Here is a 57,671-nt window from a genome sequence, read left to right as displayed (position 1 = left end):
ACATCCTTCTTAAACACCGGACGGAACTGATAGCGCTGCGGGTATTCCTCCGCATCAGGGGGATAGCCCTCGGACAGGGGAAAGACCTTCCATCCGAGGAAAGACAACCATTGGCGCACGCACACGGGGGGCCAATCCGTCCGGACCGATGGGGCGGCTTCGGGGGAATCCACACTGTCGATCAAGCGAACCACATGCTCCCGCAGCGGCAACTGGCCCTCAGCTAGCAGGCGCGACAACTCCCGCTTGCAGGCATCGGCGAGGGCATGCAGACCCTCTTCGCGGGCCTGTTGCAGCAAGGCCTTTGTCTGTTCGTAATAATCGATCAGTTCTTGCGGAGCTTCCCAGGTGCAGATGACAAGAGCGGGATCGGTGGCGTAACGTTCAACGCGGATGATGCGGCCGACGGAACCGCCCGCGTGGCACTCGACTTTACCGGGGGGACTCTCCGCCTGAGGGGGCCACTGCCAGAAGCTGGAGCCATTGCCGCAGGGATAGCACTGGACGGCCAAACCCTGGCACACGGCTTGGAGCCAAGCGGCGGCGGCGGAGTCGTGCTGCGCCAATTGTGCGAGCTGATCGAACCAGGGCGTTCCTCCATTACTCAGCCAGCCGCGCCAGAGTTTTTTGTTTTCCTCGGAATGACTGGGCGGGGGGCTGCCCGATTCTTCCAGCAGGGTAAGCCAGGGTCCCTGCGGCAGCGGCATGCCGCAGCGCCAGCGCTCCGCCGTTTCCACGACGTGCTCCGCCAACTCCACCAGGATGAGGGGAACCCATTGATCCCGTTCCCGCAAGCGGGCGAGGATGTTTTCGACTTCCAGGCCGTAGCGCAGGAGTTCTTCCAAGGCTCGACGGCGTTCGCGGCTGGCGGGACGCCAGGCGGCCAGGCACTCAGCCAAGCGGGCAAAAAGGAGGCGGGTATCTTCCTCTTCCTCAGCAGTCCCAAACCACCGGCCCCAGGAAAGGGTTCCTCGCCGGCGTGCTCCGGGGGCACCGCTGGATTGCTCGCAGACCCGCCGCCACCGTTCCAGTTCCTCCGGTTCCGGCGTCAGCAGCCGGCGCAAAAAATGCGGCGGACGCCATTGCTGCCATTGCAACAGCAAGCGGGTCCAACCCCAGACATCCGTCGGCGCGTTCTCCCGCTCCGGCAGCAGTTGCAGGAAGCGTCGGGCGGCCGACTCCCCCGGCCAGTGGGCACCCACATCGGCCAAGCGGACTGCGAACCGCGCCATCTCCCGAAGCAGCACCGCCAGTTCACCGGCACAACTTGCGTCACGCATTGTGGCTCTTCCCACCAACCTGCCGAGTCTTTGCTCAAATGTCTCCCCCCATCGCCACGGGACGGCTATCCTCCGCAGTCATGACGCGCATCTGGCCGATGGCCCCCGTTTCTCTGTCCATCACCCGGAAAAACCCCTCCGCGGAAACATAACTAATCTCGATCCGCCCGGAGAGGGGGTCCTTGAACTCATACGACAGGTACGGCTCCCACCGATGCTCCTCCTCACCCGGAAACCGGCGTTCCAGGTTGAAAACACGCCCCAGTTGTTGCCCCCCCTCCCAACCTGCCTCCCCGCTCGTGACGGAACGCAAATCGACTTCCTGGGCCTGAGACTCCAGTTGCCGGTAACTGGTCATAGCGGTAAACAGCACGCGGTGTCGACCGGTCCGCATGTCGTGATAACCGACGTCGAAGGGCAGCAGATCGCACAAGCGGCTATTGAAGCGAATCTGCAACGTGCGGGGCACGCGCTCTACCATCCGGGCCAGGGTCGCTCCCTTCGCCACAGCATACTTCAGATTTTGCTCCTCGCAGTACAGTTTCTGCTGGACATACGGCACGCAGAGCCTCTCTTCCAAAACCTCCCGGCACAGGGGATAGAGCGAGCCGTTGCCGGAGAGGATCACCCAGTCGATTCCCACTCCCGTTTCCAGGTCCTTGTCCATTTGGTCCATGATCAAGCGATTGCATTGCTGGACCAATCGTTCCAAATGGTCGCGCAGGAGGGGATCGACTTCGCTCCGGGAGATCGTGGTGTCAGCAATCTGGTTGATCAGGGTATTTTGGACCTGTTGCGGAATGTTGCGGAGTATGCCTGCCATGAGGGGGGATGTATCGGCTCGGAGCAAGGAGGGGTCCAAATCCCGCAGGCGTACGCTGCGTCCGCGGCTATCCTTAGCGGATTCGCTGAGCCGGCGCTTGATTTCTTCGGCCAGGCGCCAGAGGCCGTGGAAGCAGGTCCGCCGCTGGAGGTTGTCCTCGTCCATTCTGTTGGGGTCGAAACGGGTAGGAACCAGTTCATCCTTAGGATCGGCATCCCGCAGGCGAGTGATGTAGCCTTCCACGATTTGGCGGGCTTGACCTGCCGGAAGCTGCGCGGGCAGAGGCGGCGGAGTATTCGGCATTTGCCGCACACGCCGGATGAGCCCTTGCACTTTGGCCTTGAGCAGGCGGCAAATCTCGCGGGTCATAGCATCGCCGCCGAAGCGGCGCAAACCGCTACGGTTGAGGATTTCCACATACAAATTATGCTGTTCCTGGACCGGAGATACAGCGCGAACCAAAGCAATATCCGTCGTCCCACCCCCAACATCCACCAGCAGCATGTGGATGCCGTTGGGATAGAGATAGCGGAAACGGACCAGCCCGCCATGCAGGTCGAAGACGCGCCGATAGAGATAGTAGAAGGCCGCCGCCGTCGCTTCATCCAACGCTAGGCCGATCAAGGGGCAAGGGGTGTCGGGGTTCTGCAACCACTGCCGGACGCGGCTGCCCAACTCTTGCAACGTGCCATCCCCGCCTGTGTCAAGGGAGGCGTTTTGGTCGCTCTGGGGCAGCCCCATCGCCCGCAGCCAGCCTAGCGCCGCGGCTTTCTGGAGTTGCAGCAACTCGCGGGGGCTGTAGGTCGTCGGATAGGTCAGGACCACGTCATCGGGCCAACCTTTCTGGGCCCGGCGGAATTGCTGATAAACGTAGCTGAAGAGCAGCTCGCCGGGGACCCGATGGAGCATCTCGATGGTTTCCCGCTGGATCACCCCTGGCGCGCGTTCATGCTCCGTCAGCAGGGAAAACGTCGGCTCCTCCTGCCGCATCGCCGTCCAATCGGCCCCCTCGGACGACGCCGGACGAAACAACGGCTGCGTGCTCAACAACTGCTTGGCACCCAGGACCACCCCCACATCGCCGGCGCTCAAATTGGTGACCGCCCGTTCCCCCGCCACGAAACGGATGGCCCCGGCCCTCTCATCTGTCGGCAGGCTCGGAAAGCGGCGCTGCCCTTCAATGTTGGCTCCAAAACTGATGATCCGGTCGATCCGCACGGCCGACACCAGCGGTTGGGCTTCGCCGCCGCTGCTCCGCCCTTCCTCCAACGGCACCGTCTTGAGCGAGGTGGAAAGGTAGGTCTGGTCGCGCAAGTCCTGCGTCACGGCCGTGGTGCTCGTGTTCCCCAAATCGATGGTCAACACCCCTTCATAGCGCGGCAGGGGAGTGCAGGGCTTGAGGATCAGCGAAAGCTCTCCTTCCTGCTGGATATACCGCCCGAACTGCTTGCCATCGAAAATCAACAACCGGATCGGATGGGTGTACTCCTGTTTGTCGGCGGCTCCCAACTGCTGAACCTGGTTGTGGAAACCCTCGTCATCAGTATCCACCTCGACTGTGAGGAACACGCGGTTCATTTGCGGCAGACTCGAGGCGAGGAAGCGGTAGTTGCTCAGAAATTTCCCCGGCGCCACCTGTTCCCGCCGGGCGGCATGATCTTGGCAGACCCTATCGAGACCGGCCGTACTGTCCTGGAAGGGGATATTCGTCCCGCCGCTGCCGGCATCCGCCATAGCATAGAGCCGCAGCCAGCCGAACTCCCGCGGCCAATAGATCAACACGCCAAAAGAAGCCAATTGGTCCCAGGGTTGACTGGGGCGTATGTGGCCAGACAATTGGAATGTATGGGCACACAACCCCGTGCGGATGTAAATGTTCTCCATGATCAGAGGCACGCGGATCGACATGTCTGTTCCCACCTCGGTACGGATGCGGACAATCAGTTCCCATCGCCGTTAGTATGCAGAGCCGCCGGATCCTTCCTGCGGGATGGCCAGCAAGAGACAACCCCACGCCGCCAGAGAATGCTTCGCCTCTCCTGGGGACGGTGCTGTCATTTTGCGGGCGGGCCGTCGCTGCCACTTTTATGTTCATCGACCAGAAGGGACAATTCGCTGCTCAACTGCCGCAGGCGATAGCGGAGGCGGGAGCGAATCTTCTGATCGAGATAGTCGAAGACGCTGTCGAGCCGCTCCTGGAGCAACCGCAGGGATTGGCGGTCGCGCAGGAAGCCGGAGGAGGTTAGGCCTGCACCGCCCGGCAGGTCCAAGCGGCCCTGGAGCCAGCTTTCCAGCTCGGAGGTGATAAACCTCAAGTCCTGGCCATTGCCCAACCACTCTGCATAGTGGGCACGGTCTTCGTCGCTGATCCTTTGCCACCAACTCTCGCACGTCTCCTGGGAGTTCCCCCAGCGGACCGTGGGCAGCTTCTCCAATTGGGTGCGAATCTCTTCGTAAGCCCGCTGAAAAACCAGACCGGTATGGAGGCATTGTTTCAACAGACGTTCGATGAGGCGGGCATTGGTATCCACCAGGCGAGCAATCTCGTCTTGACTGCTATATTCCAGATTCTCGCGTTCCAGAGAGTCGATGATGTTTTTGAGCTGCTGTTCGCGGAAGGTATCCAGCACCGATCGCGCCGCCGTGTAGTTGCGCCAGCGGAGCAGCAGATCGCGTTGGAGGCGGATGACCTCGCTGTAGCACGTCTGGATATTGCGCAGCGCTTCGGGGTCCAAGCGGCGTCGTAGCTCTTCCGCCTGAAGGTGCTGTTCCAGCTTTTCGTGGAACCGTTTGAGTTTGCGTTCCACATCTTGGCGTACTTCCGCCGCCACCGAACGCGCCACATGCTCGAAGATCAACCGCCGGAGATAGCTGATCCCGCCATCTTTGAGCAATTCCTCCCAGGCCGACCGCATGTTCTCCGGGCAGCAAGCGGGGATGGGCCGCTCCGGTGTCTGCCCCACGAAGTCGCAGGCCTGCTCCAGATTGGCCCGCCCTTTGTTCCTCAAAGCATTCTCCCAGATGCGCTTGGCGGTGAAACAAACCTGGGACGCGGGAAGCTGAGACCGCTCCAAAAAGCGCTCGATCGTGTGAAAGATGTTCTCGTTGGCTCCATCCCGGAAACTGTCTGGCGTTAGCGTGTCCATCTTGTTGAAAATGACCCACGCCCGGTCGGTGAGCTTGTGGTCGAAAACCTGCATGACTTGGCAGAGGGCCTTGAGCATCCCTTCCGTCAGGAAGTTGCTGGCGGCATTGACGAAAAGAAAGGCCCCATCCAGTTGCGAGAGATACTCCCAGGTGACGATATCGTCGATGGTCCGCTTGCTGTCCAGACCCGGCAGGTCGCACAACTCCAGATCGTCCGGGATGTAGGAGTTCTTAACGCGGAAGCGGGCCTCGCGCAAAAGCAGCGCATCCTGGCCGCGTCCGCCTCCGTGCGTCGTGTAGGCATAACGCTGCTCATACGGCAGATTGCTTTCCCGCCGCGGCGGATCGGTCAGGACCTGTTTCCCCCGCCGCTTGTATGCCTCGATCAAGCCTTTGAGATACTTCAAATCGTCCTGCAAGCGCGGGCGTTCCACCCCTTCCTTGCGGAAGTACTCCGCCTTGTCCAGGTAGGGCACGATGTCCTTGTCCAGGTCGCCGACGGTGCTCAACCCCAGGGCTTCCTGGCACAGGCGATGGAGGCGTTGTTCAAACTGTTTTGGCGTGAGGTACTCCAGGTCCAGGGCGAAGTGGTCGGCTTTGACGATGCGGCTGGGCAGGCTCGAGCAGGCATCCATAGCGCCGGGCTTGCAGATTTCGTCCCCCAAGACGCTGTTGACCACGGTCGATTTGCCCGCTTGGGTGATACCGATGCAGCCGACCACGTACTTGGTGCGGGTCAGGCGCTGCCGGATGTCTTCCAACAGGCCCACCACCTCCTGGACGAAATCCTCACGCGCCAGAAGGGCGGCGTACTCCCCGCGTTGCAAATTCTGCAGGCGCTCCACGCTCTGGTTGTACCGTTGCACCAGCTCTGCCGCCGCATTCGGGTCCTGGGCGTACTTGACCAGCAAGGGGCATTCCGCGGGGGTCAGCGGGGCAGGTATCGCGCTGCTCATGGCCATAGCTCATCCACTCTCCCACTGTCCGAAATCGAGGAAGCTATTCTTTATTTTCAGTCAGAGGTCCGTGACTATTTAGGTTTCGTCTTGAGTTTCGGTAGGGACTGTCGCCAAGTGATGATTTCCTGCGATTCCAAAGGAGCAGTTTTTCCCTGTCGATTCTTGATAAAGATCAATTCTTTATTCCCATCGCTATCTTCAAAGATCCACACTGTGAGCATCCACATGCTAGGGATGCGATTGACCAGTTCAGGAATGTCTTTCAACTCAAAGGTTCGGGTGAAATGATCTTTTCCGTTGCGTCCGGTCTCCCACCACTTTGGCTGGTTTATCACATCCTTGTCGAGTATCGCCCTCTGATTGGGATCGAATCGTACCAGGTTTTTCTCGATGAGCAGAGGCAGGTCTTTCGACACATTCTTTACGCTGCTATGTTTCAGCCAGCGTGCGATTTCCTCATCTACCTTTTCCTCGGAAATGGGCAAATATACCCAAACATGTTTGACTCTGCGTGTTTTCAAATCGGGTACCACCACGGTGAGCGTATTTCCGTGAATGAAAGAAGTCGGTTCCGTTTCTAGGCCCACGGAAGCAACTGCAAATAGGTGCTGATCGAGGGATAGTAACTGGATGGGGTTACCGACCAAATCGGGGTCTTGGACCACGGCGAACAGCTCATCGAGATTCCCCTCAAAATCCTTGAGAATAAGTAAGTAAGCCCTGCTTTGGACTGGCCAATCGGCACTCAATTTCTGTTCCCCTTTGCTACTCAAGATTGTTGCGGTGCATTTTTGGGGCACATCGTTACCTTGCAGACGTAGGACGTAAGAACCAGGATAATTAGGTCGCAGTGCTACCGGTTGTTTGTCTTTCGGAGAAGACAATTTGAAGGTTTGGAGTTTGCCATTGGCAAATTCTACATCGAGTTCTTTGAGAACATATTTGTCCGATGGCAATTGGATTTTGTATATGTTATTATTGGCATCAAGAAGACTAATGTTCAGTTTTTCCTGAATATTACCGTTTGCTCCATTCTTTTCGGCTTGGGCGTCGTCCGCCGCCTCTACTCGCCAACCACTGCCGGGGATAAGCCTTTGGATCTCCTCGACAAAGGCGGGAGATACAGTGCGAATGATCGGCTCTTCTCGGACTTTCAGCTTGGCTCTTTGGATCCCTCTTTTGATCGTTTGCAAAATCAAATCTTCTTGCTGTTTAGGATCATCAAGCTTATTGGAAGGTATACGCAGCAGGAGGTACAACGTCCGCTTGCCCTGTCCTTGGGGGATGTCCTGGGACAGCAGGCGCGGGGCTTGGCTACAAAACAGAACGCAGACGGCTAGCGTGGCTAAGCTTCCAACTCGAGCAAACGCAGTTCGATAATCTCCTGCCATAACTGCTCCTTCTTTTCTACTTCAGGGTCATGCACTGGCTTGGATCGTAACAACTTGACATCGTCCAGCAGCTTCTTAAACTCACGAGCGACGTTGAAGCGCTCGGCATGATCGAAGGCTTTATCCACAAGCTCGTCGTGCTTCTCTTCAACTTTCTGGAGAGTGTTGCAGCGTAGTTTTGCCAGGGTGGCCTTCTGTTCATCCGTGAGGGGGGATTGAGGATTGTATGTGTCCCGCCAGTACTTCATTTGTTCCTCGTAAGGCTTTTGGGCAAACTCCTCCGGCGAAGGGATAATTATCTTCCTGTCCTCCCCCTCCGGCGGCGTTCGACTCAAAAGGTAATAAGCCAATCCGGCGGCGCCGATGACAAGGACCGCAGCTCCGAGAAGGAGAACGGTCCGCCGCCCCAGCGGGGACGGTCCGCGGGAGGATACCGCTCGCGCCCGGTTGAAATGGGAGCTGGGGGGACATCGTTCGAGCTGGGCGAGGAAATCGGCCATGTCGGCCACCTGTCCCTCGATGGCGGCATGCAGCAGGTTTAGGAAAGGGGTAAGGCTTTGGGGGCCGCGGTCATTGCCGACGACCAACCACCAGAGGAGCCGGGCGAAGGTCTGCACGTCTTCCGCAGGCGTCGGCGGGGTGAAGGGTTGTTTTTCCCAGACTGGGGGGGCGAAGCTCCTACAGGCGAACTGCTGCTGAAGCGGCGGACGGGAATAGAGCCAGGCGTAAGTCCAGTTGGCCTCGATCCATTCGGGCCGGCCCGGTTCCGCATCCCAGGGCGGCTCCCCGCGCGCCGGTTTCCAGTAAAAGCCCAAGTCGGCCAGAAAGACCTCCGAGCCATCGTCTTTGTAAAAGACGTTCTCCGGGCAGATCAAACCTGCGGACCACCCTTCGCGGTGCAGGCTGGCAATGTGCTGGGCGAGCAGATAGACGACCCGGTCCAGCCGATCGCCTACGGGAGAGTCGGCCTGCCGGATTTCCCCGGATTGGACGGCCTGCTCGATCGCTTGGCGAAGTTGGAGCAGGTTGTTGGAGTTGCGGACATCCCAGAGGCACTCGTAGCGTTGGGGATCGCGCGGATGCTTGAGCCAAGCGCAAGGTTGCACCGAGGCCGGCGGGGCAGTGTAGGTCACGCCGGAAGTCACGTAGCGGATGATCCCGATCTGTCCCAATTCAGTTTCCAATTCGTCGATTTTTTCCAGGACTCCGCAGACACCGAAGCGCAGGGGTGTGGGTGTGGGAGACGGTGAGGGAACGGGCTGGGGAGACGAGGAGGGCGTCGCTCCCGCCGAAGCCGACGGCGGACGCGCCGACCCCCCTCCTGCTGGACTCGCCGGGGCGGAGGGGCGGCTCGACAATGGGGGGGCAGCATCCTCATCTTCGTAAGGACTGCGCGTAGGCATGGTTGCTCGTGATGAACAAATTGTGGTTCAATTATGATACACCGCTAGCAGGTTGCGCTTAGCTCCCGCTTTGTTATCATCCCTGCGCGCGGCCAGGTTGTCAACCAGATTCAATTTTTTTGTGAATCCCTGCGGGGTTTCGGTTCGATAGCAAAAATGCCTGTCCTGAGGAATGGGTGCCCCTAGGGAAGGGGCCGCACGAGGACGGCCTGCCGGGAGGAAGGAAGACGATGATCCGAAAGCCGTGGTGGATGCACAATGTGGGCGTGATTCTGCTGGCGTGGGGTTTAGCGGGGCCAGCAGCGGCGGACCCCGGCGGGTTTGCCCCACCCGCAGGACGCGGAGGTGTCAACGGCTTGCCAGTGGTCATCGGCGGCCCCAATACGCTCCTGGGAGCGGGTGATCTGCCGCCGGGACGCGGACCGGATCGCTACGGCCTCCATCCCCACTTGAAAAAGTTCTTCCACATTCCACCCGGCGGACGCTGCGGCCCCGGTTGCGATGGCAGCGCCCATGCCTACGGCCCCTTCGGCCCGCACGGCACCCTGGTGTTCCCCCACCATCCCTTCGCCCGCAGCCCGCGTGACTTCTTCATGCTCGAACCCGCCAATGGACCTACCCTGCCCTACGCGCTCCCCTCCGGCCGCTAACTGGTGGGTTCGCCCCTGTTCCCTCAATTGGATTTCGCATGGAGTCCGAAGCGTCCCGGTTTCGTCTGGCATGGGTCCCTCAGGGGCATGACCAACCGACCGTTTGGTGAAACCTTCCCCGCGGCATCAGTCCAGTTTCCCGCCTCATAACAGTTGTTCCCGGTTATATCGTTGGCGGGCGTGAACCTCGGAGTCCGCCTTGCGGCAGGAGAGCTGCACGACTCCGCAGGCGGTTCACGCCCCGCCTTCATTTCCAGTCGCAGTTTCTGGGCCTTGTCGATGACCCGCCGCTTGTCGCGTTGGCCCTGGCCATGGAGAGGGGGCGAAACTGGGAAGCTCCGGCTGATGGGAAGGAATGGAGAAAGTACCGCCAGGGTTGCATTTTGGGGGCGGCTCCAGGCCAGCTTTCGGGAAGGGCCGGGTCAAGAGCGTCAGCGGCTGAGACGTAACCAGGGCAGCCAGAGATGCAGCTTATATCATCATAACTATAATTTTCTCAAGATGTTGCGTCAGGAACAGTAGGAAGGGCGGCCGAGGAGGTTACGTCCAGGGCAGGGGGAGGAGCCGGCAGGGTTTTTGGCAGGGGGGCAGGTAGAATACGGACGCCGAGCCGCGGCGGCCGGAAGGCAAGACCTTGGCAGCACTCCGTCGAAACGGGGGACCGGTCGCCGCAACTGTGTGAGGAGAGGTGCTTTGTGCGTTCGGAACGTATCGTGGTGTGGGAAACCTTCGACTTGAACGATCCCCTGACGCAAGCCGCTGGGGACTTGTACGAGCAGACCTTGGCTCCGGAAGAGCGCATCCCGTGGATTTGGATCGAGAAGGCGGTGGAGAATCGGCGGCATCGCAAGCGGAACTTCCGTCAGGAATGGACCAAGCATTTGTTTCTGGCAGCACGTGAAGCCGACCTGGAAGCTCCGCCGCGCTTAGCGGGCTACGCCTACGGGGCCTATCTGCCGGGTTTCTGCGGCTATCTGTGCTACCTGGGGGTCGCGGAGTGGGCACGGCGATTGGGCGTGGGGACCCGCCTGATGGAGCAATTTTTTCGGCAGATGGCGGTAGATGCCGGGGAGTTAGGAGAACCCCTGCCGTTTGTGCTCTGGGAGAGCCGCCGGCCAGAGGCGGACGCGGGGGAAGCCGCCTGGCAACTCTGGACGGCCCGTGTGCGCCTGTTCCAGCGCGTCGGGGCGTGGTGGATCGAAGGGGTGGATTTTCTCACGCCCAACTTCGCGGCCAATGATGAGGGGGAGGAAGAAGCCGAGCCGGTCCCGCTGCAACTGTTCCTACGCCCGATGGAGGAACCGGTTTCGGCGTTGAGTAGCGAGCGGCTCCGACAGATCATCGCCCAGTTGCAGCAGACGGTGTACCGCCGGGGACCGGGGGATGATCTGTATGAGCAGACGCTGCCGCCGGGATGCCAGCCGCAATTGCGTCCTGCCTGGCAAGCGGCGCAAAGACCAACCCCCACGCCAGTGGCCGCCGGAGTGCGCGCGTGAGAAGCTATCAGGCCCGCTGGGTCGTCCCGATGGATCGGCCTCCGTTGCCCGGAGGAGTGGTGGCCGTCGCGGGTGACACCATCGTCTCGGTCACACCGGCTGGCGAAACCCCCGCCGATGTGGACCTGGGAGACGTAATCCTCCTGCCCGGCCTCATCAACGTCCATACTCATTTAGACCTGAGCGAGGCGGCAGCCTGCCGGCCTGCCTCGGCGTCCGCCGCCGTTCCCTTGCCCGACTGGTTGGAGCAGGTGGTCGCTATCCGCCGCCATCAGACCTTTGCCCAGCGGCAGGAAGCCATGCAAGCCGGGCTGCTGGCGTGCTGGCAGGCTGGTGTCACCACGGTCGGGGATATTGTCACAGATCCGCAGCTTTGGCCGATGCTAACGCGGTCCCCCCTGCGAGGCGTGGCCTTCCTGGAAGTGCTCGGTTTGACGCTGCCCCGTGCGGAGGCGGCACGCCGAGCGGCCGAGGCATGGCTGACCCCGGCGCTCTCCGGCGCTTCCTCCCTCGCTGGCACTTCTCCGCTGGCCGGTTTCCCCGTCTCTGCCGCTGCCCCGTCCTCCGAATCAGCGGAACCTGCTCCCTGCCGCTGGCGTCGAGGTGTCAGTCCCCATGCTCCCTACAGCGTGCGCCGGGAACTTTTCGCCGCCGCTTTGGACCTAGCCGCACAGGGGCAATGCCCCGTAGCGATTCACCTGGCCGAAAGCCAGGAGGAAGCGGAGCTGTTGCATACCCGCCGCGGTGCCTTTCGGGACCTGCTCCAGCGCCTCGGCGTGTGGGACCCCGCCGGACTGATCCCTTCCTGGGAAGCCCTTCTGGCCTGGGCTAGCTCCCACCGTGGGCCAGTACTGTGGATTCACGCGAATTACCTGGCCCCCCGAAGTTTGCCGGCGCATCACACGGTGGTGTACTGCCCACGAACCCATGCGGCCTTCGGCCATTCCCCTTATCCTCTCCCAGGCTGGCGGCACGCCGGGGTCCGCCTCTGCTTGGCCACGGATAGCCTCGCTTCCAACCCCGACCTGAACCTTCTCGCGGAGGCTCGCTTCGTCCACCAGCGCTATCCCGATCTACCTGCGGAAGAAGTCCTGGGGATGATCACCCGTGAGGCCGCCGCTGCCCTGGGAAGCGAAGCCCAACTCGGCACGCTCACCCCTGGCAAAGCCGCCGATCTGATCGTCCTTCCCTGGCCCCCTGGAATCCCGACGCATACCGACCCTTGCCGGGCCATCCTGGAATCGGCGGTACCCGTAGCCGGAGTCATGATCGCAGGCCGATGGCTTTCCGTTCCCAATAACAGAAGGCAATCGCCCTCCCTTCCCGAAAACGACGGGGAACAGCGACCCGCCCCTCCCGAAAACGGGGAACAATGACCCACCTCTTCCGAAAACGGTGTTTCCTCCCCCTCCCGTGAACCCCCTCGCCCCGCCTGTTCCCCTTTTGGTGTGTACACAAATCCAGCATAGCTCCAGATTTTGAAAAATTTTTCTTGCATCCCTTCCGAATTTCTGCGAAACTTATAGCGGCTGGGATCGTTGAAAAGATTAGAGATGTACGTAAACTGAGCCTGCCTCGTATCCGGAATAGGAACCCCGCTAACCCGGATTTTCCTCCCGCCTTGAGTCTCGCCAAAGAGTGTGATCGAACTTTACGGCTTGCCACGGCAGAGGTCGGGGAACCTGTGGGATTGCTGCCGCTGCCTCGGAGGGGGCATGACATGAAGACCGAACGCTGCCATTGGACTCCTTCTCTCCGTCTGGGCATCGCCGCTGGGCTGTTCGTCCTGTTCGCTCCGTCGGGCCAAGGGGCCGTACCCCTCCCCACGGGCGGAGAGATCGCCACGGTGGACTTCGAGCGCCACCTCATGGGTCTGCTCACCAAAGCCGGCTGCAATATGGGGAGCTGCCACGGTTCGTTCCAGGGAAAAAACGGCTTTCGCCTGTCCCTGTTCGGCTACGAACCGGCGATGGATTACGCCGCCTTGACGCGGGACAACCTGGGCCGTCGGCTCAATCCCCAGCAGCCGGAAGCCAGCCTGCTTTTGCTCAAGGCGACCGGCCAGGTTCCCCACGAAGGCGGGATGCGCTTCGGCAAGGGAAGCTGGATGTACCAGATGTTTGTGGAATGGGTCCGCCAGGGGGCGAAGTGGACGCCGGGCAGCGGCACGGTGGAGCGCCTGGAAGTAGTGCCGGGCGATTTCGCCTTGCTGGCGGACGGGAAGAGCTTGCAGGTGCGGGTCACCGCCCACTTCGCTGATGGCAGCCAGGAAGAGGTCACCCCCTTCTGCGACTTCAAGATCAGCGATGACGCCGTGGCCCATCTCAGTCCCCTCGGCCAACTCACCCCCAAACAACCCGGCGATGCCGCCCTGACGGTGCTCTACCGGGGACAAGTGCGCTCCATCCGCGTGCTCGTCCCGGCGCCGAGACGGGAAGCCGCCTACCCCACCCTGCCGGAGCATAACTTCATCGATCGGGAAGTCTTCGCCAAACTCCGGCTGCTCAATATCGTCCCGGCGGATCTGGCTCCCGATGCTGTCTTCCTGCGCCGGGTGTACATCGACACCATCGGGCAACTTCCTACGCCGGAGGAAGTCCGCGCCTTCCTCGCCGACACCGACCCCAAAAAGCGGGAAAAACTGATCGATCGGTTGCTGGCCCATCCGCTCCATGCCGCCCTGTGGGCCACCAAACTCTCGGATGTCACGGGGAATAACACCCAGGCGCTGGAGAACCCAGCGCAGATCCAACCCCGCCGTTCCCAAATGTGGCAGGATTGGCTGCGCAAGCGCATCGCCGACAACGTTCCCTACGACCAGATCGTACGGGACATCCTCACCGCGACCAGCCGGGACGACATGACCCCGGAAGAGTGGATCGCCTTCGCTCAGCGTGTGGATGAGCAGATGCTGGCCGGCGCCCAGACCGACTATCCGTCCAAAAAGACGCTCGACCTCTTCTGGCGCCGGCAGCAGCAAGTGCCGATTGAGCAGTGGGGCGAAAAGGTGGCCGCCGCCTTCCTCGGCATCCGCCTGGAGTGCGCTCAGTGCCACAAGCATCCCACGGACCGCTGGACGCAGGAGGATTACTGGGCCTTCGCCAATATCTTCGCGGGGGTGATATATCAGAACAATCAGTTCAGCAGCCCCGAAGTGAGAAAGCTGGTCGATGCTGTCAACGCGCAGCGCCGAGCCAAGGTGACGCAACAGAACCAGGCGATCCTGCTGCGGGAGCTGTTCGTCCCCCGCCAGATTCCGAACAACCGCTTGCGTCCTAACCCCGGCACTGGCCGCGTCCCCACTCCGAAAGCTCTGGGCGGCCCGGAAATCCCGCTCCAAGCTGGCGTCGACCCCCGCCTCCGCCTCGTCGAGTGGATGACCCGCCCGGACAATCCCTTCTTCGCCCGTGCCTTCGTCAACCGCGTCTGGGCCCATTACTTCGGCATCGGCCTGGTCCACCCCGTCGATGACTTCTCCCAAGCCAACCCGCCGAGCAATCCCCGCCTGCTCGACGCGCTGGCCCAAGAGTTCATCCGCAGCGGCTACAACATCCGCCACCTGGAAAAACTGATCCTCACCAGCCGCACCTACCAACTGGACTCCACCGTCAACGACAGCAATAAGTTCGACACGAATAACTATTCCCGCGCCTACATCCGGCCTCTGATGGCCGAGCAGGTGGTGGACATCCTCAACTGCGCCCTGGGGGTCAACGAGCCGTTTACCGGCCCGGATGCCGTCTTCAACGGGATGAAGATGATCGAAGTCGGTTCCAGCCGCCTTGTCGGGAATGTGGCCTACGTGCTGCGGATCTTTGGCCGCCCGCCCCGGACCACCGCCTGCGACTGCGAGCGCGCTATGGAACCCGCCCTGCCCCAAACCCTCTTCCGCATGACGGACCCCAGCCTGCTCGCCAAGTTCAATCAACCGCAGGGCCGGGCCGTGCAATTGGCTCGTTCCCGCTTGAGCAACGAAGAAGTTACGGACGAGCTGTTCCTGGCTACCCTCAGCCGCTATCCCACGGCGCAGGAAAAAGCCGCTGCCCTGGAACACTTCCGCACCGCACGCACCCGCCAGGAGGCGATCATCGATATCCTCTGGGCCTTGATCAACACCCGCGAGTTTATCCTGAACCACTAGGAGGCCGCGACGCTTAGAGACGCCATACTCTCGGTGGACTTGAACGCCCGCCGCGATCAGACTTGCCACGGTTGAGAGGGAATGCCTGACACCGGAGAGATGTCGGACACCGGAGAGATGTCGGACACCTACAAGGAAACACCGGCGGGCACAGCACCGTTAGGAGCAACCGGTTGGGGAAGACGTAAGGAGCGCGAGCGACCGGTTGGGATAAGACAAGGAGCGACCGTTAGGATAAAGAGTTGGACCCTGGTTTTTTCCTTCCTTCACTCCCAGGAGAAGTGCCATGACGCTGCTGAAACGGACCGATTGCGAAGGGTTCCACCGCCGCGACTTTTTGCAGATCGGAGCGGCAGGAGCCTTGGGGCTGACGCTGCCGGGTTTCCTCGCCGCGGAAGCCCAAGCCCGGAGCAAGGGTACGCGCCCGGCGAAAGCCCGCAGTGTGATCCTGCTCTGGCTGGCCGGCGGCCCCGCCACCATTGACATGTGGGACAACAAGCCCGATGCCCCAGAAGGCATCCGCGGGGAGTTCAAGAACATCCCGACCTCCGTGCCGGGCCTCTACTTCTCGGAACCGCTGCCGAAATCCGCCCAGATTGCCAACCGGCTGACCGTGGTCCGCTCGCTCTATCACACCATCCCCAGCCACGGCCCGGCGAGCGTGTTCATGACCACCGGGAACAAGCCGACCGCCGCCTTGCAGTATCCCTCGATGGGGTCGCTGACGGCCCGGCTGCTGAGTGTGCCGCGGGGCGTTCCCCCCTACGTCACCTTCGGCGGTAATGCCAATACAAACTTCGGCATGGCCGGCTATTTGGGCACCGCTTACAACCCGTTCCTCATTGAAGGGAATGGAGTCGGCGGGGAGAAAGGCCGAGGGAACGCTGGGGGCAGCTTCAGTGTCCGGGGTCTGTCCCTGCGCGGCACCTTCACCCTGGAAGACCTGGAGAAGCGGGACAAACTCCTGCGGCAATTCGACAGCACCTTCACCGCCTACGATCGTTCCAGCGAGCTGCTCGATGGCTTGGACACCTTCCACCAGCAGGCCCTGGACATCCTGCGGAGCGACCGGACGCGCGAAGCCCTGGACCTGTCCCGCGAAAAGGCCGCCACACTGGAGATGTACGGCAACACTCCGTTCGGCCGCGGCGCCCTGGCTGCGCGCCGCCTCATCGAGGCCGGCGTCCGCTTCGCCACCGTCACCTTCGGCGGCTGGGATACCCACAACCAGAACTTCGTCCGCTTGAAGAACAACCTCCTGCCGGTGCTGGATACGGTCCTGTCCGCCCTGGTCCGCGACCTGGAAGATCGCGGCCTTTTGGACAGCACCATCGTCATGGTGGCCGGGGAGTTCAACCGCACGCCGCGGATCAACCGCAATGCGGGCCGGGATCACTGGGCGCGATCGATGGCGGTGGTCCTCGCCGGCGGCGGCTTCCCCCGCGGCTATGTCCACGGCAGCACCGACGCTTCGGGCATGGCACCGGCCACCGAACCGTGCACGCCAGACGACCTGGCTGCCACCATCTTCACCCACCTGGGGATCGACCCGCATATGGAACTGACCACGCCTACCGGCCGGCCCATGCAACTGTTCCGCGAAGGCCGCCCGATCGAAAAGCTGCTCGGCTGACCATGCGCTGTCCCTGAAAAACACCTCGGCGGCCCCTTTTCGCCGCTGCTGACGCTCCCCGGCGGGGGAAACGTTCCCGTCCCCCCCGCCGCTCCTCACCCATCCGTGACGGATCGGATCACTTTCCCTCCGCGACGGAAACCCGTGGGGAGTTCCATCCCCTCCGCATGCTCTTCTGCCGCCGGTGGCCACCCCCTCGTTCGGGATCGACCGCCGGCGTTTGCTTTCCGCCCCCCCTTGACTCGTCCGCCGCCCGCCGAACCAAGCCTAGGACAAGTCCCCAAACCAGCTAATGCCCGTAGCGCTACGGCACAGACGATGCGGTGCCACTCGGCTGAACTCGCCCTCCAGCGGCACTCCGTCAATACCGCGGTGTTGCTCTTACCGAACGGACTTCCTAGATCATGTAACAAACTCTGAGGCGGAGCTGGTGTCGTCATGTTTCCGATTCAGGATAACGTTCCGTCCCGCAGCGTCCCCTGGGTCACCTGGACGTTGATCGCGCTGAATGCGCTGGTGTTCCTGCAGGAAGTGGCCCTTCCGGCGGCGCAACTGGAGCGGCTGGTGCAGTTGCTCGCCCTGGTTCCGGCGGAGCTGCTGGCGGACCCGTGGCGGCACTGGCCGACGCTGATTACCAGCATGTTCCTTCACGGCGGCTGGCTGCATATCCTCGGCAACATGTGGACGCTCTATTTGTTCGGCGATAATGTCGAAGACCGCATGGGACCCGCCCGCTATTTGATCTTCTATCTCCTCTGTGGCGTGGCCGCGGGCTTGACCCACGTGCTGAGCATGCCAGCGAGCACTACGCCGACGCTGGGGGCCTCCGGAGCCGTGGCCGGCGTGCTCGGAGCTTACCTGCTCCTCTATCCGGGCGCCCGGATCGTCACCCTCATCTTGATCGTCTTTTTCCCGATCTTTGTCGAGCTGCCAGCGCTGGTGTTCATCGGCATCTGGTTTTTGACGCAGCTTTATAGCGGTACCTTAGCCTTGCTGTTACCGGCGGAGAGCTTCGGCGGGGTCGCCTGGTGGGCTCACGTGGGCGGCTTCGTGATGGGCATGCTGCTGCTCCCCCTCTGCAAGAAACCTCAGCAACGCTACCGCCGGCGCTACCCGGATGAATACTGGCCCTGGTGACAGAGAGGCGGCACAACGCCGGGCGGAAACGCCCTCTGAGCTGCGACCCGCACTATTGGACCTGCCACCAGCACAGGAATCAACGCAAAGCACCTAAGCCAAGGGAGAAACGATCATGGGCGGACTGGGCGAGTGGTTTTGGATCTTCCTGATGATCGTCATGCTGCAACCGGTGTTGCGCCAGAAAATGCTGGAATCGGCCCGCCTGCGCCTCATGCACCGCATCGAAGAGCAACGCAAAAGCCGGGTCATTCTCCTGGTCCACCGGCAGGAAACCATGAGCCTGCTCGGCTTCCCCTTGATGCGCTACATCGATGTGAATGATGCCGAGGAAGTGATCCGCGCCATCCACCTAACCGATGACGATGTTCCGATCGACCTGGTGCTGCACACCCCCGGCGGGCTAGTTCTGGCGAGCCTCCAAATCGCCCGCGCCATCAAGGCCCATAAAGCGAAAGTCACCGTGATTGTGCCGCACTACGCCATGTCGGGCGGCACCCTCATCGCCCTGGCCGCGGATGAAATCATCATGGACAGCCACGCCGTCCTCGGACCGGTTGATCCCCAACTCGGCGAATACCCCGCCGCGTCTCTGGTCAAAGTCGTACAAGAGAAAAAGATCGACGAAATCGAGGACCGCACCCTGATCCTGGCCGACATCGCCGCCAAGGCCCTCAAACAAATCCGCTCGGAAGTCCTGGAGTTGCTAGAAGGCAAGATGCCTCAAGAGCAGGCGGAACGCCTCGCCGACCTGCTCACTCAGGGGACGTGGACGCACGACCATCCCATCAGTTTCGAGGAGGCCAAGCGGCTGGGCCTGCCCGTGCGCAGCGATCTGCCCCAGGAGTTCTACCAGTTGATGAATCTCTTCCCCCAGCCGGTGCAACGCCAGCCCGCCGTGCAATACATTCCGACGCCCTACGGCAATCACAAGCCGTGAGCCGGGATCGCTCCTGCACCTGCCCCAGTCGTCTGGCGAGGAGCCATTCCACCGGCTACAAATCCACCTGCCCCCAAACACCCGGCGCGGGACCGCTGTACCCACCGGCTGCACCAACGCTTGCGGACTGAGACAGTGCCTGCCGCCAGCTTGGGGGCTTGGTCTCTTCCGAACTCTCGGCGCAGACCGCTTGGGGGAAAAACTGGCGCCGACTCACAGCGGCTGGGCTGTCGGGATGGAAGGGGACGGCGAAGAGGGCGGCGCCTCCGCAAGATAGAACGTCAACACCCGGTTGCACAAAGTGATGCGGTCACCATGACACAGCGGCGTGGGGCGGCTGATCCGCTGATTGTTCAGATAGGTGCCGTTCTTCGAGGCCACGTCGTACAACTCGCATTGCCAATTATGATGGACGACGATGGCACAATGCCGCCGGGAAATGCACTCCTCGCGGATGACGATGTCGTTATCCGCCATCCGGCCGATGGTGTTGACTCCGACGTGAAGGGGGTAAATGTGCTGGGCTTCGTCTTGCAAAAAGCAGGGGCATTGGCGGGGCAATTGGTCGACAGGTACTGCGACGGTGGCGTCGCTGCGGGGACCGGCTTGCGGCGACAAAACACGGCTATCGCCGGCAATGGTCTGATCCCCACAGGCTCGCTGCAAGGCCTCCCGCGCCCGCCGGAACAGCTCACGCCGTTCCCCGTCCGACAGAACGACACTGGAAAAGAGCGGGTCGGACATGTTCGGGAACTCTCCCCGTCGTGTACCAATGCCACCTGAACGTCGCCGAATTGTACGTCGAGAATCGCGCGCGCCCCGGACCTCCGTCTCACGCCTCCGCGCCGCCAATCGTAGCAGCCAGCCCAAGATTAGCCTGAAGGCACAGCGCAGGCGAATCTTTCTATATCATCTCGGTTAGGTTTTAGGACCGTCAAGAGGGCAAGGCCAAAATTTTCACAATTTCCTGAAAAGGCCTGTCAGGTGTGCCGCTTCCGCGGCGGAACCGACTTTCACTTCACGGCGGACCCTGCCCATTCCTCACCCCGGCGCGGCCGACCCAGCTCCCCCGGAAGGAACCCTGCCCTCCCCCCGGCGCCGCTGCGGGAACGCCCTTCCTTCTCGAAGCGTCGGTTCGCCGCTCGGCCGACGTTCCAGGGGCAAGAGTTAGAGCTGGGCCAGGGAAATGTCGAGGATTTTGTAGCGGATGACGCCGCGGGGCACGGGGATTTCGACCACATCCCCGACCTTGTGGCCCATCAATCCCTGGGCGATGGGGCTGGTGCTCAAGATGCGGCCATTGTCGGGGTCTTCCTGTCCGGGTCCGACCAGCTCGAAAACTTCCTCTTCCTCGATGTCCAGGTCGAGCACTTTGACCCGGCTGCCGAAGACCACGGTGTCCCGCGGGAGATGGCTCGGATCGATGATCACGGCGCGCGCCAGCCGATCGGACAGCTCGTTGATGCGAGCCTGGAGCAGACCCTGGTCTTCGCGTGCGGCGTGATACTCGGCGTTTTCGCTCAGATCGCCCAGTTCGCGGGCTTTGGCCACCCGCTTGGTCACTTCGACCATTTCGACATTCCGCAGGCGATCCAGCTCCGCCTTGAGTTTCTCGTAGCCTTCGCGGGTCATCGGGATAGCGTCTTGGCTCATCGTCGGAACTCTCCTGAGGGCGAGGGGGAACCTCGGCCCTGCCGTCTCAACCCGTTCCCGTATCCATTCCAACGCCGGACGGGAGGACACGCACCCCTCCCCTTGTGCTGCCGCGGTAGTGATCCGGCCCAGCCGACAAAAAACCGATCCCGACGGAGGGGTCGGGATAGGGTGCCCGGCGCTAGGGCCAAACTGCGAGGAGGAGGCAGGCCGTCCGACAAAATAACGACGGCGGTCAGAAGCCCGGAGTCTGTGGGTCCACCGCCGTGGTCATCACCGTCATATTATACATCATCCGGCGTGCTGTGAAGGACTATCCGCAGCACGAGGCGTTCCGAGAGAGGCCAGCCGCGGACCGTCCAGCCTTGCTGCCGCAAACGGTGGGGCCGCTCCAGGAGGGCGACCCGCTCGTAGCACTGCTGCTCTACGGGGAGCAGGTTCTTGCCGCTCACCCCACAATTGCTGCGGCGCAAGGACACCACGCCGTCATCGACGAAGCTGATCACCGCCGGTTCGTCCAGGTCCAGCCAGCGCAGGGCAATCATTTCCGCCGAGGCGGTGGCAAAGCGCTCCTGCAAGGCGAGCAAGTCCCGTTGGCATTCCCGCTGCGCCGCCCGGAACATCCGCGTCGGTAACAACAGGCGGGGGGGAAAGAGCGTGCGCAACTGCCCCAGAAAGACACGCTCGTGCGGATCGAAGGGAAGGCCCAATTTGCGGCAGAGCTGCGGAGCCAGGGCCAGGGCGATCCCCTCCGCCGCCGCCTTGTGCCGCTGTTCCCGTGTCATGCCGGCGGTGAGCACGATGCCGTCTTCCGCACTCGGCCGCCGCCGCCGTGCACGGGGACGCTCCCCCGCTTCCGGCGGAGGAGGAGACTGGATCGTGATCGGTATCCCTAAATGCTCCTTCGCCAGATACAAAGCATCCACCGGCGGCGTCTCGATCCCCGCCCGCTCCAGCAGCCCGGCGATGAGCCGGTCGATCGCCTCAAACAATTCCTCCGCAGTAAAGTCCATACTGCGAGTTTACCGCAGGAGGGAAAGCCTTTGCAATCGACGTTGGGGAAAGTCACGAGCCTCAGCCGGGGACCCGAAGCCGCAGAAGGAGGCACCGCAGATTTGGTTTGGAGGTTGGGTTTGCGCTAGGTTCACGCGGCGAATCCGAGCCGATGGGGACACGAGGCCGATTCCACCGGGGAAAAATGGAGAGCGGCACCGTGACAGGGGGGAAACCAACACACCGGCATCGTCCGGGAACGCAGCGGCCACCGCCGGCTTCAGACCGGCTTCCAGCACTTCTCCAACACGCCGTAGGTGGTCGGCTGCAAGCCCAAAGCGGCATACACTGCCTGGGCTGCCCGATTGTCTCGTTCGACGTAGAGGCGCAAGCCCACGACTTGGCCCTCCCGGCGAGCGCGCTCCTCCAGATGTTCCACCAGAGCGCGGAACACCCCCCGACGGCGGAACGCCGGCTGGACATAGACGCTCTGCAACCACCAGAACCAACCGTTGCGCCAATCGCTCCACTCGAAGGTGATGAGCACCTGGCCGACCACCTGCCCCTCGACTTCGGCGACGGTGTAAAAGCCCCGCTGCGGATCGCCCAAGAGCGCCGCCACACCCGCCTCGACCGTGACCGGGTCCAGCCGCTTCTGTTCGGTTTCCCAGGCCAAAGCCAGGTTGTAGGCCACCAGCGCCGCCAAATCCCGCCGCTCCGCCGCACGGATGACCATACGCTCCGGGTTCATCGTCTTGCCACGGTCCTCCAGGAAGATACTCTGATCCCGGCCGTTCGCATCACGGATTCCTAATCACAGCCAGGCATTCCGAATCACGGCAGAGCAGTGCCCCACCCGATAGATTATCTGGGAAAAAACAACATCCCAGGCTGTCGGCTTTTTGCTAGGCTAAGGGAAATTCCATCTGTGGGGAGGGCCGTCCGATGGATTTGCGCAGCTACATCCGCGACGTACCGGATTTTCCCAAACCGGGGATTTTGTTCAAGGACATCACGCCGCTGTTGGCCGACCCGTCGGCGTATGCCTACGCCGTGGCCAAGTTGGCCGCCCATTACGCGACCCGGCCTGTCGATGCCATTGCGGCGGCGGAAGCCCGCGGCTTCCTCTTCGCGGCCCCGATGGCCCTGGAGCTGCGCAAGCCCCTCATCCCCTTGCGCAAACCGGGCAAGCTCCCCTTCCAAACCCACAGCTACAAGTACGACCTGGAGTACGGCTCAGCCGAGCTGCAAGTCCACATCGATGCCATCGCCCCGCACGCCCAGGTGCTGCTCGTCGATGATGTCCTAGCTACCGGTGGGACTATGGCCGCAGCCTGCAAACTCGTCGAACAGGCGGGTGGAAAGGTCGCCGGCTGTGCCTTCCTGCTTGAATTGACCCATCTCCAGGGACGCGAACGTCTCGCCGGCTACGACTGCTTCAGCCTCATCCAATGCTAAAAGCCGCACGCACTGCCGGAAAGGTACGGTTCCTCCCCGTCGAGGTTGCCAGAGCGAAGTTGCCCTACGAGATCAGGAAACAAGACACCCCAGACAGAACCAAGGAGACGAAGACACCCCAGCCGGAATCAGGAGGAGACGAGACATGAGCAGCTACCCCCCCGATGATTACCGCTCGTATCCCTACGGTCCGCCTCCCCTTCCCAATAACTACCACCAGAGTTATCTGGCCGCGAAAGCCGCGGTGCGTGTCCCCGCTTTCCTGCTCATCCTCACCGGCATCCTGACCCTGCTGACGGAGATCCTGTTCCTCATCGCCCTGCCATTGCTGCCCAAAGCCTTCAATGACGCCATCGCTAACGTCCAGCAAGACCCCAACCTGACCCAGGACGAGAAAGAGGAGTTGATCGAACTCTGGACCGAACTCAAAAACTCCGTCGAACACCCCCTGACCTTTCCCTTCACCATTGTCAGCATCCTTTTATGCCTGTTAATCCTCATCGGCGGGATTCAGATGTGGAACCTCTCCGGCCTGGCGCTACCCGTGACGGCTTCGATCCTGGCGATCATTCCGTGCATCAGCGGGTGTTGTTGCTGGATCGGGATGCCCGCGGGGATTTGGGGCCTTGTGGTCCTGTCCCGCCCGGAGGTGAAAGCTGCGATCGCGGGGTCACGGTGAGATCGCCCCCTGGCGCTCGAAACGTGAACGCCCCACGATTCTAGGGGCAATCCTCGGCTTCCGCGAGCGGTTCATTTCTTGGCACGCCGTTCCATCCGAAGGGCGGATGACTCCGACATGCGGGTGATCCGAGCGGGCGGGGTGCTCTCACGCTGCCGAAGCCCGATGCGGCCAGAGGTGTTATACCGTATTATAACAACAACTCCCCGCGGAGCTGCTTTAGGTGGTGTTATCGCGAAGGCCGCCATCGCCTGACTGGGGAGCCGAGCGGAGGAAGCGGAGGGTATGCCCACGCTGGGAAGCGGCTGGGCGAGTAAAATTCCCCCCAGACGAGAGGGACACGGCCGATTTGGGGACACGGCATGATCAACTTTGACAAAAGCGGCGGGATCGTCCCCGCGATCGCTCAGGATGCCGAGACCGGCGAAGTGCTGATGCTGGCGTGGATGAATCGCGAGGCGTGGGAGGAGACGCTGCGGACGGGCCGGGCGGTCTATTACAGCCGTAGCCGGGGCCGCCTGTGGCGTAAAGGGGAGGAAAGCGGCCACGTGCAGCACGTGGTGGAAGTGCGCGTGGATTGCGACGCCGACACCGTCCTGCTCAAAGTGCGGCAAGTGGGCGGGGCGGCTTGCCACGAAGGGTACAAAAGCTGCTTCTTTCGCCGCGTGGAAGGGGACCAGCTCCAACTCGCCGCTGAGCGCGTCGTGGACCCTGCCACCATCTACCGCAAAAGCTAAGCCGCCTCTCGCAAAAGCTAAGCCGCCAAGCGCGCTCCGCGTTCGCCTAGCGTCATCGCTTTAGGCTTTTACGTCCCAAGACGGGGGATTCGCCATCACGGCGTGAAGCCAAAGTACCTCAGATCGATGAAGAGCGGGGCACTGTAGCCGCGATTGCGCGCCGCCACCTTGGCCCGCTCCTTCTGAATAGCGGACATGAACTGCAAGATGGTGTCCTCGGTTTTGAGCGTGGCGTTATTGCCCAACAGGCCGACGCCGGAGAGACTCTTCGCCCCCTTGATGGAGAAGAGGTATTTTGGATTGAGAGGGTTGAGGCCGAGTTGGCGGTTGCCAGCACCGACGAGAACTTCGTGGAAGAAGAAGCGGGCATCCCGCTGGGCTATGGCATCGCCATCCCCATAGAGGAAGAGCATGGGATTGTTGTCGCGCAATTTGGGCGCATAAGCGCTAATCCAGCTTTTGGCCAAGGTTTCGCTGACCACACTGGGCCGAATCGGGCTGAGCCAGACGGCCGCGCTAATGTCCTCCCCCGCCGGCACCTTGACCCCCCCGGCAATCCGCTGGGGCACAAACTCATAGCGTGCCGCGGGAAGAATCTCCGCCACACCCGGAGCAATCGCTGGGCGGTACCATTCCGTCACGATCCAGGCCATGCCCAGGGTCGCCGCCGTGCCCGCGCCGATGAGATAGAGGGAACTGGTGTTGCAATCCCGCAGGTCGTTCTTCGCATCGAGATGGGCACGCACCGCCGCCAGGTCCAGCAGATAGACCGGCATGTAGCGTAGCGGATCGCGAATGTCCTTGAAGTAGATGTCATTTTTGAGCGGCTTTTTCCCAAAGCCGGTCACGTACTTGACATTCCACGGCCCGGTGTAGGGATTGGTCCAGAACACATCCTTATCCTTGATTTCATGCCCCCGCTTGCCGTGTCCGCGCCAGTCGAAGCGGAAGACGTTGTACCCCTCCTGGGTGAGTCGCCGCGCTAATCCTTCCCAGTCCCCCTTAGTCATATCGGTCTCCGCCCCGCGTTGACCCGGCGGATAGAGCAGGATGACGACAGGGGCCGAGGAGGAGTTTTGCGCCGCCTTGTAAAACAGGCCACGGAGAATGACGCCATCCGCCGTGGAGAAGGTTTCCTCGACCGGCGGCTCCCCTTTCTGGGCCAGGAGATGGGCCGAGGGACGAACGGGCAGGATGGCGAGCATGCCCAGCACAAACAGAGCGATAGCACAGTAGTGTCGGCAGCGCATACCTGTCTCCACCTGGGGTTGCGACGGACAGCCGATTCGGCCTTCTTTCTTCCATCATACCTTCAGTCTCGCCCCCCTGCCATGAGGGAATTTGCCCCGGCGTTACGATTTTCCCTCCCGAAGGTTCCGATTTTCCGCCCACTGGCAACCGGATTTTCCAACTGTGGGAACTGGATTTTCCACCCGTAGAAACCGGATTTTCCAACCGTGGCAGCCGACGGGATGTCCCACCGCCGGGACTCGTAAGGCAGGGGCGCTCCTTCCTCCCACCCACCGCAGCAGCAGCCGACCGCTTCCCAGCGGATGGGCTTTTTCGCCGAGAAAAGCTCGAAGCCTAACCACCGCACGCCGACCGCCGCCACGGCCTTTGACCCGCCCCCGACTGGAACCCAGGGGAAGCGATGCCTCAGCCGGTGGGGAGATGATCCTTGCCCGGCAGTTGCACCGGTGCAAGCGAGCCTTTGCTGCCGTGAACCAATTGGACCAGGTCCGTGGCCCCAACCGGCGCCGGCAGGGCGAACAACTCCCCGTAGTGGAAACCGCAACGGGCGCCATGATAGCCGTTGACCGAGCGGATCATGTGCTCCACCCGCTGGAAGCGGCTAGCGTCAAACTGCGACTCGTAAACCCGGATCGCCGCCAGTTTCTGCTCGATGGTGTCGGTGATGTCGATGACAAACTGGCTATGCCAGTGGCGATTCTCCGCATCGAACGGAAACGGAACGTACACGAGATGGGGAATGCGGTACGGGGCGGTGTGGCCGAAGCGGTCATCCCAGCGGGTGAGTTGGGAGTAGAAGCGGGCCGCCTCGGCGATAAGCTGGCCCTGGTAATGGTCGGGGGAAGCGGCTGGCGTGCGGCCATAAGCCACGAGGATGATGCCGGGGCGGTACCGCCGGAACTCGGTGGCCAGCCGAAAGCGATTCTCCGGGCAATCCATGAGAACACGATTGGGCAGGTCGATGTTTTTGCGCACCTGGACGCCGAGGATGCGGCGGGCTTGTTCCGCTTCCGCCAGCCGCTTCTCCACGCTGCCGCGCGGGGTCGGTTCCCCGTTCGTCAGGTCGAAGATGCCGACCTGGTACCCCAAGAGCACCAGCTTGGCCAGGGTGCCGCCGCAGAGAATCTCCACGTCATCAGGATGGGGTGCCACCGCGATGACATCCAGCCGTTCCGGCTCCGAAGGTAACGAACCTGTCGCACTCACAGCCACACCTCAGGACACTGTTCCGCGAAACCGCCGGGTTATCCTATCAACGCCGCGGGAGGAAGTCAGAGGAGCGGCCGTCTGGGGAAGGGGACAAGGCGGAAGCGGATGGTCTATCCGCGGACGGCGCTTCGGGGGGGGAGCCAACCGAGGCTTCCGTTTCGGAGCTGGAGCGGGACCTCTTCAGGCGGCGGAGGGCAAACTGGCCGTGGTTGGAGGAACGGTTGTCGAGGGACTGGACGGGAAAAAAGCACGGGCCGGCTGGCCGCTCTTCAGGGCCACAGCGATGTCCCGCAGGCGCCGCAGGTGCGTCTCCTCGATCTCTTCCGGGCGCTGGACCCCCACCGCCTGGCACACCTGCTCCGCCGTCACCCCGTGGGTCTGCTGGAAATAGTCCAGCATGCGCCGCCGGCTTTCCTCCCGCCGGTCCGCACCGCGACGGCTGCGCTGAACCGTGCCGCTGGCGCTGTTGCCGTCGTCATCCTCTTCCCCCGCCACGCCTGCCAGAGCTTGCAGGGCATACCGCCGGGCATACGTCAGGGCCGAACCCATGCCCTGGGGATCATCCTTGACCAGCCGCAACGGCAAGCATGCGCCCAAATACTCCCCGGACTCATGCAACAGCAGCGTGAACAAGGCCGGCCGACCCGACCCCTCGCACGGCAACTGCACCACGCTCAACCCGTGGCGATTGAGCACCGGCAGCACCCAGTCCCGCACCGTTGCCAAATCGGCATACTTCGACTTGAAGTGCGGGTTGACCCGATCCTTCGGCGGGTTTTTCAGCTCCGCTTGGGCCTGGGCCAGCGCCTTGGCGAGATTCGCCAGGGAGGCACTCCGGCAAATCCCGCTGCCCCATTCCCCCGCCGCCTCGCCGCCCAGCGCCGTGGTGAATCGCTCGCTCATCGTTCCCCCTCCTCTCGGACCTGTTCTTCGGGAACCGCACAGGTTGGGCTGGTTTCCCCCTCCGGCAATCCTTCCAGCCGGGACGGGAAAGTCGGCCCTCTTCCGCCTATGCCGTGCCCCGCGCTTTCTGAAACTGTGTCCATTATGGACAAAAGATTCAGAAAGGGGAAGGTCCGTAGGCAGGGGAGGCTGCGCGAGCAATTGGTGAAGCCCGAGGCGGGCCGCTCAGGGGCGCCTGTTCTGCCGTCCTGCCGCTAGCGAACCAGCCGCATGCGGGTCTGCTGGAGCACCTGGCCCTGGTCTCCCAAAAAGAGCAGGTCGCACAGGTAAACCCTCTTTCCCTTATCGGCGGGTAGGGGAATGAGGGCCGCCCACTTCCCCGCGCAAACCAGGCCGGACACGCAGCTATAGCTTTCCCCCGTCTGCTCGTTCCACGTGACGATCTGCAACTGCCGGATGGGCAGATGGGCCGAGCAAGTGCCGTAGTAGCAGACACTGCCGGGAACCGGTGCAGCCGAGCCGGTGGGACACGCCGCTTCGACGGACATGCGATGATTGCCATCCGGCGGCGGCGGAGGGGGTGGGGGAGGCGGCGGAGCCACCACCGGCGCGTCAGCCTGCACCTCCACATTCTCCACCTGGGGCGCATACACCGGCTGGGTGTTGACCTCGTAGCTCGCATTGACGTTGTACACCGCCCCGACAGTCAACCCCGCAAACTGCGCCATCCAGATGCCGTCGCTGCGGAACTGAAAGTTCCCCGCCACCACGACATCGTTGCTGTTGTTCACGTTGGTCATCACCGCATTGCCATTGGCCGCGGGATTGTTCGCGTCGTACGTCCCCCAAATCGTGTAGTTGGGCGGACAACACCCTTCGGTGACTGGAAAACAAATCTCCATAAAAACCTCCTTTCATCTAAATGATGGTAGAGTCCACGCAACTCTACCTCTTTCCCTTGAGTCGAACACTCTGTGTTCTTCTCTCTATTCTCAGTAGGTAACGACTCGAAACCCCATGTCAATAATTTTTGCGTGACCAATGGGACGAATATCCTTGGGGAACTTCCGGGCCGGAAGCCCAGCGGTTTGTCCTCCCACCGTTGGAAAACTTCCAGAACAATCTACCGCAACTCCGCCTGTCAAGCCCTCTTGGAAACATTTTTTTCCGGTCGGGAAACTCTTGACTTTTTCTCTTCCCCATGATTTCTCTTGTTGGTTTCCCCTGATCTCAGTGGCAGTACGGGTGCCGATGTTTACTTCTATTTTTATTATATGACGAAGAGTATAAAATAATGCAGAAAATTCGCATTTTTTTGGCTATCTAGAGATGTAGTTTATATATAGCAGATATATCACTGTATATATATTGATCACACAGACAGGTCTTGGGACGCCGGCGCGTTGGGGTAGCGGCCGTGAGGCAAGGGTTGCCCGGTCTGGAGGGCGCCAGAGAGGCCAAGCCCATCGAAGGGGGTCGCACCCCATTCGGGGTTACTTTCCGGGAGTGAGGGTCAGGTTTCGGACGGCGTACACCGCTCGGTGGCACCAGAGGCCCAGTCCGCGGCGCGGATGCCAATCCGGCGTGGGATAGTCGAGCTGGGGGAAACTTTTGCGCAGGGAGTCGGCGGCGACTTCCGCTTGCTTGTCCAGGGCCGGTCCCTTCACCGCGGCGAAGCGCACCATCTGGCCCCGCTCATCCCGCCAGTAAGTCTCCACCAAGTCCGGACGGACCTTGATCTGGATTTTCCGCCAAGGTGCTGGGCAAACGATGGACGGCGTGAAGGGATGCCGGTGCGGCGAACGCGGAAAGGCCAGTATCGGAAAATCGCCCGGACGCTCCAGAAGGATCAGGTCGCCGAAATAGACATGTTCGGGGTGGAGATACGCCTGGGGATTTTCCGGGGTGTAATGGTGGTCGAGGAAGCTGACATGTTTGACGGCATGGAAGACACAGCCGGGCATGGCCGAGTCGTTCGGGAGATAGCCGAAGAACAGGCCGCCCATTTGCAGGCCATCGCGGCGGGCGGTGACCAGGTTCACCAGGCGGATTTCCGCCTCCAGGGTGTACCGATCCAGGGGCACTTCAGGCAACAGCAGCACCAGGCCATATCCCAGGCTGCTATAGACGCAGGCGCGTTCGCTGGTTTCGTCGGAGGATAGGGCGACATTCCCATGAAGGACCTTCGACCAAGCAGGCAGGCCGGTCGGGCCGATGAGCGTCACGGACTCTCCCTGACGGAGGGAATTCATCAGGGCGGCGAGGCGTTCGTCCGGTGTCGGGGTTTCGGTGCGCGGCAGCACCGCACCGAGGATGGCGGCCACCGCTAAGAGGAGGAGCCCGGTTGTCCCGGCCAACAGGCGGGAGCGCTGGCGGCGGGTCCACAGCCACAGGCGGCGCCACGGCGTATGCAGCGGGGCCGACGGCACTGAGTTCTGCAAGAAGCGTTCCAGGTCCTCGGCCAGAGCTTCCGCGCTCGGATAGCGGTCCTCCTGCCGCTTCTGCAAGCACTTGAGAATGATCGCTTCCAAGGCGGGGGGTAAATCCGGGCGCAACGCCCTGGGACGGAGGGGTATTCCTTCTTCAATCTGCTGGAGGATTTCCACCGCTGTCTTGCCGCGATAGGGAGGCTGGCCCGTAACCAGATGATAAAGCGTCGCGCCTAAGCTGTACACATCGGCGGGCGGCCCAATCGGTCCAAAGCGGCGCGAGCATTGCTCCGGCGGCATGTAGCTCGGCGTGCCCAGCGGACCAGTCATGGTCACCAGGCCGTCATCACGATCGAGCATCTTGGCTAGCCCGAAGTCGGAAATGTGCGGCTGCCCTTGAGCATCGAGGAGGATATTGCTCGGTTTGATGTCCCGATGCAAGACCTGGGCCGTGTGCGCGGCATGGACCGCCTGGGCCACGAGCATGATCAACCGCGCCGCTTCCCGCGGGTCGAGGGGACCCTGGCGCAGGCGGTCCGCCAAAGTTCCACCACTGACATATTCCATGGTGAAGAACGGCTGCTGCCGGAGGAAGTCCGTGGCTAGCACCTTGACGATGTGGGGATGATTCAGCCGCGCCAAAGCCCGCACTTCGGAGATGAACCGCTCCGCGGCGATGGCGTTGCCCGGCGAGCGTAGCATTTTCATTGCCACCAGGCGCTCCGTGGGATACTCGCGGGCGAGGAACACATCCCCCATGCCGCCGCTGCCTAGCCGCTTGATCAGCTCATAACCCGGTGGAGCAGGCGGCAGTTGCCGCAACATTTCGGGCAGTGGCGTATCATACCCTTCGAGATGCTCCGTTAGGGCCACACGCGTCTGCGGCTCGGCACCGTGATAAGTCCGCGTCACCTCCTCGGACTGTGCCAGACCCACCGCCGCTTGCGTCTGCATCCCCGCCGCCGCAGACGAAACGGCGGCCAAACTTTCAAGGTCCGTCGGCCCCGTATTCGCTCGACAGGTCTGACAGACCCCCTCGGCCAAACTCTCCGCCGGCAACGGTCGCGAGCACACCGAACACAGGGAGGACGCCATGGCACTCCAACCCTCGCTCTCACGCACAAGAAAGTTGAGACGGTTGAATGATAAAGGAGGGGAAGATGTCTTGCAAGCACCGTCAACCCATTTGACAGAGATCATAGTGGCAATCCCGTCTGAACGGTGGTATACGGGTCCCCAGTCGCTTCCGCCGTGCGTCTTGCTCGCACCGCCCTCCGGGAAGTTTCTGCAGCACAGGGCACGCCCACTCTTAGCCGGATTCGCTGACGTTTCCCTGGACTTTCCACCGGAGGGTGGAAAGAATCCCCCCTTCCGCCTCCCTCTAGGCTGGCTTGAAAGGAGAAACGACCGTTGACCGCTCAAGAGGACAAAAAATTCCTGAATCCACCCAAAGCCCCCAAAGCCCCGATGGGAAAGATGGGAAAAGGCCAGATGCGGAAAATGCCCGTTGTGAATGGCCGGCGTCCGCAGATCGTTCGGTGTCAGCGATCTTTGACGCAGCGGAAGCCGCAGCGGACGCTAAGGGAGTGTTTTTGACCCCACACGGTCAGCGATCTTTGACGCAGCGGAAGCCGAGGTGGGAGGTGCCGGTGTCGACATCGCCTTTGCCCCGGCCGTAGACCTTGAAGCGGGCGCAGAAGCCGAAGCTACAGAGGAAGGAACCGCCGCGCTGGACGCGCTTGGGGATCAGGGCCTCGTGCGGCCGGGAGGGGTCGTAGCTGATCTCCGGTCCCTGGGGGTTTTTCCGCGGGCTGTGGGCGTAATAGTCGGGCCGGTACCAATCCTGACACCACTCCCAGACGTTGCCGGCCATGCCGTAGAGGCCGTAGGGATTGGGCGGAAAGGCTTTCACCGGGGCGGTGCGGTCGTAGCCGTCTTCGCGGGTGTTGCGATGGGGAAACTCGCCCTGCCAGATGTTGCAGCGCCAGAGGCCGCCGGCGTTGGGTTCGGCGTCGCCCCAGGGATAGGGCTTTTGCACCAGGCCGCCGCGGGCCGCATATTCCCATTCCGCCTCCGTCGGCAGCCGCTTCCCCGCCCAGCGGGCATACGCCTGGGCATCCTCCCAGGAGACGTGCACCACGGGGTGATCCATGCGCTCGGCGATGCTGCTGCCCGGCCCTTCCGGATGCTTCCAGCAGGCGCCCGGCACCCACTTCCACCAACGGGACTCGTCATCCCAGGGCACCGCGTGCGACGGCGGATCGAAGACGACCGAACCGGGGACGAGTTTATCCGGGGGCGGCTCCGACCAGCCGGGCGGCAGATAGGCCATAATCTGCTCCTTGGTCGGCGGGCGCTCCGCCGTCGTCACGTAACCCGTGGCCTCCACAAAGCGGGCAAAGTCCGCATTCGTCACTTCCGTCTCATCCATCCAGAAGCCGCGGACCTCGACTTCGTGAATCGGATGCGCATCGGCGAAGAAGGGGTGCGGATCATCAGTTCCCATGAGGAACTTGCCCCCAGGAATCCAGACCATGCCCGGCGGGGCTGGGCCTCGGCTCCACTCCGGCGCCCAAAGACCAATGACCAGCACGCCTCCTAACAGAATCCCACCCAACACCAGCGGGAACCACCGCGGAATCCGCCTGGCTTGACTGATCCCCCGCTCCGCCCGGCTCTCGCGGCCTACTGCACCTTCCCGATCTCCAGGCCCCACACCCCCGCTCCGCGAGTTCCCGCGCTCCCCTCGGCCTGACTTGTCCGGACCGTGTGCCATCGCTTCCACCTCCCACCGCTCAGCCTACCGCATCCTCCTTCCATTACACTAAAAAATCCGCCGGCAAATGGAACTCGCAGCGGCTCACCTCACTGCGACTGCGCCACCCCAGCCCTGCCCTTACTTCTGCCAACACCGCTCGGCCCTCGGACCCTCGGACCTCTCCCTGCCGCGGAGGCTCTGCTGTCGATCGATGACTTAGCCCGTCCGTCCTCCCCCAGAGCCGCACTGCGACATGTGAAGACCGAGCCTTTCGGGGAAACCCTGAAGCTGTCCGTCGATGGGAGCCGATTCCTGATGGCCGATCTATGATCAAGTTGATAGGAATAATGATAAAACTGAGTCGGAGGGGGGAATTGGAATTGGCCGGGAACGCAGGAGCCGTTAGGCTGGGAAAGCCGCCGATGAAGCTGGGCAGGCCGGCAGAGAGGGCGGCAGGGTCCGCAGTACGGTGAGAACAGCAGGCGTGGTGTGCCCAGTTTGGACGAGGAGATCGGCTTGAGCGGGGAAAGCGGCGAGAATCCCGGAGCAGGAGGGTAGCTCAGCGGCGGAGCCAAGGCGATGGGGCGGATCAATCCGAAGGTGTTGCCGGGGTATGGATTGAGCCTGGGGTTCACGGTGGTGTACCTGGCGGTGCTGGTACTATTGCCGCTGGGGGCGTGCGTGGTGACGGCGCTGGGGATGAGCGCGTCGGAGTTTACGGCGGCGGTGTGGAGCAGGCGGGCGCGGGCGGCGTATGCCTTGAGCTTCGGGGCGTCGCTGGTGGCGGCGGCGATCAGCACCGTCATCGGTCTGCTCATCGCCTGGGTGCTGGTGCGCTACGAGTTTCCGGGACGGCGCCTGCTCGATTCCCTCGTCGATTTGCCCTTGGCCTTGCCGACGGCGGTGGCGGGCCTGGTCTTTTCCAACCTCTACAGTGCCGAAGGCTGGCTGGGGCAGTTCCTGGTGCCGTTGGGCATCGAGGCGGCCTACAGCCGGTTAGGGATCGTAGTCGTGCTGGTGTTCATCGGCTTTCCCTTCGTGGTGCGGGCCTTGGAGCCGGTGATTCAGAGCCTCGACAGCGAAGAAGAGGAAGCAGCGGCCCTGCTGGGAGCCAGTCGCTGGCAAACCTTCCGCCATGTCCTCTTTCCCGCCCTGGTGCCGAGCCTGATCACGGGCTTTGCCCTGGCCCTGGCCCGCGGATTGGGAGAATACGGTTCCATCGTCTTCGTCTCCGGCAACATGCCGTATAAGACGGAGATCGCGCCGTTTCTGATCGTCAGCCGCCTGGAGGAAGGCGGGGACAGGGTGAAGGAGGCGACCGCCCTGGCCACAGTGCTGCTTGCCGCTTCGCTGCTGTTGCTCGTGGTGATCAATCGCCTGGAAGCCTGGAGCCGGAGGGGATGAAACGAGAACTGCCCCGGAGAACTGCCGGGAAGGTCCTGGGAGGCAAGCGTTTGTTCCTCGTGATCCGTCGCCAGGGAACTGGGAGCCGCCAAGGATGAGCGTGGGGAACCTCGCGGAAGATACGGGGATCGCTCCGGTGGGACTGCGCCGCCCGGTGCGGGACCGCGCCCAGGGGATTCGCCGCCAGATGCAGGACCCCCTTTGGGTGCGCCTGCTGCTCATCAGTCTGACGGTGCTGCTGATGGTCGTGCTGGTCGTGATTCCCGTCGTCCATGTGTTTTACGAAGCTCTGCGGGAGGGGCTGGCGGCCTACGTCCAGCATCTTTTCGGGGATGCCGACACGCGCCATTCGATCCTGTTGACCCTGACGGTGGCGCCGCTGGCGGTACTCTGCAACGTGATCTTTGGCCTGGCGGCGGCCTGGGCGGTGGCACGCTTTCGCTTTCCGGGGCGGACCTTGCTGGTCACCCTCCTTGACGTGCCCCTGTCCGTTTCTCCGGTGGTAGCGGGTTTGTCCTTTGTTTTGCTCTTCGGCTTGCAGGGGTTTTTCGGTCCGTATCTGCGCGCCCAGGGGCTGGACCTTCTTTTCACCGTCCCGGCGTTGATCCTCGCCACGACCTTCGTGACCCTGCCGTATGTGGCGCGGGAATTGATCCCGGTGATGGAAACGATCGGTCCCGATGAGGAGCTGGCCGCCTTGAGTCTGGGAGCCAACGGTTGGCAGATTTTCTGGCGCGTGACCTTGCCGAACATCAAATGGGGGCTGCTCTACGGCATCATTTTGTGCAACGCCCGGGCGATGGGCGAGTTCGGCGCCGTCTCCGTCGTATCGGGACGCATTCCGGGGGAAACGAACACCATGCCGCTGCAAGTGGAATTGCTCTTTCAGGACTTCAACAGTCCGGCGGCGTTCGCCCTGGCCTCGGTGCTGACCCTGCTGGCGGTGATGACACTCATCCTCAAGGTCTCTCTGGAAGGCCGGCGCCTGCCCCCAGCGCAGCGCGAAGCCCCGGACTTGCCGCGGGAGCCAACCGACCTGGAGGAGCCAACCGACCCCTCGGCTGCCGCCAATGGCCCCCGAGCCGCCCCAAGCGCAGCCTTCCCGGATGCCCCGGACCGTCCTTCCCCCTAGGACAAGAGCAACGGTTGCGGATGCGCAGGTATGTCGATTAGCGTGCAGAATCTGACCAAGCGTTTCGGCACATTCGTCGCCTTGGACAATGTGTCGCTGGTCTGCCCCACCGGACAGTTGGTGGCCCTGCTGGGACCGTCCGGTTCGGGCAAGACGACCCTGCTGCGGATCATCGCCGGGCTAGAAGTGCCGGACAGCGGCGCGGTCTATTATCACGATGACGAGATCACCCGCCGCTCGGCCCGCGACCGCAACGTCGGCTTCGTCTTCCAGCATTACGCTCTGTTCCGGCACATGACGGTCTATGACAACGTGGCGTTTGGCCTGCGGGTGCGCAAGGTGCCGGAGCGGCAGGTGCGCGAGCGGGTCATGGAGCTGCTTCGTCTGGTCCGCCTGGAGGAAAAGGCCCAGCACTATCCCAGCGAGCTGTCCGGTGGGCAAAAACAGCGCATCGCCCTAATCCGGGCTTTGGCCCCCGACCCCAAAGTGCTGCTGCTCGACGAGCCGTTCGGAGCGCTCGATGCCAAGGTCCGTGCTGAGCTGCGTCTGTGGCTGCGCCGCTTCCATGACGAGTTCCACGTCACCAGCATCTTCGTGACCCACGATCAGGAGGAAGCCTTCGAGGTGGCCGACCGCGTGGTCGTCATGAACCACGGGCGCATCGAACAGGAAGGGACGCCGCTGGAAGTCTTCGAGCATCCCGCCACGGCCTTCGTCATGGATTTCCTGGGCAACGTCAACAAGCTCCCTGTGCGGGTCGAAGGCGGCAAAGCCCTCCTGGGGGAAACCGGCACGGTCGAAGTCCCGGCCCGCGTCTTCGGCACGGGGGAAAACGGCCGCATCGACGCCTACATCCGCCCCCACGAACTCGACATCTCCCGCAATCCCGACAGCAGCAACTGCCTCACCGGCAAGATCGTCCACCTCAACCCCGCCGGCTCCGTTGTCAAAGTCCGCGTCCTCGCCGAAGACTTCGGCCTGATGCTCAACGTCGATTTGACCCCGGAACGCTACCGCGCCCTGGCCTTGAAGCCCGGCGAGACCGTCTTCGTCACCCCGAAAGCCGCCAAAGTCTTCGAGCCGGATTACACCATCTGAATCTCTGGTGAACCCTTGGACATCTTTGCGATGAATCCCTCTGCACCTTTGAGACCCGGCGGGTCTTCGGGGACGCCGAGGGGTTATTGCTGTTTTTCCTGCCCGGAGGCTTCGGGACGCCACGGGTGCACCGCGGGTGACGCCACGGGTGACCGCCGCCTTTCCGCCGGACCCTGCCGTTGCTAAACTGATCTCTCTTGCAGGCTCACGGACTCCGGCTCACGGACTCCGGCTCACGGACTCCGGCTCACGGACTCCGGCTCACGGACTCCGGCTCACGGGGTCCTGCTTGCAAACAGGGCAATACCTCCGCGGCAGACATCAGAGGAGATCACAGATATGGCTGTGCGCATGTCCACACGGCGGCGGATGGACCGGATGCGGGACAACATGGCCTTGTCGCGCATCGCCAACGGCCACCGCAAGCGCAAGGAACGGGCCAACCGGGACCGCCGCATGAAGGCCCTGCTCGCCCGGAGCACCTTTCCGCACTATCATCCGGCGCTCCAGAGCTGGGTGAGCCAGAAGCTCGGCATCCCCTTTAGCCGCGTGACGGAAGAGCAGGTGCGCCAGTTGCTATCAGGCAGCTAACCGTCCGTTGCGCAGAGCCGCAGCCCCTGGACGTGGGCCGAGACCCGGATTTACTCCGACGGTGGGAAGCTGTCCGTGTCCTGTTCCGCCTCGGCGGGGGCATCGGGCCGGCCTCCGTGGACCTCGCAGCGGGCGAAGAGGCGGGGGAAAATGGGAATCCAACCCCAGAGTTTGTACCAGCCCCACGCCCGACTGACGGCAGGCCGCCAGCAGAAATGGCACGACACGGCGCAGCCATCCGGTAGGAGAATGGCATGGCGGCGGCGCGCAGCGGCGTGTTCCGCGATCGCCTCCCGGCTAATCCCCCGGCGGTCTAACTCGTGCTCCATAAGATCGACCGCGGCGGGTTCCATCCCCGCCCGGTACACCGTCACCCGGTCGAGCAGCTCTTCCGTCTCCGCCCGACGGATGTACTCCGCCACCTGACGCAAATCGCAATCCCAGACCATCCGCGCTCCGTCTACCGCCTAGGATCAAGGAATACGGAACTTCGCCCGGCGATTCTGTGTCTTACCTATAGCCGGATTCTCCGCAGGGGAAAGATTACGAAATGCTGGTACACCCCGGCGCGCATGGGCTAGACTATCCCTAGATGGTATGGGGTAAGACAGTTTCCGGCCGAATGCAGGGTACGCCGCCGGGCGGAATCCAGCCTCCAGGCCGCCATATTCCGGGAGGGACTTGACCCATGATCCGCACGCCAACTGTCGCTGGTGGACTGGCTCTCGGCACACTGCTTGCGTGCCTGCATCTAGTGCCGGCCCAGGAGAAACCAGGCCCGATCCCCGGCGTCTCGCCGCAAACCCAGAAGATCAACGAACTGATCGCCGCCAAGTGGCAGGAAGCGGGCATTGCCAAACCAGCAGAATTGGCCACGGACCTGGAGTTCATGCGCCGGGTCTTCATCGACCTGATCGGCCGGATTCCCACCCCGGAAGAGATCATCGACTTCGAGCGGGATACCAGCCCCACCAAGCGGGTCAAGCTCGTGCGCCGGCTTCTCTACGACGACAAGTACGTGCCCCGCGGACGCGATGGCAAGCCCGTCACCAGTATCGCCGGCCTGCCCGTGCCCATCGACTACAACAACGCCTACGCCGAAAACTTCGCCGAGCTGTGGACCACCTGGCTGCTCACCCGCAGCAACGTCCATCGCGTCTATCGGGAACAGCTCCGCTTCTGGCTCACCCAGCAGTTCGCCGGTTCCTCCCAGTACCCCGAAGGCAAGCCCTGGGACCGCATCGTCTACGACCTGATCACCGCCAAAGGGAAGTCGAACGAGAACGGCGCCGTGGTGTTCATCGCCCGCCACCTGGGCGATCCCATCGTGGATGAGAACAACCGCCGGGTTACGGATTTCTCCAGGGAGGGCCGCTTCGACGCCGTGCCCATCACCTCACGGGTCACCCGCCTGTTCCTGGGCATTCAGAGCCAGTGCATGCAATGCCATGACCACCCCCATCACAAGGAGTACGTGCAAACGGACTTCTGGGGTGTGAATGCCTTCTTCCGCCAGACCGATCGCAGCGGCACGACCAATCCGATGAACCTGGGCCAGAATACGCCACCGCCGATTGAAGTGACCGATCACCCAGACTGGAACGTCAACGGCATGGTGTTTTTCGAGCGGCGCGACGGCCAGAAGCGCGCCACCTTCCCGACCATGCTGCGCGACCTGGCCCAATTTGCCAACGAGGAACCGCCGACCAAGCGGCTCGCACCCACCGCCGAGCTGCCCCCGACGCTGCGCGGCAAGACCCGCCGGGAAATCCTCGCCCAGTGGGTCATCGAGCATGACAACTTCGCCCGCGCCTTTGTCAACCGCATGTGGGGGCATCTCTTTGGCCGCGGCCTGACTCAAGAACCCGCCGTCGATAACTTCCACAGCGGCAACGAAATCGTCCACCCCGAACTGCTCGACTACCTCGCCACCGAATTCAAGCGCTACGGCTACGACCCCAAAAAACTGCTGGAGTGGATCTGCACCAGCCACGTGTACAACCTCAGCCACGTCGCCAACAAAGCCTACATCGACCCCAAGTACGACCCCTATTTTGCCCGCATGCCGCTTAAGGCGATGTCGCCGGAGGTGCTCTTCGAGTCCCTGGCCATCGCCACGCGTGCGGAAGCCCGCCGCGGCGAAGAATTCCGCATCCTCAAAGACCGCTGGCTCCAACGCCTCACCGTCAACTTCGGCGACGATGAAGGGAACGAGGTGAACTTCAACGGCACCGTCATCCAAGCCCTGCTCATGATGAACGGCCAGGAACTCAACGCCGAAATCGGCACCTCCCGCGGCGGACCTGGCACCGGAGTCGTGGCTGATGTCGTCCGTCGCCATACCGCCAAAGGCGTCGCGTCACCCCGCGCCATCTACGACGAGCTGTTCCTCATGACCGTCAATCGCCATCCCACCGCTCAGGAGATCGCCCGCCTGGAAGAAGTCCGCAATGGCCGAGCGGTCATCGACCTGTCCAACCCCTTGGCCCAGCCCGGCTCTGGCTCCGCTCGACCCAAACCTGGAACCAAAACGGGCAGGGGGAACCTCGCCCTCGTCCCCGGCGCCACGCCCAACGACGTGGCCTTCTACCAGGATGTCTTCTGGGCCTTACTCAACAGCAACGAGTTTATGCTCAATCACTGAACCGGGAACCGAAGGCAAAACGGGGCAAGTGCCCACCGGTTTCCGCAGCTCCATCGAGAACTGATCAACCCCCTAGATTCGCAAGCACATCTCACCGAAGGGGCGGCCTCCGCTGCGAGGCCGTCGTCTTTTTTTGGCCCGCCGACTCCGAAGGAAGGCGAGCGCAAGTCCATTGGGAGACGCCCCGCTGGCTCCGTCAGGTGCCCCGCTGCTCCGCTTGCACCCGAAGTGTTGCTTCGCCGTTTCCTACTGATGGTGCCATGTCAGCGTGGTGCGGGGGAAACCGCCGCTGCCGCCACGTAGGGGTAGGACAAGCCGCGGCGATTCTGCGCCGTGCCATAGACTTGCACGACGGTGTTGACGTAACGCTCCAGGTCCCCCGCCGCTCCGGGCACGACATAGACGAGGGGCACGCCGGGATGGGCTTCCAGGGCGTAGGTTTTTCGGCCATCGAGGGCGATGGCGGAACGCACAAGCCGACCGGGACCGTACCAGCGGGGCGAGTCCGCCGCCGCCGGAGTTGGACCGGTAGAACTCGCCGCGGATGCCGGCGGCGTCTCCGGGGGCAGGAGCCGAGCCGGTGCGGCTGAGCCGCTCGCAGACGCCGGCAAGGACCCCGATGGGGCAGGCGAGGTCCGCGGCCCTTGCCGCCGCTTCTCCCGCAAGGCGTGAATCCGCGTGTAGCATAGATTGGCCAGATCGTGCTGCTTCCCTTGTTCGTTCAGGATGCGGGCCAACTCGAAAAAGAGCCGCTCGGCTTCCTCGAAGCGCCCGGCCTGCTCCGCCGCTTCCGCCTGCTGCCAGAGGGGATGCTGCACCAGCGGGCTGGGCATTGCTGCCGGACGACTGCTGCCGCTGTTACCTACCGTCCCAGCCAGTCCCGCGGTCGCGGAGGAACCCGCAGCTCCCGCCGTCGGTGCTGGTGCCGGTTCCCGCACCTGATAATGCCACGCCCCGCCCCGCTGCGCCTGCACCGCCTGCTTGGGAAGGTAGCGAAAATCCCCCGGCGGCGCCGCCACCGGATACCACGTCTTCCCCTCCCGCTGCACCGGCGGACCGATGACCAGCAGAATCGTCCCCCCCGGTACGCGCGTCCGCTGCACCGGCAAGGGTTCCGCCAAGCCAATTTTGCCCGGACGTAACGGTGCCCCCGCTTCATCCACTACCACATTCTGCGGAATCGGACGAGACTTGTCGAAGTTGATAAACTGCATCGGCACCCAACTGATGCACCGCAGAGTTTGCGGCGGGTCCTGCACCGCCAGCCAGCCGTTCCCTTCCTCATGATCCACCCACACGAGCATCCCCGCTTGCAAGGTGCCCGTGTCCGGGAATTGATCGCTCGGCCCAGCCCGCAGCGTGACTTGCGGCGCCGTCACCACCGCCAAATACGGCGGCTTCGGCAGGCTCCCGCTCCCCAAACTGTTGCTCGGAGAACCGACTGGACTATCGCCGGCGGACCCCGAAGGCGAAGCGCCCGCAGAGGTCGAACTCCCCGACTGCGCTTCGGCAATTCCCCCCAGTCCCCACCCGGCGATCAGCACCAGCACTTGGCCGAAACGCAGCCCCAACCGCGCCCCAAAGCCGGCCCCTCTCCGCGCTCCGTTCCGCCCTCTTCGCCCATCCGCGCCGCGCATGATGACAACCCTTCGGCAAAGTTTCCGCTTCTCCTCTGTCCCCAGAACGTCCCACCCCTTCTCTGGAACCGGCTCGTCCCAGCTTCGGGAGCAATTCCCCTCCCATAGCACCTCCGCCTTCCCCGTCAAGCCGAAGCCCCCCGCCCCTCTTCAGCCCCCCAGAAAATCTGGCTGCACCCCGAGCGGCGGGTGCAACCAAATTCTCTGGGAGTTCTCTGCCGGGCAGCTCTGCTAGTCTGGGGAAACACCTCGCGGGTTCAGCCCCCACCCCCAGAAAATCTAGTTACACCCCGAGCGGCCAAGGTGGTGGAGTGCTCTTGACAAGCGGGAGGCCGGGAGCTATACGCCGGGGTCGGTCGGAGATTGAGAGGGGGATGAGGGGTATGCAAGCACGAGTCGGGTTCGCGTGGGTTCTGCTTGCCGGCCTTGTGGCGAGCGGCGGCTGCGAACATATGAACCAAGCGCAAACGGGGGCAGCTATTGGCGGGGCGTTGGGAACCGCAGCGGGCTTAGGTGTGGGAGCCGCGACGGGCAACCCGCGTACCGGCGCGCTCATCGGCGGGCTAGCCGGAGCGGGGATCGGCGGCCTCATCGGCAACGAGGCAGACAAAGAAGAACGACGGGAACAACTCGCCCTGCAACAGGCCGCAGCCACGGCGGCAAGCGCACCCCAGAAGCTGGGCCTAACGGATGTCGTCCACTTGACACAACAGGGGCATGATGAACAGGTTATCATCAATCAAATCCGGGCCACCGGGAGCACCTTCCAATTGACCACGTCCGATTTGGACTGGCTCAAGGCCAACGGGGTGTCACCGCGGGTGATTGCGGAGATGCAGTCGCGTCCGCCGGTGCTGCCGTCGTCGGGGCTGCGTTCGTCGAGCAGTACGACGATCATTTACGAGTCGCCGTGGTCGCCGTGGTGGATGCCGCCGCCGGTGGTGGCCGCTCCGGTCATCGTCCGCCCGGTGTATGTCCCGCCACCTCGGCCGCCGATCGTCTTTGTCGGGGGTTTCTACCGCTGCCGTTGACCACCCCGACTGCTCCCCATCCTTCCCCGCCCGCCTCGACTCGCTCCGGGCTGACCTGCCGCAGGCTCCACGTTGCCCAGGTTCCTTTTCTCGACGTTTCCCCAGGGCGGCATTTTTGCCATTTTCCCGCTTGCTCTTGCGGCGGGGGGTGCTAGATCATCCCTAGTCCGCCTGCCTCGGAGACCGAGTTTCCCGCCCGCCGGCCGATTGCGGCCTGTTCGCTTACGGACCGAGTTGGTCCGTCCCTTACTCCCAACGTCACGGGACAAGCGGTTTTCCCACCGGGCCTGAGCTGCGGTCGCTGACGGGGAAAACGTGTTTTCCGAGAGGCGTCGTTCCCACGGAAAACGGTTCTGATGTGCCAAGGAGAAGCTGCCGTATGAAAGCACGCGAGGTGTTGCCCATCCGGGGGTGGGTGGGGGTAGTTGGGGGTCTGATGCTGGGAGCGGGTCTGGTCGGTGCGGCGGATTGGCCGGAGTTCCGCGGTCCGAAGCGGGACGGCTACTGCACCGAGACGGGCCTATTGCGGAGCTGGCCGGCCTCGGGTCCGCCGCTTTTGTGGAAGGTGGGCAACCGCGGGGCGGGTTGGGGCACGCCGTCGATCGCGGAAGGAAAAATTTTCGGCATCGGTCTGCGCGACGGCAAAGACGGCATCTGGGCCTTGAATGAAGCCGACGGCAAGGAACTCTGGTTCACGCCGTTTGCCGATCCGCCCGCGACGGGTCAGGCTTACAAGAACCAGACGAACGGACCGGCGAGCACGCCGACCGTGGCCGCAGGGAAAGCTTATGTCGTCAGCGGCGATGGCACCCTGGCTTGCGTCCAGACGAGCGACGGCAAGCTGCTGTGGACGAAAAACTATGTCCGGGACTACGGCGGGCGGGTGCCCACCTGGGCGTACACCGAATCGGTGCTGGTGGACGGCCAAAAGGTCATCGGCACGCCGGGAGGAGCAAAGGCCACGATGGTGGCTTGGGACGCGGACACGGGGAAGGAAATCTGGCGCTGTGCGGCGGGGAACGTCGGCGGCGGACAGGGGTATTCCTCCCCGGTCAAGGCGGTGATCGCCAACGTGCCGATGTACGTGGTGCTCACAGGCAGCAGCGGCGGACTGATCGGCGTTCACGCGGAGACGGGCAAGCTGCTGTGGCAATACCGGGGTCAAGCGGCGAGCGGCGGCGTGGCCCAGATTCCCATGCCCGTCATCTCCGGGGATAAAGTCTGGGTCTCGTGCAGCTATAGCGGCGGAGCGGCCTTGCTCCAACTGTTACCCAAAGGCGACGGCTCCTTCGAGGTCAAAGAACTCAAAAGCTACAAAGTCTCCGAGCTGAACAATCACCACGGCGGCATGGTCCTGGTCGATGGCTACCTCTACTTCGGCCACGGGCAGAACCAGGGGCATCCGGTGTGCGTGGAGTTTGCCACGGGGGAGATCAAGTGGGGGCCGGAGCGCAACGCCAAGGCGGTCGGAGGCGGTCAAGGCTCGGCGGCGGTCCTCTACGCCGATGGCCGACTCTACTTCCGCTACCAGAACGGCGTGATGGTCTTGATCGAACCCTCGCCGCAGGAGCTGAAAGTGGTCTCGACCTTCCGCCTGCCCCCGCCGGATAACAAGCGCTATTCCCAGAGTTGGCCGCACCCTGTGATTGCCAACGGCCGACTCTATATCCGCGATCAGAACATGCTATATTGCTATAACGTCAAGCCGTGAGGCGGAAGAAGATCGCCGCGCCGCCGGAAGCGCCGGGGGGGACGGTCCCAGCCTGCGGGTTGAACGGTTCACCAGGATCGAATCTTCTTCGAGAACGAGGGCTGCACCATGAACCGTACAAGTTGGCTTGGCAGCGGGGGCGTTGTGCTGCTGATCTCCGGCTTGCTGGGGGCGGCGGATTGGCCGCAGTGGCGCGGTCCCGAGCGCGACGGCGTCTCCCGCGAAACCGGCTTGCTCAAAAGCTGGCCCAAGGGAGGACCGCCGCTCCTCTGGACCGTCAAAGGTTGCGGCAACGGCTTCTCCTCGGTCGCGGTCAGCGGCGGGGTGATCTACGGCACGGGAATGCTCGAGGGACGCAATCACCTCTGGGCACGGCAGGAAAAGACCGGCGAGCTGCTCTGGTCCACCCCCTACTCCGAACAGCGCGGCGAACCGAATAGCACCCCCGTCGTTCACCAGGGCAAAGTCTATGCCCTCACCCGCGACGGCGACCTGGCCTGTGTCGATGCCCGCACGGGCCGCGTCCTCTGGCGGAAGAACTACGGCAAGGACTTCGGGGGGCGGATGATGTCCGGCTGGGGCTACAGCGAATCGCCGCTGGTGGATGGGAACAAGCTCATCTGCACGCCGGGAAGTGACGAGGCCGCCGTGGTCGCCTTGAACAAGGACACTGGAGCGGTCATCTGGAAGTGTGCCATCCCCCGCTGCGGCGGGGCCGGTTATGCCTCCCCGATCAAAGTCACGGTGGACGGCGTGAGCCTGTACGTCACCCATTTGGGACCCAGCGGCGGCGTCGTGGGGGTGGAAGCCCAAAGCGGCAAGCTCCTCTGGCAATACAAGCGCGTCAGCAACAGCACGGCCAACATTCCGACCGTCGTGGCCCGCAGCCCCTACCTGTTCTGCTCCACCGGCTACGACAGCGGTGCCGCCCTGCTGCGCCTGCGCGTCACGGGACCGATGCAAGTCCAAGTCGAGGAAGTCAAGCGCCATTCCGGCCGGGAGTTGCAGAACCACCACGGCGGGATGGTCCTGGTCGGAGATTATCTCTACCTTGGCCACGGACACAACAACGGCCTGCCCGCCTGCGTGGACTTCCGCAACGGCGAGATCGTGTGGAAGGAAAGCCGCAATCCCGCGGGCGGCGGCGGCTCGGCCGCGGTCATCGCCGCGGACGGCATGCTCTACTTCCGCTACCAGAACGGCGTAGTGGCCCTGCTCCAGGCGACCCCGGACGGCCTCACCCTGGCCGGCGCCTTCCAGGAAACCAACCGCAGCGGTCGCGAATGCTGGGCACATCCCGTCATCGCCAACGGCCGACTCTACCTCCGCGACCAGGACAAACTCGCCTGCTACGACCTCCGCGCCCGGAAGTAACCCCCCCCTCTGCCAACCCCCTGGCCGCCTTTCCTCCGCCCAACGCCCTCGGCCACTTTCCTCCCCCTCTGCCCCCGACGCTTCACCGCACCGTGTGGCGTGGATTCCCACCATGCCCCTTTCGCGTTTTCGCTTGTGAGAGGAATAGCGGAGGGTTACACTGAAGGGGTCAATTCCATCGCACACTCAAGTCTTGGGGGAGGTCAGTCATGCAGCGGCGACTTCCTCTGGCGGGGGCGTGGTTCGGTCTGGTCGGGGCTTTCCTGCTGAACGTGGGATCAAATTGGGGGCAACCCGACGAGCCAGGGGGTAAGGCCAAACTCCGTCGGTTGCCGGAGGAGGTAGTCCAGCGCTGGCGTGCGGCGGGTGCCGAGGTGGGCTGGCTCCGCGTCATGGATTATGGAGTCATCGTGTTTTTTGTGGGGGAAAGTGTAGCCAAGGCGGGGGACCTTCCTGGTTTTCGGTTTAGGCTGTGGCCAGGGGACGGCGTAGTAGGCAAGCTCCCCGCTCCCGGCGCACCCTTTGGGCTGAGTTTCACCCGAATTACGGACGCGGGTTTGAAGGAGGTAGCCAAACTGAGTCACCTGCACCTGCTGGACCTGAGCTTCACCCAGATCACCGACGCGGGACTCCCACATTTAGCCCAACTCAAAAACCTGCAAGCGCTGGACCTGAGCGGCACCCCGATCACCGATGCCGGAGTCAAAGAACTGGCCCCACTCCAAAACTTGCAAGTGCTGTACCTGAGCAACCTTCTGTTTGAGAAGCCTAGCCTGATCACCGACGCCGCACTCCAACACCTGGTCCAACTCCAAAACCTCCACACGCTGGACCTCAGCCGGACCAAGATCACCAACGCTGGACTCCAACACCTGGCCAAGCTTAAAAAAATGCAATGGCTGAACCTGAGCTACACCGAGATCACCGACGCTGCACTCCCCCACCTGAAACAACTCCAAAACCTGCAAGAGCTGAACTTGAGCCGCACCCAAATCACCGATGCCGGACTCAAACACCTGACCCAACTTCAAAACCTGCAACGGCTGAACCTGTACGACACCCGTGTCACGGATGCAGGGGTTCGGGAACTGCGAAAAGCCTTGCCGGGCTGTAGGATCATACACTGATCACTTTCTCGATGATAAGCCGGTGATCGATGAAAGCTTTCTCGGTGATAAGCTGAGGAGCCGAGTAGCATGGCCCCCCCAACCCGACGCGGGGCGTTCCCCAACAGCCGTTCTGGCGATTCCGACGGAGGTACGACCCGGCCGGGAAGCAGCAGCGGCGGGGAGGAAGGGGAAAATTGTCCGCAGGCGGCCGACAGTCACCTCCTCGCTGGCGGACGGCTCGAGGAAGTGGCAGCATCCTGTCATTCCCCAAGCCGTTGGCTTTCTGGGTTTCACCCCTCCGCTGGCTTGGCGTCATTTCCGCAGCGGATGATCGAGCCGATTCAGGAAGCAGGGGGGGCGGGACTGCTGAAGGGGGTGGTAGGCTCGGCGTGGAAGTGCAGGCGGGCGGAGCGGAGGTCGGCGCGGCGGGGAAAGCGGCGGGCCAATTCGACGCTGTGGGTCACCACAATCAGGATGTTCCGCTCCTGGCGGTGCAGTTCTTCGAGCAAGTCGGCGACGACGGCGGCACTGTCGGCGTCGAGGTTGCCCGTCGGTTCATCGGCGAGGACGAGGAGCGGCTGCAAGATGAGGGCACGGGCCAGGGCGACGCGTTGGCGTTCGCCGCCGGAAAGCTCCGCGGGCCGGTGGTCCAGCCGATGCCCTAGCCCGACGCGTTCCAGGAGCTGCCGCGCCCGCCGTTCCACTTCCGCGGCGGGCCGCCCGCTGACCAGAGTGGGGATGAGCACATTTTCCAGCACGTTGCACTGGGGCAGCAAGTGATGGTCCTGGAAGACGAAGCCGATGCGGCGATTGCGGAAGGCGGCTAGTTCCCGTTCCCGCAGGCGGAAAGGATCGACCCCTTCGAGGGTGACGCGGCCCGCGCTGGGCGTGTCCAGGGTGCCGAGGATGTGCAGGAGCGTGCTTTTGCCCGAACCGGACGGCCCCATGATGGCCAGAGATTCCCCCGGCAGCAAGGTGAAGGAAATCTCGCGCAGCACCGTGAGGGGACCGCTGCGGGTGGGATACTCTTTGCTCAGGTTTTCGACGATCAAAGCCATTGCGCGATCCTCGGCGATTTCCGGTCAGGGGTACCTCGTGGTTGGGTGACAGCGGCGTGTCCAGAACGGCGGGGCGGCGGGACGGGTCCGGGGACCTAGCCGCTGGGGTCGGGAGGGATGTGCTGGGTCAGGGCGGGGTCCTGCTGGGCGGCGAGGGCGAGCACGCCGAGGCCGTAGAAGGTGTACTCGACATCGGGGGTTTCATCCCAGAGTCCGCCGCGGAAGCCGCCGTGGGGGTCGGCACAGGCGAGGGCGAAGTCGCGGAGTGGTTTCCAGGGGAGGCGGTCCGCCACGCCGAGGCTGACGAGGGTCCAGGCGCCGGTGAAGGTGGAGAGGAGGTCCGCCAGGGGGATGCGGGGGTTGGCGCGCAGGCCGCCGTCGAGGGGGGCGAGCATACCGGCGAGGAAGTCCGCCGCGGAAGCGGCGATGGGGGGATCGAGGCCGCCGAGCAGTTGGAGCACGCCGAGGGCCGCCGCGGTGGGATTGGTGCTGCTGCGGCGCTGGGCCGGGACTTCGACGAAGCCGCCGTCGTCCCGCCGCTGGGAGAGGATGAACTCCTGCAAGCGGGGCTTGTCCGGCAAGTCCAGGCCGAGCAATTCCGCCGCCAGGCAGACGAGGAAGCTGATGTAGGTGCTGCCGCGGGGGGCCGCGGGGGTCTTGCCGTAGCCGCCGTCGGCGCTGCGGAAGCGCTCGAAGAGGTCGGCCAGGCGCTGCTGCCAGTCCGGGGGCGCTTCGGACCACAGGTCGCAACCGCACAACTGCACCAGGGCAGCACTGAGCAGCCAGGCGAAGAAATCGACCACCTGCGTGCTGCCGGCGAGGCGTTGGCGCAAGTAGGCGGCGGCGCGCTGGCCCACCTCCAGCTCCAGGCTTTGCAGCACGGCTAGGGAACGCAAGGCGAAGCTGGTGTAATACAGGTCCGCACCGGGGGCGCGGCCGCGGAAGCCGCCCTCGGCTTCCTGCTGGGCCAGAAGGAAGCGGCGGTGCGGTTCCAGGAGCGCCGCCGGATAGCGTTCCAGGCCGTCGAGCAGGGCCAGGTTCATCCGGGTCAGGTAAGGCAGCGGTGCGTTCACGGCACGTCCGGCACAGGGGGGATGTGGGCCAAGTCTGGCGTCTCGTCGCCCTGCAAGCGCTGGCGGACCTCCGGGGGAATCTCGACCGCTTCCAGGCGGTCTGGCCCCATCGCCCGGCAGAAGACGGCGGTGATCCGCCCCACGGCGATCGTCTGCCCCTGCTCGTTGCTGAAGTCGAAGCGGTAGCGCACCGACTTCTGCCCGACGTGTTCCACCGTCACGGTGATGGTCAGGAGGTCCTCGAAGCGGGCCGGCTGGAAATACTCGCAGGCCGCCTGGACACGGGGGAAGCCCCAGCGCCCGCCGGCATCCCGCCAGCTCACCGTCAGCCCCAAAGAGCGGAGGAACTCCGTCTCCGCCGATTCCATGAAGCGGAAGAAGTTGGCAAAGTGCATGATGCCGGCCAGGTCGGTATCCCCGAATTCGACCCGCCGGCGGGTGGTATAGGTGCGGCTCATGATGGCAATGTAGTGAGAGTGCGGCAACGTTCCAGCAACTGGAGGGTGTCCTGGGCCATGCGTTCGGCGGTGAAGGCCTGATGCACGGCGGCGGCGGCGGCTTGACCCAGGCGCTCTCGGCGGTCCGGGTCGAGGATCAGCTCGGCCAGGGCGTCGGCCAGCGCTTCTGGTTGGTTCGGCGGAACCAGGACCCCGCCCCCGCTGCGCTCCAGCAACTCCGGGAAGGCCCCATGCGCCGGTTGCACCGCCGGCACCCCGTTGGCCCACGCCTCCAGCAGATACAGCCCCTTCGGCTCCCGGTAAACGGTCGGCACGCAGAACAGGTCCAGCGACTGCAAAAAGCGCAGCTTGTCCGCGTGCGTCGGGCAATCCACATGCTCGACTTCCCCCGCCAGACCAGCTTTTTCCAACCGGGCCATCTGCTCCTGGAAGTACTCCCGCTCCGCCGCGCCGAGATACCCGCCGACTTTCAAGCGCAGCGCCGGCAGGTTCCGCCCCTTACGCCGCAACAGGCAGTAGGCTTCGACGAGTTGATGCCAGCCTTTCTCCGGGCAGATGCGGGCGAAGTAGCCGATGGTCAACGGGGGTTCCCGCCGGATGGGCCGCGCCCCGCTGCATCCGGCCAACTGAATGCCGGGGTAGATCACCGCGATCTTGGCACGGGGCAGGCCGAGATACTCCGCCATGTAGTCCGCGTAATAGCGGCTGGTGGCGATGAAGGCGGCCACCTGGGCGCAGTTGGCCCGAATGAGCGGCAGGCACTCCTGGCGGTGCTCCGGCAGCAGGGCGTCCAGGAAAATGTCATCCCCCTGGAGGGTGACCACCACGGGCACGCCGGTGCGCCGCTGGATTTCTGGGACGATGCCGGAGAGCAAGGCGTTGGTCAGCACCACGACTTCGGGCTTCCACTCTTCGGCCAGCCACTGGGCCAGCTCGGCGATCTCCTTAGCCTGGTTCCCGTCCATCCCGCGGAGCATGGAAACCGTCAGCTCGCCGAGTTCGCGGTACGGGGTCCGGGAGGCGAAGCGGGAGGCCAGGCGCAGCAGCCAGCGGCGGTTGAAAAGGTGGTCCAGCCAGCGGGGCGTCCGCCGGAAAAGGGCGAACTTCTGCTCCAGATAGACGTTGATGCCGCCGAGAAAGACCCGCGGCAGGCTCACATCCTCCTCGTCGGTGCGGATCGGCGTGTAGGTCGGAATCAGGACGGCCTCCTGCCCGGCTTGCCGCAGGGCAGCGACCAGCGTGTTATCCTTGAGGCAACTGCCGCAGAACATGCCCGCCGCACCGGCGGTGATGTAGGCAATCCGCATCGCACTTCCTCCGGCCTCATCCCTTATCCTAGTAGCCACGGAGGAAGCCTGTCCCTTTCACCGGCCTGCCCTTTCATCGGCATACCCTTTCACCGGTCCCGCACCGGTCCATCCCGGTGCCCCGCCCAGCACCCGCTTGAGCCTCCTTTCTTCCGCGTCTTCTCTCTTCGGAGTCCCCTTTGCTCGGATTCAGAGTCCCCTTGCCTTCGGAGTCCCCTTTGCTCGGATTCGGAGTCCCCTTGCCTTCGGAGTCCCCTTGCTTCTGTTGAGTCTCCTTATCTTTACCCCTGCCTTTGTCCCCTGGCTTCCCCTCTCTCGTCCCTCCGGCACGAAGGGGACGAGCTCGTCACTCCGGCACGAAGGGGACGAGGCGGTAGGTCAGGGCGATTTTGTCCGGCTCGGTGGGTTGTTCGGCCAGGACGATCCAGAGGGTGTGATTGGGGCCGAGGCGGACGGGGCGGTCGCGATCCAGCTCGATGATGACGCCAAAGCCGCCGCGGTCGATGCGGACCTTTCGGGCCAGCAGGGACCGATCCGTCGGGACGGGGCCGAGGGCTTTCCCCTGGGCATCCTCTGCCGTGACCTGGGTGGGCTTCGGCTTTTGCCCTTTCTTCGCCGCCTGGAGGGGCAGGTAGGGGATGATCTCATACGCCTCGGCGATCTGGCTGCGCTGCGGATGGGGAATCCACAGGTCGAGCAAGGGGCGGAACTCCGTGGCGCTGAGGCGGACCGAGCACTGGACGGCGTCGGGCTGGTATTCGTACTGGCGGAAGACCTGGACCGGGGCGTCGCGGACTTCGCCGCTGCTTTGCACGGTCTGGCCCTGGAGCCGGGCGTTGAGGTGTTCGCTGTCGGCAGCCACCAGCGGTCGGCCATCGGCCATTTGCCCGGCCAGAGTGTGCAGGTGGAACTGCCGCCACTGGGACGGATGCATCCCCCGGCCGTAGTCCCCCGCCAGGCGGGAGTCCAGCACCGTGCCGTAGCCGGGAATGTGGAACTGGCAGAGCGCTCCGCCGCCGTAGCCGATCTGGCCGAGGAAGGCATTGCCGGCCCATTTGGGCGTCAACCGGCCATGATAGGTGAGGATGTAATAGCGGGAGCGCCGCGCCGCAAACCACTCGTTCCCCCCGTTGACACTCGTGGTGAAGTCCGGACCGGGCAGCCCCTTCCAGGCAAACTCCCCCTCTCGCTCGATGGGCCGATGCGGCGGATACTGCGTCCGCGAACTCCAGGGATTGGCTGCCGATTCCTCATTCATCGTGTAGCTGTACCCCCGGCGGATGCGGTCGTAAATCTGTTGCATCTGCGGTTCCTGGAGGTCGCGCAGCACCGCCGGCCAGGTCGCCAAAATGTAGCTGCCATAATGGTGGTCGTAGCCGAACCCTTCCTGGCAGAAGCCAGATGGCCCGATCCCCACCCGCGGCCCCCAGCCCCCGGTGGCAAAGCGCTGCAAATAGGTGCGGAACAGCTCCTGCTGAAGCGGGTCCCCCGTGGCCCGGCTGCTATAGGCCAGGGCGGCGACGATCTGCGCGAAAGCGTTGCCGTTGACCCGTTCCCAGGTGCGGCAGAACGCCAGGCGGTCCCCGCAAGTCAGCATCGCCTCGTGCACCAGCTTTTTGACTTCTTCCGGCGCCTCGCTCCGTTGCAAGAGCAGCCAGGCCGGCCGCCAGTTCAGCCAGGCGTAATTGCCAAACTCATAAGCCATGTTGGCGAAATAGCCGAGGGTGACGTTCGGCAGGTCGTTCGGCCCGATGGAACGCAGCCCCTTGGCCAAGTCCTCGATGGCAGCAAAAAGCAGGCGGCGCTCCGGCTTCTGCAAGTAACTGTGCAAGAGCAGATCGCACGGGGGCGAGGCGTAATAGGGACCGTTGACCGGCAGGAAATCCCGCGGCTTGAGGGCCTCCGGCGGATAGCTCCGCTCGCTCTCCGGCAGCTTCTGGAGCCAGTCGTACAGGCGCACCTGCCACGGCTGCCAAAACACCTCCCCGCCGTGATAGATCGCTCCGTTGTGAATCTGCCGCGCTGTTGCCGCATCGGGACACCACACCGCCGCCACCGCATACGTGCCGCGATACCGGATCGACTTTTGCGGCGGGAACGTCCATTTGACATCGACCAGATACACCGCCTCGCGTTCCGCGCATTCCCACTCCAGGATCGTTTCCTGCATTTTCTGCGGATCGGCGAAGGCCACAGAGGCCGTGGTCATCAGACCCTGAATTGTTCCGCGAAAGAGCACATCTCCCTGGGCCGTCCGTAAGGTGAAGGTGCCGGGACTGGGCCAATCCAGATCGGAGAGCACAATGTTCACTCCCGTGGCGCCGCGCGGGACGTAGAGGAAGTGCCGCCGCTGGTGCCGCGGTTCCAGGGCCAGGAAATACGGGTGCCCCGCCACTCCGTAGGCCAGCCCCGGCGTCAAACGGAAGCTCACAAAATGATCCGGACAGCCCACGAGGAGCAACCGGTAAATGCCGGGCGGACCGTGAACGCGATAGCGGAAGCTCCGTTGAGGCAAGGCGGCCAACCGCGTCGGCTCGTGAAAATGCCGCCAGCGCACCAGCGGCGTCGCGCCCCGCTGATAACTGTACGCCAAGAGCCACGCCACATGGTCCCAGCCTCCCGCTGCCACCTCCGTGTCACCACCGGGGATGCCGTCGTCGGGAATCACCTCCCGCACCACTGCCTTCCCCTGCGGATCGTACACCTTGACCAGCACCTCCCGCGGACCCACCTCCAAAAAATTGCTGTCCTTGATGTGGCACTCCAGCGTAAACTCCTTCCCCTGCGGGTTGACGATGTAGGCCGTGATGCCGTCGTAAAGCCGGTACCAGGGGGAAACGGCCCCCTCCTGCGCTGGACTGGCTCCAGCCGACAGAACCAGGACCGCCACGCCGTACAGCCAACGTCTCATGGTCTTGCCCTCCACGGAAATCGCTCTCCCTCGTCCGCCCCGAACTCCGACACGGCTCGTGCCGCTTCCCGCAAGCAGTCTCCGGCATCCTTGCGCCGCGGGGTACGGAGCGTCCGACGATGCCCGCTTCGCTGTCGATTGAGGGGGGAAAACAAACCAAGCCAGGCCGGGTGGACAAAGGAAGCTCTAGGCCTACGGAATCGCCTGGCGGTGGGTGTTACTGCTCGGCGGCGGCAGGCTGAGGTCTAATACTGGATCACCAGGCGGGGAGGCGGACGTTGGCCGCGACGCTCCAGGGCCAGGGTCGCTGCTAAAGCCAGGACGGAGAGCACCAAGCTGGCCAAACCGAGCCACTGCGCCCAGGTGTGCTCCAAATTGTACCGCCGTAACTCCTGATCGATCTTATACTCCACCAGGGCCAGGTGCACGGGATTGGGCAGGGCTTCGTTCCATTCCTGGGCGAAGCGCTCATTGACTGTCTGGTGCAGGGCGCGCTCCAATCCCCAGCCGCGCCATGTCTGGAGGACAAACAGGGCCAAAGCCGCCGCGGAGGCCGCCAGCAGAATGCTCCGCCGCCAGGGCCAAAAGCGCGCCAAGGGCGGGACCTTGCGGAAATCGACGGTGCTCAGCCCCTGATCGGCCCAGGCGACCAGTACCGCGAGAATCAGCAGAATCACCGCGGGCAACACCAGGGCAGCATCCGAACCGACGTGCTGGACCCATTCCACCGGCCAGCGGCTGACTTGCACCAGCTCCGCGTTGGCATAGACGCTGCCGAAGATCGCTCGCCACGGACCCTGGGCATACACCGTCGAGCCGCCGATCGACATCGTCACCCACGGGAAAAACGTGCACACCAGAGCCAGCGGCAACAGCACCGCCGGGCACCAGCGCAGCACCCCCGGCGCCACGGTCAGCGTCAGCGACCGCGTGTAACCTGTCGGCAGCTCCGGCGGCACACCCCCGCCCGCCCCAATCGTCCCACTCCCGACAGCGACAGACGCCGCAGGGCCTGAGGCCACCGGCGGCGGCACAATCGGCGGCGGCGCCACCGGCGAGGAAACAGGAGGGGCGATCGGCGGCGGCACAATCGGCGGCGGCGCCACCGGCGGTACCATCCCCCCTCCTGCCGCGGAAGGCACCCCGGACACCGAGGCCGTCGCCGCACCGCTAGCCCCCATTCCCCCAACCCCGCCGCGCAACACCTCTGGCTCATAACGCTGGGGCGCGGCAAACTCATGCTGGCACTTCGGGCAGCGCAGCTTGCCTCCCTCCGCCGCCGGCTCCACCAAACCCCGGCAACCCGGACAGAGCAAAATCATCGCTTCGCCTCGCTCCACCTCTCCCCGCCGCAGGGAATCCGCCCACGCGGACCGCCGCCCAACGGCGGTCGCACCTTGGCGCCCTCATCGGTTTCCGGCTTCCCGCCGCTTCTGACGATAACTCTAGCGAACCGGCCCCGCGATGCAATGGCCCCGAAGTGCCGACCCCCGCCCCACGGCTGGCACCCCGACGTACCGTTCGCCTCGCCCCACTCTTCGGAACACTCCGCTGCCGCCGGACGCGCTCCCCTTCATGCCGCTGCTATTGCAGAGATGCTCTTCCTGAAAGAGGAACCCACCGCACCAGCCCCGTACGCCCCGAGACAGGACAAGACGATGACAGCGCCGCTCTTGCAGGTCGAAATTTTCCTGCTTACCGGTCGAATTCTTGCTGGAGCATGGCCCGGAGACGCTGGCGGGCCGTCTCCCAGCGCCGCCGAACAGTCCGCACGCTCACATTGAACAGCTCGGCAATCTGCTGCTGCCTCCAGCCGTGGTAAAAGATCAGCCCCACCACCTCCCGCTCCTCAATCGGCAGATTGTCCACCAGCTCGTGGAAGCGGACCCACACCTCGAAATCGGCCACCTTCTGCGGGCAAGAGCTGGAGTCCATTACGTCCGTCCTCACCCGCTCCCCTTGACTTTCCCCTTCCACGCTGGCCGCGTGCAACGAGGACGGCGCGATCCGCCGCTTGGCCCGCCGTGCCAGGTCCATCAGCTCCCGCCGCATGTGCACCGCCGCCAAATTGAAAAAGTCCCGCGTCGTCCGCGGCTGGATGATCCGCAGCGTCCGCACAAAACGCAGCATGCTTCCTTGCAGCAAATCATCGCAATCGGCATAAGGCCGCAGATTGGGAAAACCCCGCAGCATATGCGCCGCCAAATATCGCAGCCGGCGGAACACCGTCTGGAGCAGCTCGTTGAGGGCCGCCGTGTCCCCAGCCCGCCAGCGGCACAGATACTCTTGCAACACCGCCGTTGAAAGATTTCCGTCCATCATCCATCTTCCCTCTGCGGGCTGCTCTCCAAACTTTTCCACCCAACTTCCATCCTAACTCCCATTCCGGAACGAGCAAGGCCGAAAAGTCTTAACAATCGCAAAAAAGTCAGATTTTTCGGCCAACAAAACCATTCGCCTGGTGGGTGCCGCTCACGAAGAAACACCGATCGTGCAATGTTGCGGAAAAATACCCGAAAAGCCGCCTTTCGAGTAGGGCCTGGTCCGCCGCCACCTGAACCCCCGCGCCCCGGAGTCGGCCCCCCTCAACCGCCCGCTGTGAAGTGCCTGCCGTCACGTGCCTTCCGCCCAGGGGGAAGTTTCCCGCTCCTTCCACGCCGCGGGCAGGTAATCGAGCAGGTCCGCCGCCGTCAGGGCCGTCCAGCCGAGATGCCGCGCCGCCAGGTCCCCCGCTCGCCCATGCACCCACGCTCCCAGCACCGCGGCCTCAAACCCCGCCCATCCCTGCGCCAACAGCGCCCCGATCATCCCCGTCAGCACGTCCCCGCTGCCCCCCGTCGCCATCCCCGGATTGCCCGTGCTGTTGCGGTACAGCCGCCGACCATCGCTCACCAGCGTCCCGCTCCCCTTGAGCAACAGCACCACCCCCTGCTCCCGCGCAAAGCGCACCGCCTGCCTCTGCCGCTCCGCCTCTTGATCCTGGACTTCCGGATTGTGCGCCGGCGCCGTCCAGCCGCTCAGCCGGGCGAATTCCCCCGCATGCGGCGTCAGCACCACGCTCCGCCCCGGCGGCAGCCCCCACTCCGCATACGGCGACAGGGCATACAACCCATCCGCGTCGATGACCACCGGCTGCTCCGCCGGCAACAACTCCAGCACTCGCCGCACCAACGCCACTGTATCCGCCCGCCGCCCCAACCCCGGACCGATCGCCACCGCATCCGCCCGCGCGCACTCCGCCGCCAACGCCTCCGCCGCTCCCTCCGCATACGTTCCCCCCGCGCTCTGCGGTATCCCCCACGTCGTGTACCCCGGATATGCCCCCGCCACCACGTCCCAGATGTCCGCCGGGCAGGCCACCCGCACCAGCCCCGCCCCGCTCCGCAACGCCGCCCGACCCGCCAGCACCGCCGCTCCCGCCATCCCCCGGCTGCCGCCCACCACCACCACCGTCCCGTAATCCCCCTTGTGGGACTCCCGCCGCCGCACCGGTAGTCGCGGCACCTCGACCACCGGCTGCCAGCTCACTGCCTCCCCGCTGTCACCGCTTCCCATCGCCGCCGCCCTCGCCCCGCCCCATGACCACATCCACGCCCCCCACCTCCGCCGCCAACACCCACTGCCGCTCCGCCTCCCCCGCCACACGCCACCGCACCACCGGACCCACCCACACCGGCAACGCACTCCGCCCCGGCACCACCACCTGCCGCCCTTCCACCTCCACCGTCACCGCTTCCTCCGTGTAATTCAAAAACCGCAGCAGGCGGTATCCCTCCACCGCACCCGCACCCGACCACGCCCGATAACTCACCCGCAGCGCCTCTCGGCCCTCCCCGCCTCTTCTCCGCTCCGGCCCGGCCACCTCCGCCCGATACCGCGAGGTCGAACTCCCGCCTCCTCCCGCGCCCGGCAGCGGCGGCACCACCGGCGGTATCTCCGGCGGCAACGTCAGCGGCGGCAACGCCTCCGAGCTACCCCCCGGACCGCTCGTCCCGTCTCGCTTCGGCGGCACCGGCACCGGCAAACCCGCCGGCGGAATCCGCTCCCGGCTCCCCGCCTCCGC

General features: G+C 63.6%; 44 protein-coding genes and 1 pseudogene (1 of these 45 running past the window's edge). 19 read left to right on the top strand and 26 right to left on the bottom strand.

The window, feature by feature from the left end; translation table 11 throughout:
* The 5 genes from H0921_RS16130 to H0921_RS16110 form a co-directional block, all read right to left on the bottom strand.
* Positions 1 to 1,280, bottom strand: the 5' portion of a protein-coding gene (locus tag H0921_RS16130; protein WP_194539552.1) for a hypothetical protein. 508 nt of this gene lie to the left of the window's left edge; 1,280 of the gene's 1,788 nt are visible here — the first part of the coding sequence; the start codon lies at positions 1,278 to 1,280; its stop codon lies beyond the left edge, outside the window.
* A 34-nt stretch (positions 1,281 to 1,314) separates the two neighbouring features.
* On the bottom strand, positions 1,315 to 4,011 hold the full coding sequence (locus H0921_RS16125) for an acetate and sugar kinases/Hsc70/actin family protein (RefSeq protein WP_194539551.1): 2,697 nt from the start codon (positions 4,009 to 4,011) through the stop codon (positions 1,315 to 1,317).
* A gap of 146 nt (positions 4,012 to 4,157) precedes the next feature.
* Complete coding sequence (locus H0921_RS16120; protein WP_194539550.1) at positions 4,158 to 6,206, bottom strand: dynamin family protein; 2,049 nt, start codon at positions 6,204 to 6,206, stop codon at positions 4,158 to 4,160.
* Positions 6,207 to 6,280: 74 nt separating this feature from the next.
* Complete coding sequence (locus H0921_RS16115) at positions 6,281 to 7,600, bottom strand: hypothetical protein (protein WP_194539549.1); 1,320 nt, start codon at positions 7,598 to 7,600, stop codon at positions 6,281 to 6,283.
* Positions 7,555 to 9,003 carry a hypothetical protein gene (locus tag H0921_RS16110; protein ID WP_194539548.1) on the bottom strand — a complete coding sequence of 483 codons (1,449 nt, stop codon included), beginning with the start codon at positions 9,001 to 9,003 and terminating at the stop codon, positions 7,555 to 7,557. Before H0921_RS16110 ends, H0921_RS16115 begins: the two co-directional genes overlap by 46 nt.
* Before the next feature lie 230 nt (positions 9,004 to 9,233).
* Here H0921_RS16110 and H0921_RS16105 point away from each other — a divergent pair, with 230 nt between their 5' ends.
* From H0921_RS16105 to H0921_RS16075, 7 genes are all read left to right on the top strand, one after another.
* Positions 9,234 to 9,653, top strand: coding sequence for a hypothetical protein (locus tag H0921_RS16105; protein ID WP_194539547.1), 420 nt, complete (start codon positions 9,234 to 9,236; stop codon positions 9,651 to 9,653).
* A 695-nt stretch (positions 9,654 to 10,348) separates the two neighbouring features.
* The gene (locus H0921_RS16100; RefSeq protein WP_194539546.1) at positions 10,349 to 11,149 is read left to right on the top strand and encodes a GNAT family N-acetyltransferase; all 801 of its coding nucleotides are present in this window, start codon (positions 10,349 to 10,351) and stop codon (positions 11,147 to 11,149) included.
* Positions 11,146 to 12,525 carry an amidohydrolase family protein gene (locus H0921_RS16095; protein WP_194539545.1) on the top strand — a complete coding sequence of 460 codons (1,380 nt, stop codon included), beginning with the start codon at positions 11,146 to 11,148 and terminating at the stop codon, positions 12,523 to 12,525. Before H0921_RS16100 ends, H0921_RS16095 begins: the two co-directional genes overlap by 4 nt.
* 344 nt (positions 12,526 to 12,869) lie before the next feature.
* Positions 12,870 to 15,290: a DUF1549 and DUF1553 domain-containing protein gene (locus H0921_RS16090; RefSeq protein WP_194539544.1), complete on the top strand. Its 2,421-nt coding sequence runs from the start codon at positions 12,870 to 12,872 to the stop codon at positions 15,288 to 15,290.
* A gap of 286 nt (positions 15,291 to 15,576) precedes the next feature.
* On the top strand, positions 15,577 to 16,923 hold the full coding sequence (locus H0921_RS16085; protein ID WP_194539543.1) for a DUF1501 domain-containing protein: 1,347 nt from the start codon (positions 15,577 to 15,579) through the stop codon (positions 16,921 to 16,923).
* 438 nt (positions 16,924 to 17,361) lie between these two features.
* Complete coding sequence (locus tag H0921_RS16080) at positions 17,362 to 18,060, top strand: rhomboid family intramembrane serine protease (protein ID WP_194539542.1); 699 nt, start codon at positions 17,362 to 17,364, stop codon at positions 18,058 to 18,060.
* Between the two features lie 115 nt (positions 18,061 to 18,175).
* On the top strand, positions 18,176 to 19,000 hold the full coding sequence (locus tag H0921_RS16075; RefSeq protein ID WP_194539541.1) for an SDH family Clp fold serine proteinase: 825 nt from the start codon (positions 18,176 to 18,178) through the stop codon (positions 18,998 to 19,000).
* 213 nt (positions 19,001 to 19,213) lie between these two features.
* Here the strand turns inward: H0921_RS16075 and H0921_RS16070 are convergent, their stop codons facing one another.
* From H0921_RS16070 to H0921_RS16055, 4 genes are all read right to left on the bottom strand, one after another.
* On the bottom strand, positions 19,214 to 19,744 hold the full coding sequence (locus H0921_RS16070; protein ID WP_194539540.1) for an FHA domain-containing protein: 531 nt from the start codon (positions 19,742 to 19,744) through the stop codon (positions 19,214 to 19,216).
* A 423-nt stretch (positions 19,745 to 20,167) separates the two neighbouring features.
* On the bottom strand, positions 20,168 to 20,653 hold the full coding sequence (gene greA, locus H0921_RS16065) for a transcription elongation factor GreA (protein WP_194539539.1): 486 nt from the start codon (positions 20,651 to 20,653) through the stop codon (positions 20,168 to 20,170).
* 284 nt (positions 20,654 to 20,937) lie between these two features.
* Complete coding sequence (locus H0921_RS16060; RefSeq protein ID WP_194539538.1) at positions 20,938 to 21,666, bottom strand: hypothetical protein; 729 nt, start codon at positions 21,664 to 21,666, stop codon at positions 20,938 to 20,940.
* A 260-nt stretch (positions 21,667 to 21,926) separates the two neighbouring features.
* A complete protein-coding gene (locus H0921_RS16055; protein ID WP_194539537.1) occupies positions 21,927 to 22,397 on the bottom strand; it encodes a GNAT family N-acetyltransferase in 471 nt (156 codons plus the stop codon).
* Positions 22,398 to 22,591: 194 nt separating this feature from the next.
* On the opposite strand from H0921_RS16055, the gene H0921_RS16050 reads away from it, so the two are divergent.
* The 3 genes from H0921_RS16050 to hisI all read left to right on the top strand — a co-directional run bounded on the left by H0921_RS16050 (position 22,592) and on the right by hisI (position 24,520).
* Complete coding sequence (locus H0921_RS16050) at positions 22,592 to 23,104, top strand: adenine phosphoribosyltransferase (protein WP_194539536.1); 513 nt, start codon at positions 22,592 to 22,594, stop codon at positions 23,102 to 23,104.
* 145 nt (positions 23,105 to 23,249) lie between these two features.
* Positions 23,250 to 23,783, top strand: coding sequence for a DUF1542 domain-containing protein (locus H0921_RS16045; RefSeq protein ID WP_194539535.1), 534 nt, complete (start codon positions 23,250 to 23,252; stop codon positions 23,781 to 23,783).
* Between the two features lie 362 nt (positions 23,784 to 24,145).
* On the top strand, positions 24,146 to 24,520 hold the full coding sequence (hisI, locus tag H0921_RS16040; protein WP_194539534.1) for a phosphoribosyl-AMP cyclohydrolase: 375 nt from the start codon (positions 24,146 to 24,148) through the stop codon (positions 24,518 to 24,520).
* A gap of 95 nt (positions 24,521 to 24,615) precedes the next feature.
* Here hisI and H0921_RS16035 read toward each other — a convergent pair whose 3' ends face one another.
* From H0921_RS16035 to H0921_RS16010, 6 genes are all read right to left on the bottom strand, one after another.
* A complete protein-coding gene (locus H0921_RS16035; protein WP_194539533.1) occupies positions 24,616 to 25,770 on the bottom strand; it encodes an alpha/beta hydrolase in 1,155 nt (384 codons plus the stop codon).
* A gap of 406 nt (positions 25,771 to 26,176) precedes the next feature.
* Positions 26,177 to 26,977, bottom strand: a complete 801-nt coding sequence (locus tag H0921_RS16030) for a PIG-L family deacetylase (RefSeq protein ID WP_194539532.1) — start codon at positions 26,975 to 26,977, stop codon at positions 26,177 to 26,179.
* A gap of 183 nt (positions 26,978 to 27,160) precedes the next feature.
* Entirely contained in the window at positions 27,161 to 27,883 is a 723-nt protein-coding gene (locus tag H0921_RS16025; RefSeq protein WP_194539531.1) for an ERF family protein, read from the bottom strand.
* Positions 27,884 to 28,137: 254 nt separating this feature from the next.
* The gene (locus tag H0921_RS16020) at positions 28,138 to 28,785 is read right to left on the bottom strand and encodes a hypothetical protein (RefSeq protein WP_194539530.1); all 648 of its coding nucleotides are present in this window, start codon (positions 28,783 to 28,785) and stop codon (positions 28,138 to 28,140) included.
* Positions 28,786 to 29,376: 591 nt separating this feature from the next.
* Positions 29,377 to 31,407: a serine/threonine-protein kinase gene (locus H0921_RS16015; RefSeq protein WP_194539529.1), complete on the bottom strand. Its 2,031-nt coding sequence runs from the start codon at positions 31,405 to 31,407 to the stop codon at positions 29,377 to 29,379.
* A gap of 511 nt (positions 31,408 to 31,918) precedes the next feature.
* Positions 31,919 to 33,088: a formylglycine-generating enzyme family protein gene (locus H0921_RS16010; RefSeq protein WP_194539528.1), complete on the bottom strand. Its 1,170-nt coding sequence runs from the start codon at positions 33,086 to 33,088 to the stop codon at positions 31,919 to 31,921.
* A gap of 561 nt (positions 33,089 to 33,649) precedes the next feature.
* On the opposite strand from H0921_RS16010, the gene cysT reads away from it, so the two are divergent.
* From cysT to H0921_RS15990, 4 genes are all read left to right on the top strand, one after another.
* Positions 33,650 to 34,474 carry a sulfate ABC transporter permease subunit CysT gene (cysT, locus tag H0921_RS16005; RefSeq protein ID WP_194539527.1) on the top strand — a complete coding sequence of 275 codons (825 nt, stop codon included), beginning with the start codon at positions 33,650 to 33,652 and terminating at the stop codon, positions 34,472 to 34,474.
* 94 nt (positions 34,475 to 34,568) lie between these two features.
* The gene (gene cysW / locus H0921_RS16000) at positions 34,569 to 35,606 is read left to right on the top strand and encodes a sulfate ABC transporter permease subunit CysW (protein WP_228499937.1); all 1,038 of its coding nucleotides are present in this window, start codon (positions 34,569 to 34,571) and stop codon (positions 35,604 to 35,606) included.
* A gap of 30 nt (positions 35,607 to 35,636) precedes the next feature.
* Complete coding sequence (locus H0921_RS15995) at positions 35,637 to 36,704, top strand: sulfate/molybdate ABC transporter ATP-binding protein (RefSeq protein WP_194539526.1); 1,068 nt, start codon at positions 35,637 to 35,639, stop codon at positions 36,702 to 36,704.
* A 339-nt stretch (positions 36,705 to 37,043) separates the two neighbouring features.
* Entirely contained in the window at positions 37,044 to 37,295 is a 252-nt protein-coding gene (locus H0921_RS15990) for a hypothetical protein (RefSeq protein ID WP_194539525.1), read from the top strand.
* A 50-nt stretch (positions 37,296 to 37,345) separates the two neighbouring features.
* Here the strand turns inward: H0921_RS15990 and H0921_RS15985 are convergent, their stop codons facing one another.
* A complete protein-coding gene (locus H0921_RS15985) occupies positions 37,346 to 37,744 on the bottom strand; it encodes a hypothetical protein (protein WP_194539524.1) in 399 nt (132 codons plus the stop codon).
* Positions 37,745 to 37,983: 239 nt separating this feature from the next.
* On the opposite strand from H0921_RS15985, the gene H0921_RS15980 reads away from it, so the two are divergent.
* Positions 37,984 to 39,939: a DUF1549 domain-containing protein gene (locus tag H0921_RS15980; RefSeq protein WP_194539523.1), complete on the top strand. Its 1,956-nt coding sequence runs from the start codon at positions 37,984 to 37,986 to the stop codon at positions 39,937 to 39,939.
* Positions 39,940 to 40,202: 263 nt separating this feature from the next.
* On the opposite strand, the gene H0921_RS15975 is transcribed toward H0921_RS15980, so the two are convergent.
* Positions 40,203 to 41,576 carry an SH3 domain-containing protein gene (locus H0921_RS15975; RefSeq protein ID WP_194539522.1) on the bottom strand — a complete coding sequence of 458 codons (1,374 nt, stop codon included), beginning with the start codon at positions 41,574 to 41,576 and terminating at the stop codon, positions 40,203 to 40,205.
* Positions 41,577 to 41,959: 383 nt separating this feature from the next.
* Here H0921_RS15975 and H0921_RS15970 point away from each other — a divergent pair, with 383 nt between their 5' ends.
* The 4 genes from H0921_RS15970 to H0921_RS15955 all read left to right on the top strand — a co-directional run bounded on the left by H0921_RS15970 (position 41,960) and on the right by H0921_RS15955 (position 46,819).
* Positions 41,960 to 42,607 carry a glycine zipper domain-containing protein gene (locus H0921_RS15970; RefSeq protein WP_194539521.1) on the top strand — a complete coding sequence of 216 codons (648 nt, stop codon included), beginning with the start codon at positions 41,960 to 41,962 and terminating at the stop codon, positions 42,605 to 42,607.
* 379 nt (positions 42,608 to 42,986) lie between these two features.
* Positions 42,987 to 44,318, top strand: a complete 1,332-nt coding sequence (locus H0921_RS15965; protein ID WP_228499934.1) for a PQQ-binding-like beta-propeller repeat protein — start codon at positions 42,987 to 42,989, stop codon at positions 44,316 to 44,318.
* Positions 44,319 to 44,426: 108 nt separating this feature from the next.
* Positions 44,427 to 45,692 carry an outer membrane protein assembly factor BamB family protein gene (locus H0921_RS15960; protein WP_194539520.1) on the top strand — a complete coding sequence of 422 codons (1,266 nt, stop codon included), beginning with the start codon at positions 44,427 to 44,429 and terminating at the stop codon, positions 45,690 to 45,692.
* Between the two features lie 209 nt (positions 45,693 to 45,901).
* Entirely contained in the window at positions 45,902 to 46,819 is a 918-nt protein-coding gene (locus H0921_RS15955; protein WP_194539519.1) for a leucine-rich repeat domain-containing protein, read from the top strand.
* 323 nt (positions 46,820 to 47,142) lie between these two features.
* On the opposite strand, the gene H0921_RS15950 is transcribed toward H0921_RS15955, so the two are convergent.
* The 9 genes and pseudogenes from H0921_RS15950 to H0921_RS18250 form a co-directional block, all read right to left on the bottom strand.
* Entirely contained in the window at positions 47,143 to 47,859 is a 717-nt protein-coding gene (locus tag H0921_RS15950) for an ABC transporter ATP-binding protein (protein ID WP_194539518.1), read from the bottom strand.
* Between the two features lie 95 nt (positions 47,860 to 47,954).
* Positions 47,955 to 48,932, bottom strand: a complete 978-nt coding sequence (locus H0921_RS15945) for a prenyltransferase/squalene oxidase repeat-containing protein (RefSeq protein WP_315851922.1) — start codon at positions 48,930 to 48,932, stop codon at positions 47,955 to 47,957.
* Entirely contained in the window at positions 48,929 to 49,390 is a 462-nt protein-coding gene (locus H0921_RS15940; RefSeq protein WP_194539517.1) for an acyl-CoA thioesterase, read from the bottom strand. Before H0921_RS15940 ends, H0921_RS15945 begins: the two co-directional genes overlap by 4 nt.
* A complete protein-coding gene (locus H0921_RS15935; RefSeq protein ID WP_194539516.1) occupies positions 49,387 to 50,697 on the bottom strand; it encodes a glycosyltransferase family 4 protein in 1,311 nt (436 codons plus the stop codon). The genes H0921_RS15940 and H0921_RS15935 overlap by 4 nt, the downstream gene beginning before the upstream one ends.
* Positions 50,698 to 51,043: 346 nt before the next feature.
* Positions 51,044 to 53,608, bottom strand: a complete 2,565-nt coding sequence (locus H0921_RS15930) for a hypothetical protein (protein ID WP_194539515.1) — start codon at positions 53,606 to 53,608, stop codon at positions 51,044 to 51,046.
* 245 nt (positions 53,609 to 53,853) lie between these two features.
* Entirely contained in the window at positions 53,854 to 54,930 is a 1,077-nt protein-coding gene (locus H0921_RS15925; protein WP_194539514.1) for a zinc ribbon domain-containing protein, read from the bottom strand.
* A gap of 373 nt (positions 54,931 to 55,303) precedes the next feature.
* Positions 55,304 to 55,930 (bottom strand): RNA polymerase sigma factor, encoded by a 627-nt coding sequence (locus tag H0921_RS15920; protein WP_194539513.1) that lies wholly within the window; start codon positions 55,928 to 55,930, stop codon positions 55,304 to 55,306.
* 291 nt (positions 55,931 to 56,221) lie between these two features.
* Positions 56,222 to 57,196: an NAD(P)H-hydrate dehydratase gene (locus H0921_RS15915; RefSeq protein WP_261345480.1), complete on the bottom strand. Its 975-nt coding sequence runs from the start codon at positions 57,194 to 57,196 to the stop codon at positions 56,222 to 56,224.
* Positions 57,150 to 57,671 (bottom strand): annotated as a pseudogene (locus H0921_RS18250) (hypothetical protein); the annotation flags it as partial. The gene H0921_RS15915 and the pseudogene H0921_RS18250, both read right to left, overlap by 47 nt.

Origin of the sequence: Thermogemmata fonticola (assembly GCF_013694095.1) — a bacterium.
In the GTDB taxonomy this organism is placed as follows: Bacteria; Planctomycetota; Planctomycetia; order Gemmatales; family Gemmataceae; genus Thermogemmata; species Thermogemmata fonticola.
Note: the sequence above shows the minus strand (reverse complement) of the source record. Positions and strands in the feature narration are given on the sequence as shown.

Excerpts from the sequence above, each read along its gene's own strand:
- H0921_RS16125 (WP_194539551.1), bottom strand. The coding sequence starts at position 4,011 with ATGTCGATCCGCGTGCCTCTGATCATGGAGAACATTTACATCCGCACG.
- H0921_RS16120 (WP_194539550.1), bottom strand. The coding sequence starts at position 6,206 with ATGAGCAGCGCGATACCTGCCCCGCTGACCCCCGCGGAATGCCCCTTG.
- H0921_RS16115 (WP_194539549.1), bottom strand. The coding sequence starts at position 7,600 with ATGGCAGGAGATTATCGAACTGCGTTTGCTCGAGTTGGAAGCTTAGCC.
- H0921_RS16110 (WP_194539548.1), bottom strand. The coding sequence starts at position 9,003 with ATGCCTACGCGCAGTCCTTACGAAGATGAGGATGCTGCCCCCCCATTG.
- H0921_RS16105 (WP_194539547.1), top strand. The coding sequence starts at position 9,234 with ATGATCCGAAAGCCGTGGTGGATGCACAATGTGGGCGTGATTCTGCTG.
- H0921_RS16090 (WP_194539544.1), top strand. The coding sequence starts at position 12,870 with ATGAAGACCGAACGCTGCCATTGGACTCCTTCTCTCCGTCTGGGCATC.
- H0921_RS16085 (WP_194539543.1), top strand. The coding sequence starts at position 15,577 with ATGACGCTGCTGAAACGGACCGATTGCGAAGGGTTCCACCGCCGCGAC.
- H0921_RS16080 (WP_194539542.1), top strand. The coding sequence starts at position 17,362 with ATGTTTCCGATTCAGGATAACGTTCCGTCCCGCAGCGTCCCCTGGGTC.
- H0921_RS16075 (WP_194539541.1), top strand. The coding sequence starts at position 18,176 with ATGGGCGGACTGGGCGAGTGGTTTTGGATCTTCCTGATGATCGTCATG.
- H0921_RS16070 (WP_194539540.1), bottom strand. The coding sequence starts at position 19,744 with ATGTCCGACCCGCTCTTTTCCAGTGTCGTTCTGTCGGACGGGGAACGG.
- greA (WP_194539539.1), bottom strand. The coding sequence starts at position 20,653 with ATGAGCCAAGACGCTATCCCGATGACCCGCGAAGGCTACGAGAAACTC.
- H0921_RS16060 (WP_194539538.1), bottom strand. The coding sequence starts at position 21,666 with ATGGACTTTACTGCGGAGGAATTGTTTGAGGCGATCGACCGGCTCATC.
- H0921_RS16055 (WP_194539537.1), bottom strand. The coding sequence starts at position 22,397 with ATGAACCCGGAGCGTATGGTCATCCGTGCGGCGGAGCGGCGGGATTTG.
- H0921_RS16050 (WP_194539536.1), top strand. The coding sequence starts at position 22,592 with ATGGATTTGCGCAGCTACATCCGCGACGTACCGGATTTTCCCAAACCG.
- H0921_RS16045 (WP_194539535.1), top strand. The coding sequence starts at position 23,250 with ATGAGCAGCTACCCCCCCGATGATTACCGCTCGTATCCCTACGGTCCG.
- hisI (WP_194539534.1), top strand. The coding sequence starts at position 24,146 with ATGATCAACTTTGACAAAAGCGGCGGGATCGTCCCCGCGATCGCTCAG.
- H0921_RS16035 (WP_194539533.1), bottom strand. The coding sequence starts at position 25,770 with ATGCGCTGCCGACACTACTGTGCTATCGCTCTGTTTGTGCTGGGCATG.
- H0921_RS16025 (WP_194539531.1), bottom strand. The coding sequence starts at position 27,883 with ATGAGCGAGCGATTCACCACGGCGCTGGGCGGCGAGGCGGCGGGGGAA.
- H0921_RS16020 (WP_194539530.1), bottom strand. The coding sequence starts at position 28,785 with ATGGAGATTTGTTTTCCAGTCACCGAAGGGTGTTGTCCGCCCAACTAC.
- H0921_RS16015 (WP_194539529.1), bottom strand. The coding sequence starts at position 31,407 with ATGGCGTCCTCCCTGTGTTCGGTGTGCTCGCGACCGTTGCCGGCGGAG.
- H0921_RS16010 (WP_194539528.1), bottom strand. The coding sequence starts at position 33,088 with ATGGCACACGGTCCGGACAAGTCAGGCCGAGGGGAGCGCGGGAACTCG.
- cysT (WP_194539527.1), top strand. The coding sequence starts at position 33,650 with ATGGGGCGGATCAATCCGAAGGTGTTGCCGGGGTATGGATTGAGCCTG.
- cysW (WP_228499937.1), top strand. The coding sequence starts at position 34,569 with ATGAGCGTGGGGAACCTCGCGGAAGATACGGGGATCGCTCCGGTGGGA.
- H0921_RS15995 (WP_194539526.1), top strand. The coding sequence starts at position 35,637 with ATGTCGATTAGCGTGCAGAATCTGACCAAGCGTTTCGGCACATTCGTC.
- H0921_RS15990 (WP_194539525.1), top strand. The coding sequence starts at position 37,044 with ATGGCTGTGCGCATGTCCACACGGCGGCGGATGGACCGGATGCGGGAC.
- H0921_RS15985 (WP_194539524.1), bottom strand. The coding sequence starts at position 37,744 with ATGGTCTGGGATTGCGATTTGCGTCAGGTGGCGGAGTACATCCGTCGG.
- H0921_RS15980 (WP_194539523.1), top strand. The coding sequence starts at position 37,984 with ATGATCCGCACGCCAACTGTCGCTGGTGGACTGGCTCTCGGCACACTG.
- H0921_RS15975 (WP_194539522.1), bottom strand. The coding sequence starts at position 41,576 with ATGCGCGGCGCGGATGGGCGAAGAGGGCGGAACGGAGCGCGGAGAGGG.
- H0921_RS15970 (WP_194539521.1), top strand. The coding sequence starts at position 41,960 with ATGCAAGCACGAGTCGGGTTCGCGTGGGTTCTGCTTGCCGGCCTTGTG.
- H0921_RS15965 (WP_228499934.1), top strand. The coding sequence starts at position 42,987 with ATGAAAGCACGCGAGGTGTTGCCCATCCGGGGGTGGGTGGGGGTAGTT.
- H0921_RS15960 (WP_194539520.1), top strand. The coding sequence starts at position 44,427 with ATGAACCGTACAAGTTGGCTTGGCAGCGGGGGCGTTGTGCTGCTGATC.
- H0921_RS15955 (WP_194539519.1), top strand. The coding sequence starts at position 45,902 with ATGCAGCGGCGACTTCCTCTGGCGGGGGCGTGGTTCGGTCTGGTCGGG.
- H0921_RS15950 (WP_194539518.1), bottom strand. The coding sequence starts at position 47,859 with ATGGCTTTGATCGTCGAAAACCTGAGCAAAGAGTATCCCACCCGCAGC.
- H0921_RS15940 (WP_194539517.1), bottom strand. The coding sequence starts at position 49,390 with ATGAGCCGCACCTATACCACCCGCCGGCGGGTCGAATTCGGGGATACC.
- H0921_RS15935 (WP_194539516.1), bottom strand. The coding sequence starts at position 50,697 with ATGCGGATTGCCTACATCACCGCCGGTGCGGCGGGCATGTTCTGCGGC.
- H0921_RS15930 (WP_194539515.1), bottom strand. The coding sequence starts at position 53,608 with ATGAGACGTTGGCTGTACGGCGTGGCGGTCCTGGTTCTGTCGGCTGGA.
- H0921_RS15925 (WP_194539514.1), bottom strand. The coding sequence starts at position 54,930 with ATGATTTTGCTCTGTCCGGGTTGCCGGGGTTTGGTGGAGCCGGCGGCG.
- H0921_RS15920 (WP_194539513.1), bottom strand. The coding sequence starts at position 55,930 with ATGATGGACGGAAATCTTTCAACGGCGGTGTTGCAAGAGTATCTGTGC.
- H0921_RS15915 (WP_261345480.1), bottom strand. The coding sequence starts at position 57,196 with ATGTGGTCATGGGGCGGGGCGAGGGCGGCGGCGATGGGAAGCGGTGAC.